The 50773-nt window shown below is 44.4% G+C and carries 43 protein-coding genes and 2 pseudogenes (1 of these 45 running past the window's edge); 21 read left to right on the forward strand and 24 right to left on the reverse strand.

The genetic code is table 11. The features are described 5' to 3' along the window. On the reverse strand, window positions 1–283 hold the 5' portion of the coding sequence (locus ACTRWF_RS15145; protein WP_462835798.1) for a YchJ family metal-binding protein. The gene continues 128 nt to the left of window position 1, outside the view; only the first 283 of its 411 coding nucleotides appear in the window; its start codon is at window positions 281–283; its stop codon lies off the left edge, out of view. A gap of 249 nt (window positions 284–532) precedes the next feature. After that, window positions 533–943, reverse strand: coding sequence for a hypothetical protein (locus tag ACTRWF_RS15150; protein WP_012519114.1), 411 nt, complete (start codon window positions 941–943; stop codon window positions 533–535). A 271-nt stretch (window positions 944–1214) separates the two neighbouring features. Here ACTRWF_RS15150 and ACTRWF_RS15155 point away from each other — a divergent pair, with 271 nt between their 5' ends. Next, on the forward strand, window positions 1215–1646 hold the full coding sequence (locus tag ACTRWF_RS15155; protein WP_231125022.1) for a YqaA family protein: 432 nt from the start codon (window positions 1215–1217) through the stop codon (window positions 1644–1646). A gap of 24 nt (window positions 1647–1670) precedes the next feature. Here the strand turns inward: ACTRWF_RS15155 and ACTRWF_RS15160 are convergent, their stop codons facing one another. The 7 genes and pseudogenes from ACTRWF_RS15160 to ACTRWF_RS15190 form a co-directional block, all read right to left on the reverse strand. Then, window positions 1671–2348: a ferric reductase-like transmembrane domain-containing protein gene (locus tag ACTRWF_RS15160; protein WP_462835799.1), complete on the reverse strand. Its 678-nt coding sequence runs from the start codon at window positions 2346–2348 to the stop codon at window positions 1671–1673. 108 nt (window positions 2349–2456) lie between these two features. After that, complete coding sequence (gene msrP / locus ACTRWF_RS15165) at window positions 2457–3464, reverse strand: protein-methionine-sulfoxide reductase catalytic subunit MsrP (RefSeq protein ID WP_462835800.1); 1008 nt, start codon at window positions 3462–3464, stop codon at window positions 2457–2459. 200 nt (window positions 3465–3664) lie between these two features. Beyond that, a complete protein-coding gene (locus ACTRWF_RS15170; protein WP_012519110.1) occupies window positions 3665–5008 on the reverse strand; it encodes an anti-phage deoxyguanosine triphosphatase in 1344 nt (447 codons plus the stop codon). Between the two features lie 79 nt (window positions 5009–5087). Further along, window positions 5088–5456, reverse strand: a pseudogene (yfbR, locus tag ACTRWF_RS15175) (5'-deoxynucleotidase); the annotation flags it as partial. A gap of 218 nt (window positions 5457–5674) precedes the next feature. Next, complete coding sequence (locus tag ACTRWF_RS15180) at window positions 5675–5842, reverse strand: hypothetical protein (protein ID WP_168097309.1); 168 nt, start codon at window positions 5840–5842, stop codon at window positions 5675–5677. A 67-nt stretch (window positions 5843–5909) separates the two neighbouring features. Beyond that, complete coding sequence (locus ACTRWF_RS15185) at window positions 5910–6593, reverse strand: hypothetical protein (protein ID WP_052326908.1); 684 nt, start codon at window positions 6591–6593, stop codon at window positions 5910–5912. A 949-nt stretch (window positions 6594–7542) separates the two neighbouring features. Further along, window positions 7543–8463 carry an AraC family transcriptional regulator gene (locus ACTRWF_RS15190; protein ID WP_015067397.1) on the reverse strand — a complete coding sequence of 307 codons (921 nt, stop codon included), beginning with the start codon at window positions 8461–8463 and terminating at the stop codon, window positions 7543–7545. Between the two features lie 211 nt (window positions 8464–8674). Here ACTRWF_RS15190 and ACTRWF_RS15195 point away from each other — a divergent pair, with 211 nt between their 5' ends. The 8 genes from ACTRWF_RS15195 (at window position 8675) to ACTRWF_RS15230 (ending at window position 17487) form a co-directional block, all read left to right on the forward strand. Then, window positions 8675–9730: an alpha/beta hydrolase gene (locus ACTRWF_RS15195; RefSeq protein ID WP_015067396.1), complete on the forward strand. Its 1056-nt coding sequence runs from the start codon at window positions 8675–8677 to the stop codon at window positions 9728–9730. Between the two features lie 12 nt (window positions 9731–9742). Next, a complete protein-coding gene (locus ACTRWF_RS15200) occupies window positions 9743–10834 on the forward strand; it encodes an alpha/beta hydrolase (RefSeq protein ID WP_015067395.1) in 1092 nt (363 codons plus the stop codon). A 34-nt stretch (window positions 10835–10868) separates the two neighbouring features. Next, window positions 10869–12017, forward strand: coding sequence for a (R)-mandelonitrile lyase (locus tag ACTRWF_RS15205; protein WP_462835801.1), 1149 nt, complete (start codon window positions 10869–10871; stop codon window positions 12015–12017). 32 nt (window positions 12018–12049) lie between these two features. Beyond that, window positions 12050–13177 (forward strand): aldo/keto reductase, encoded by a 1128-nt coding sequence (locus ACTRWF_RS15210; RefSeq protein ID WP_462835802.1) that lies wholly within the window; start codon window positions 12050–12052, stop codon window positions 13175–13177. 25 nt (window positions 13178–13202) lie between these two features. Further along, window positions 13203–13718, forward strand: coding sequence for a nuclear transport factor 2 family protein (locus ACTRWF_RS15215; RefSeq protein ID WP_151281335.1), 516 nt, complete (start codon window positions 13203–13205; stop codon window positions 13716–13718). A 169-nt stretch (window positions 13719–13887) separates the two neighbouring features. After that, window positions 13888–14430 carry a 2Fe-2S iron-sulfur cluster-binding protein gene (locus tag ACTRWF_RS15220; RefSeq protein WP_462835803.1) on the forward strand — a complete coding sequence of 181 codons (543 nt, stop codon included), beginning with the start codon at window positions 13888–13890 and terminating at the stop codon, window positions 14428–14430. Between the two features lie 3 nt (window positions 14431–14433). Further along, window positions 14434–16797 (forward strand): molybdopterin cofactor-binding domain-containing protein, encoded by a 2364-nt coding sequence (locus ACTRWF_RS15225; RefSeq protein ID WP_462835804.1) that lies wholly within the window; start codon window positions 14434–14436, stop codon window positions 16795–16797. A 294-nt stretch (window positions 16798–17091) separates the two neighbouring features. Then, complete coding sequence (locus ACTRWF_RS15230; RefSeq protein WP_462835805.1) at window positions 17092–17487, forward strand: hypothetical protein; 396 nt, start codon at window positions 17092–17094, stop codon at window positions 17485–17487. 348 nt (window positions 17488–17835) lie between these two features. On the opposite strand, the gene yfbR (ACTRWF_RS15235) is transcribed toward ACTRWF_RS15230, so the two are convergent. From yfbR (ACTRWF_RS15235) to ACTRWF_RS15245, 3 genes and pseudogenes are all read right to left on the reverse strand, one after another. Beyond that, complete coding sequence (gene yfbR, locus ACTRWF_RS15235) at window positions 17836–18438, reverse strand: 5'-deoxynucleotidase (RefSeq protein WP_015067388.1); 603 nt, start codon at window positions 18436–18438, stop codon at window positions 17836–17838. 87 nt (window positions 18439–18525) lie between these two features. Beyond that, a pseudogene (yfbR, locus tag ACTRWF_RS15240) lies at window positions 18526–18759 on the reverse strand (5'-deoxynucleotidase); the annotation flags it as partial. A 1-nt stretch (window position 18760) separates the two neighbouring features. After that, a complete protein-coding gene (locus ACTRWF_RS15245; protein WP_020743755.1) occupies window positions 18761–19981 on the reverse strand; it encodes a pyridoxal phosphate-dependent aminotransferase in 1221 nt (406 codons plus the stop codon). 272 nt (window positions 19982–20253) lie between these two features. On the opposite strand from ACTRWF_RS15245, the gene ACTRWF_RS15250 reads away from it, so the two are divergent. Then, window positions 20254–21048: a DUF2189 domain-containing protein gene (locus ACTRWF_RS15250; protein WP_020746089.1), complete on the forward strand. Its 795-nt coding sequence runs from the start codon at window positions 20254–20256 to the stop codon at window positions 21046–21048. Window positions 21049–21447: 399 nt separating this feature from the next. After that, complete coding sequence (locus ACTRWF_RS15255; RefSeq protein ID WP_020746088.1) at window positions 21448–21777, forward strand: DUF3718 domain-containing protein; 330 nt, start codon at window positions 21448–21450, stop codon at window positions 21775–21777. 104 nt (window positions 21778–21881) lie between these two features. Here the strand turns inward: ACTRWF_RS15255 and ACTRWF_RS15260 are convergent, their stop codons facing one another. From ACTRWF_RS15260 to ACTRWF_RS15280, 5 genes are all read right to left on the reverse strand, one after another. Beyond that, window positions 21882–24962, reverse strand: a complete 3081-nt coding sequence (locus ACTRWF_RS15260) for an efflux RND transporter permease subunit (protein ID WP_020746087.1) — start codon at window positions 24960–24962, stop codon at window positions 21882–21884. Continuing rightward, entirely contained in the window at window positions 24959–28327 is a 3369-nt protein-coding gene (locus ACTRWF_RS15265; RefSeq protein ID WP_462835806.1) for an efflux RND transporter permease subunit, read from the reverse strand. The genes ACTRWF_RS15260 and ACTRWF_RS15265 overlap by 4 nt, the downstream gene beginning before the upstream one ends. Window positions 28328–28351: 24 nt before the next feature. Next, the gene (locus ACTRWF_RS15270) at window positions 28352–29482 is read right to left on the reverse strand and encodes an efflux RND transporter periplasmic adaptor subunit (RefSeq protein ID WP_012519103.1); all 1131 of its coding nucleotides are present in this window, start codon (window positions 29480–29482) and stop codon (window positions 28352–28354) included. Window positions 29483–29695: 213 nt separating this feature from the next. Then, on the reverse strand, window positions 29696–30088 hold the full coding sequence (locus ACTRWF_RS15275) for an OsmC family protein (protein WP_020743751.1): 393 nt from the start codon (window positions 30086–30088) through the stop codon (window positions 29696–29698). A gap of 73 nt (window positions 30089–30161) precedes the next feature. Beyond that, window positions 30162–31046: a CvfB family protein gene (locus tag ACTRWF_RS15280; RefSeq protein WP_012519101.1), complete on the reverse strand. Its 885-nt coding sequence runs from the start codon at window positions 31044–31046 to the stop codon at window positions 30162–30164. 65 nt (window positions 31047–31111) lie between these two features. Here ACTRWF_RS15280 and ACTRWF_RS15285 point away from each other — a divergent pair, with 65 nt between their 5' ends. From ACTRWF_RS15285 to ACTRWF_RS15300, 4 genes are read left to right on the forward strand one after another with little or no spacing between them, the layout of a single operon-like run. Further along, window positions 31112–31849 carry a 5-oxoprolinase subunit PxpA gene (locus ACTRWF_RS15285; RefSeq protein ID WP_020746084.1) on the forward strand — a complete coding sequence of 246 codons (738 nt, stop codon included), beginning with the start codon at window positions 31112–31114 and terminating at the stop codon, window positions 31847–31849. A gap of 56 nt (window positions 31850–31905) precedes the next feature. Next, complete coding sequence (gene pxpB / locus ACTRWF_RS15290) at window positions 31906–32640, forward strand: 5-oxoprolinase subunit PxpB (protein WP_462835807.1); 735 nt, start codon at window positions 31906–31908, stop codon at window positions 32638–32640. Next, window positions 32630–33577, forward strand: a complete 948-nt coding sequence (locus tag ACTRWF_RS15295) for a 5-oxoprolinase subunit C family protein (RefSeq protein ID WP_012519098.1) — start codon at window positions 32630–32632, stop codon at window positions 33575–33577. Before pxpB ends, ACTRWF_RS15295 begins: the two co-directional genes overlap by 11 nt. Continuing rightward, window positions 33574–34440 (forward strand): D-amino acid aminotransferase, encoded by an 867-nt coding sequence (locus ACTRWF_RS15300; RefSeq protein WP_012519097.1) that lies wholly within the window; start codon window positions 33574–33576, stop codon window positions 34438–34440. The genes ACTRWF_RS15295 and ACTRWF_RS15300 overlap by 4 nt, the downstream gene beginning before the upstream one ends. Window positions 34441–34495: 55 nt before the next feature. Here ACTRWF_RS15300 and fur read toward each other — a convergent pair whose 3' ends face one another. Further along, a complete protein-coding gene (fur, locus tag ACTRWF_RS15305) occupies window positions 34496–34924 on the reverse strand; it encodes a ferric iron uptake transcriptional regulator (protein ID WP_012519096.1) in 429 nt (142 codons plus the stop codon). 315 nt (window positions 34925–35239) lie between these two features. Between fur and ACTRWF_RS15310 the strand changes: the two genes are divergently transcribed. Next, on the forward strand, window positions 35240–37246 hold the full coding sequence (locus ACTRWF_RS15310; protein WP_012519095.1) for a methyl-accepting chemotaxis protein: 2007 nt from the start codon (window positions 35240–35242) through the stop codon (window positions 37244–37246). Window positions 37247–37381: 135 nt separating this feature from the next. Here ACTRWF_RS15310 and fldA read toward each other — a convergent pair whose 3' ends face one another. The 5 genes from fldA to ACTRWF_RS15335 form a co-directional block, all read right to left on the reverse strand. After that, the gene (gene fldA, locus ACTRWF_RS15315; RefSeq protein ID WP_012519094.1) at window positions 37382–37906 is read right to left on the reverse strand and encodes a flavodoxin FldA; all 525 of its coding nucleotides are present in this window, start codon (window positions 37904–37906) and stop codon (window positions 37382–37384) included. 26 nt (window positions 37907–37932) lie between these two features. Then, entirely contained in the window at window positions 37933–38151 is a 219-nt protein-coding gene (locus tag ACTRWF_RS15320; protein WP_012519093.1) for a DUF2788 domain-containing protein, read from the reverse strand. A gap of 124 nt (window positions 38152–38275) precedes the next feature. Further along, complete coding sequence (locus ACTRWF_RS15325) at window positions 38276–39055, reverse strand: alpha/beta fold hydrolase (protein WP_051025793.1); 780 nt, start codon at window positions 39053–39055, stop codon at window positions 38276–38278. A gap of 103 nt (window positions 39056–39158) precedes the next feature. After that, the gene (locus ACTRWF_RS15330) at window positions 39159–39557 is read right to left on the reverse strand and encodes an H-NS histone family protein (RefSeq protein ID WP_015067381.1); all 399 of its coding nucleotides are present in this window, start codon (window positions 39555–39557) and stop codon (window positions 39159–39161) included. A 122-nt stretch (window positions 39558–39679) separates the two neighbouring features. Next, a complete protein-coding gene (locus ACTRWF_RS15335; protein ID WP_012519182.1) occupies window positions 39680–41329 on the reverse strand; it encodes an electron transfer flavoprotein-ubiquinone oxidoreductase in 1650 nt (549 codons plus the stop codon). A gap of 371 nt (window positions 41330–41700) precedes the next feature. Between ACTRWF_RS15335 and ACTRWF_RS15340 the strand changes: the two genes are divergently transcribed. Both ACTRWF_RS15340 and ACTRWF_RS15345 read left to right on the forward strand, forming a co-directional pair. After that, window positions 41701–42453 (forward strand): electron transfer flavoprotein subunit beta/FixA family protein, encoded by a 753-nt coding sequence (locus ACTRWF_RS15340; protein WP_012519181.1) that lies wholly within the window; start codon window positions 41701–41703, stop codon window positions 42451–42453. Further along, on the forward strand, window positions 42450–43376 hold the full coding sequence (locus ACTRWF_RS15345) for an electron transfer flavoprotein subunit alpha/FixB family protein (RefSeq protein ID WP_012519180.1): 927 nt from the start codon (window positions 42450–42452) through the stop codon (window positions 43374–43376). Before ACTRWF_RS15340 ends, ACTRWF_RS15345 begins: the two co-directional genes overlap by 4 nt. Before the next feature lie 75 nt (window positions 43377–43451). Here the strand turns inward: ACTRWF_RS15345 and ACTRWF_RS15350 are convergent, their stop codons facing one another. Next, complete coding sequence (locus tag ACTRWF_RS15350) at window positions 43452–43760, reverse strand: isoamylase early set domain-containing protein (RefSeq protein ID WP_012519179.1); 309 nt, start codon at window positions 43758–43760, stop codon at window positions 43452–43454. A gap of 386 nt (window positions 43761–44146) precedes the next feature. Between ACTRWF_RS15350 and ACTRWF_RS15355 the strand changes: the two genes are divergently transcribed. From ACTRWF_RS15355 to ACTRWF_RS15365, 3 genes are read left to right on the forward strand one after another with little or no spacing between them, the layout of a single operon-like run. Next, complete coding sequence (locus ACTRWF_RS15355) at window positions 44147–45391, forward strand: efflux RND transporter periplasmic adaptor subunit (RefSeq protein ID WP_462835808.1); 1245 nt, start codon at window positions 44147–44149, stop codon at window positions 45389–45391. After that, window positions 45391–48525 carry an efflux RND transporter permease subunit gene (locus ACTRWF_RS15360; protein ID WP_462835809.1) on the forward strand — a complete coding sequence of 1045 codons (3135 nt, stop codon included), beginning with the start codon at window positions 45391–45393 and terminating at the stop codon, window positions 48523–48525. The genes ACTRWF_RS15355 and ACTRWF_RS15360 overlap by 1 nt, the downstream gene beginning before the upstream one ends. Before the next feature lie 47 nt (window positions 48526–48572). Continuing rightward, window positions 48573–50732 carry a prolyl oligopeptidase family serine peptidase gene (locus ACTRWF_RS15365; RefSeq protein ID WP_462835810.1) on the forward strand — a complete coding sequence of 720 codons (2160 nt, stop codon included), beginning with the start codon at window positions 48573–48575 and terminating at the stop codon, window positions 50730–50732. The last annotated feature ends 41 nt before the right edge of the window (window positions 50733–50773 follow it).

Consider the following 50773-nt stretch of genomic DNA (forward strand, 5'->3'; position numbering starts at 1 on the left):
CGTTTTCAACTCTAAAGTTGGAGGTTTCATGCAGCTGATACATTTTTTTATCTTCAAAATAAAAGGCTGTAAATTCAACGGTATCTGAAGGTAAAGTAGCGCTTGTATTTGGCTCTGCGCTTTCTTCAGATTGCGCATAATGTACCTGAAGAGCAAACCACTTAGCGCCTTGAGCGCTTTGCGCTAAATCATCTACAGACAGACCTTGCTGTTTTTCTTGAGTATAGGTGTCGAGAATATAGGCGTATTGCGCAGTGGCGTAGGCAGAAAATCGCGAACGCATAAGTTGCTCGGCAGTAACAGGGGTTTTATCGCCTTTTATAAAAGGCTCGCAACATGCTTGGAAGGGTTTTGAAGAGCAACAAAAACAGCGCATAGGGCAACTCATAAATAACGGTGTACAAAACGCCACAGTATAATTGCATGTGCCATTAGGCCCAAACTTTTTGAATATATGCTGTTGTTGTTACGCGCAAGCATGGCACGATACCTGCCAAAAAAGAGCTAGCACCGCTGGTTAGGGAAAAACCACTTACCACGGACCTAACGCAACATTCTGTACATCGTTTACGCTATCTACGCGCACGTTAACTAAGCTAACGGAATAAAGTTCACAAAGTTTTCTAATCATCTCGCTGTCAGTAGGCTGTAGGTCTAGATCAATATTTTCGACATACAGTGTTTTACACTGTCCACCCGTAATAAGCTTGCTGATCCACTCCGGCATTTTTTCTTTTTCTGGCTTCTGAATACGTATGGCATGGTCAACCGTTTTCGAAAAAGAAACTGTATTTGAAAGCAAGTAATTCCAGCCTTTATCGTTAGCGCCTTTTCCCGTGTTGTTCTTTTCACTAGGGAAACCTTCTATAGGTAGAGGAAGCTGAACAACATTTGAAACCGAAGCGCGCAATGCATTTAATCGTGAAACTGAAGATGTGCTCATAATAAAACCCTTAATGAATGTAACGTTAAAGCCCAATTTCTTAATGCTGGTTACTTGTACAGTGTGTATGTGTATACAGTATTGGTAATTTGCTGTTTTGGCAAGTGGTTAGTTGTACTTTTTTCGCACAATTTGCGGGAGGAAATGTAACTCTATAAAAAGTAATAAGTTTTTTATTCCGCTTATTTCTTTCAAAGACTTTTCTGAACTCGATAGGGTAGAATGCGCATGATTTTCACAACACTAACTACTGTATAAACTTGGGAAAACATTGAGTGCACTAATACATTTAGGCTATTTAGGCATGTTTTTATCGGCATTTTTAGCTGCCACTATTTTGCCTTTTAGTTCAGAGATTGTTTTAAGCGCACTGTATGGTAGTGGCTTAAATGGGGCAATATTGCTCGTTGTTGCTTCTATAGGAAATGTACTGGGGTCGCTGGTTAACTATTTACTGGGGTATGCGTTTGGAAAGGATATCGCCACTCAAAAACTTAATATTAGCGAGGCTACATTTAATCGAGCGAGCAGTGTGTTTACGCGATGGGGCAAGTGGAGCTTATTTTTATGCTGGGTGCCGATCATTGGCGACCCTATAACACTAGTCGCGGGTGTGTTGAGAAGCCCCCTGTGGTTTTTTATGCTTGCAGTCACGCTAAGCAAAACAGGACGGTATGCTGCGCTGCTTTATGTTTTGTCTTAAGAAGGGGGGAGCATCACTTTTGCACTAGGCGATATTCTCTTTACCTCTTCCTTTTTTCGCCGTGCTTTTTCTCCCTTTCTGTTTTCTCTGGTAAGTTGAATACCATCGCTTAACTCTAGGGCTCATTAAGAGCAAACCTACCAGCCAATACCATACAGGTTCTTGCCAAAAGGTTTTTTGTGACCAGCTAAAATGAAGCAGTGCAAGGGGCAAAACCAAATAAATACTATTATGTAGCGTTTGCCATTTTCTTCCCATTTTTCGCTGAAGGCGTTTAAATGACGTAGCCGTAAGTGCAACAAGCAGTATGAGCGCAATCATGCCAACAATAATGTAGGGTCTACTCACTATTTCACTGGCAACCAATGCCATATCTAGCTGAAGTTCGAAGAAAATGTAGGTAAACAAGTGGGCAAAGGCATATACGAAGGCGTAAACACCAATCATGCGCCTGAATTGTATTGGCTCTGGACTGGGGAGCCATTTGGCAAGTGGGCTTAGGGTTAGTGTTAATAGTAAAAAATGAATGGCCCATGTGCCGGTTTCGTTGATTAACGTATTCACGGGGTCGGGGCCGAGCTGGTCGGTGATACCTGCCAAAAACAACCACGCGACATAACCTAAAGCAAAACCGTGGATGATGGCCTTTAAACCGCGGCGTTGCCATGGGGTAAATCTAAATGGTTTTTTTCTTAAGGGCATTAATAACACAACCTGATAATATAAAAACGAGCGGGGCGTACATGTAACCTGCGCTGGTTATGTACACCTATGCAAAGCAATGCAATTTCTCTACTAGCAACAGCGAAACTAGTAATTACGCGTAAGGTCCATACTTTTATAAAGTGGCGCAACTTCGCTATAACCATTGAACATCTGCGTGTCGATACGGTTTCTCGCAAGAAGCCCCCCTGTTGTAATCCTACGCTCGCTGGCCTGACTCCATCTAGGGTGTGCCACGTTAGGGTTCACATTGGCATAAAAGCCATATTCGTTGGCTGCCAGTCGATTCCAGGTTGTAGGGGGCTTTTTATCGGTAAGGCGAATTCGAACAATAGACTTAATGCTCTTAAATCCGTATTTCCAAGGGACAACCAATCTTATTGGCGCGCCGTTTTGCGGTGGCAGCGTTTTACCATAAAGACCAACAGACATAAGTGTTAGCGGGTGCATGGCTTCATCAAGACGTAAGCCTTCCACATATGGGTATTCAATACCGCCACCGGTAAAGCGACTTCTTTGCCCCGGCATTTGCTCTGGGTCGTATAAGGTCTCAAACGCCACGTATTTAGCTGACATCAACGGGTCGGCTTGCTTTAATAGCGCGCCGAGTTCAAACCCAATCCACGGCACTACCATTGACCACGCTTCAACACAGCGCAGGCGGTAAATTCGCTCTTCAAGAGGAAAGCGTTTTGTTAGTGCGTCATGGTCAAGTTCAAGTGGATTTTTTACCATGCCGTCAATTTTTAACGTCCACGGGTTGGTTTGAAATTCAGTCGCATTTTTAGCTGGTGCATCTTTTGACGTACCAAATTCATAAAAATTATTGTAGCTGGTGACTTTATCTTCAGGCGTACGGGTTTCCGCTATTTGAAACCTGGGAGGCTGACTAAACTCAAGCGCCTTACCTTTAAAGGCAGCTTTCTTTTCTTCGTCTTCCCAAAACCAACCTGCTGCACCAGCTGACTTCGCAAGTAACGTAGACGCGCCTACAAAGCCCATAGATTTGAGCAATGAACGACGATTCATATAAACGCCTTCATTAGTTACATCGTTATCGGTCAATTTTACTGAGGGTTTAAATGGTTTTGGCATTACATCACCTTACTTACAAAAACGGCTGATTTACCCACTCGAGTATCTATATTCACTATCTTGGGGAGTATCTAACAGTGTTAACTACGTGAACAATGGGTTTAAGTTTCAATAGCATTGTTATTTATTGACACCGAGATAATAAAAAAGACCGAAGCAGCGGCCTTTTCATTTCAAAAATTTATAAAAAGTAAGCTAGCTTACATGTGCAAACTATCTTGAATGCCGCCTTGTTTAGGGGAAAATATGTTGCTGTATAAGCGAGAGGCAAATTCGTCGGTCATGCCAGATATATAATCTGCCAGTACGCGCATGCCGTTATCGTCTTCACAGGCTTTGCGCCATCGCTCTTGGGTGTTCTCAGGGAGCAGGCGGTCTGGGTCTGACGCAAATGCTTCGAACAGCTCCATAACCACCAACTGTCCTTTGTACTCAAGAAGCTGAACGTCGGGGCGGCGTATTACTTTGTTAAACACAAACCGTTTGAAAAGCTCTAGCGCTTCGGCAAACAGCTGTGGCATAACCGCGTTAAACGCAAGTAGTGGATGAGAAAAGCCGTCTACCCCCTTAATCTCAATAGCGGTAATAAAGCTATTTACCAGCGCACCTATGGCATTCTTCCTTTCGTGATGTGCTGCGCTAAATAGCTTGTTTGTTAGGGCTTCTATATTGTCTGACAACCATGGTACGTCAAGGGCTTTTAGTGGGGTGGTTACGTCCTCGACAAAATGATGTTTGCTTACCATGTCCATAACAATGGCATCCTCTAAATCGTGAATGCCATAGGCAATATCGTCCGACAACTCCATTATTGAACAGTCAAACGACTTAAACCGGGTTTTGCTGTGACCATTCGGTTTTGCCGTAAACTGCATAAACGCGTCTTTATCTTCATTGCTAAAGGGGGCAAGCAACCAGTCGAATAAAGGTTCGTCGCAGCGAAAAAGCCCCTTTGGCGGGTGCCAGTCATGGGCTTTAACCTGACGAAGTGAAAGAGGGCGTTCAGGTGTAGGACCTTTACTATGTAAGGCATCAATGAAGTTTGGATATTTGACTAAGCCTAACACGCTTCTTCGGCACAAGTTCATACCGTGCTCGGCAGTGTAGGGCTCAAGCTGAGTAATGATCCTAAACGTTTGCCCGTTACCTTCAAACCCGCCGTATTGGTGCATCATGTAATTGAGTGCGATTTCACCGCCATGACCAAAGGGCGGATGTCCAATATCGTGAGCTAAGCACAAGGTTTCAATTAACGTAGGGTCGAGTGCCAACCTACTGGTAATGTCAGGAAATTTCACCCATAGTTGAGCGGTGATGCCTGTACCAATTTGGGCGGCTTCTAGCGAGTGGGTGAGCCGTGTACGATAAAAGTCGCTTAGCCCCACGCCAAGTACTTGGGTTTTCGCCTGTAACCTGCGAAAGGCAGCGCTGTGAAGCACGCGTGCTTTATCTCGCTGATACGGATTGCGATGATCGCCGTCTCTTGTTTCACTACGTGGTAAACGACGCTCGTGTAATGCTAATTCCCATTTGCTTGTTGCCAAAAAAACCTCGCTGCCATGCTGGATGTTTGCTGTTTCTGTTACATCAATAAAGTAACTTGTGGACTGTTACTCACCTTAATCACATATCGTCTTGTGTGATTTCATCAAGGCTTAATGAAAAGCTTGGTACGTAGCGTGTTAAAAAGTAGTCTACCTCTTCAGAATGATACTCTTTAAGGGTTTTATCTAAACGCTTTTTAGCCAGCTTAAATTCTTGGTTGCCAGCAGCAAGTTCTTCTAGCGTTTTCAGATAAGCGCAAAGCACATCTGCTGCTTTTACGATGAAGGCTTCTTCTTCACTGTGGTAGTGGTGATCAATCAGTGCCGCATAGTCTTCACGAAATGCTTCAGGTGCCATTTCAATAAGCTTGTTCTCGGCAATCTTCTCAATCTTTTTGTATTCTTCTTTTATCGCAGGGTTAAAATATTTTACTGGGGTAGGGAGATCTGTACTAAATCTCATTTTACTCAAAGTGTACAAATTTGAAGTTTTATAAAATCGCTTTGTCACCCGTCCCATGTGGTGTAGGGTTGAGTTAGTCAGATTAATGTACGCTTCTACCACAGATTGCACTCAAAATATTGAATATGTACGCTTATATACTTCATTCATCCTACTACAGTGTACGTTAGAACTGAACACTTCCTTATTTTGCTATAAAAGCATTAATCTAACGTTCCCCAGAACTCATCATCAACTACGCTGTAGTCAAACTTGCCATCCAGTGTTTCGAGAATAAGTGAAGCGACTTTCACACAATGTTTGTATGTTGTTTCAAAATCCTCGTGGCCGATTTGTTCTTTAAGCATTTCGGCAACTGTTATATCAAACACATGATTTGATATCTGTTCTCGAGTTAAGTGACGAATTAAAAAGCGAGTAATGAACCATCCCCGCCCATCATGGAAAGTGAATTTGAAATTTTCTAAATGCTTTTCCTTTTGTGCCCATAACCTGACTGATTTTTTTCGGAGTTACAGGTTTACCTTTTTTGGTTAAAAAGAATATTGAATTGATTGGCGGGCGTTCATGCTCTGGAAGAGTTTTACGGTACTCTAAAAACTTAACTTTTCGTTCATGGTAAAGTGGCAAATAATTTTCGCATATCGCTTTCCAAGCAGCGAGGTTCACTTGAACGGTGCGCTTTTTGCCTTTTTCTCTGATTGAAAAATCGAATGTTTTAGATGAGTTGGGTATGGTTGCTAAAATATCAGGATAAGTGCGTATGTGGGCGTTGTGCCCTGCACCAATGTAAGGGAATTGACAAACTCCTTCTTCTCGCATACCAGTGGCCAGGCTAAGCATTAAGCAAGCGCTATAGACTGGGTCAGAGTAAGCGCCTAATAGACTGGTAATATCTTCATTTGACATACAGTACAACTTACGGGTTCTTTGATATTTGTTTTTTTCCGTACTGATGTTTTCTAGCCCCGAATCTTGTGATACTTGTTGTGTTTTTCGTTTCTGCTTACTGTATTTTTTGAAATCTAAACGCCAGCTTTTACTGTTACTTTTGTTGTTTAACGATTTCTTTTGAAATCTTACTGGTAAGTCGTAATCTGCTGCCCATGTGTAAAATTCCATTACAAGCGAAGCTTGATTGTAAATAGTTTCATCTGACGGCGATGTCTTCTTGAGTTTGTCTCGGTTTCGAACCCGATAACGTTGCCATCGCTTTATATATTCCGTTGAGGCGCTAAGCCAAAAGTCCGAAGAATGTCTAATTTCTTTAGGAAGTGTTTTATATAGATAGGTGAGAAAGTTCTTTAGATTATTGGCATAGCCATTGAGATTCTTAGTGTTGTCGATTCACATGCTGAGCTTTTGAATTCCGTCACTAGCTTTCACTTTAGCGACTCTCTAACGATATACCCGGCATCTCGGTTTGGGAAGTCACACATTTTAAGTGACGAAAACCATCCGGGGAAGATTTCACATAAAAATGAGATAGATGCAAAGCAGGTTATTGAGAGAAGTACATTTGACTGGCTACTAAAAATGTTAACTTATCATTCGGCAACATTTGGATATGATATTACCGTAAATAAAAAACAAGAAAAATAATCATTACCCATATGCGTGGAATGTTAACTTATCATCGCCAGTAGAAACGGAGAATAGAGTAAAAGACTATCTGTGAATTTGTTTTAGTTTTTATTGCAAAGTCACGATGCTTGCAGAACGCCCCTGATTTTACTTAAGGGAATCTACGTGAGTTGGTTTCAAATTAGCTGGGTAATAATGTGAATTAAGATTGAACTTTTCCTGACAATTCCGCAGTAAGCGAATAGCGCCATACCGTCTTTCTGTGATGGCCAACAAAAGACAATAGCAGCCAGTCATTAGCTGTGAATTTCAGCTTCCGATTTCTGTGTGTAGCTGCCCCAGCGTTGGATTGCGAATTTGTATGTTAGTGACAGCGCAATCTCCCAAGTGACTAAAGCCAAAAATTATCCAATAGCAGACAGTTACACTGATGTGATTATTTTTGTTCACTATATTACCAGTTTATATTGAGATCGCTTCATTAGCCTTAATTTCCCGCTTGTGCCAATTTATAACGTAACTCATTGACATCTTTTGCCGGGGAGCATCCGTACATTCGTCCGTATTCACGACTAAACTGAGAGGGGCTTTCGTAACCAACCTGAAACGCAGCAGTAGCCGCATCAAGATGTTCAGTTAACATCAAACGTCTGGCTTCCTGAAGTCGTATTTGCTTTATATATTGCAGCGGACTCATCGCAGTCATATTTCGAAAATGGTGATGAAAAGTAGATACTCCCATGTTCGCGACCTGAGCCAAATCCTCCACCCTGATTTGGTGTGAAAACTGAGACTTGAGCCATGCGATTGCCTTTGCCACCTGATGCGATTGTGTCCCCATTGCGGCGAGTTGTCGTAGCTTTTCTCCCTGTTCCCCGACCAGCAGTCGATAGAATATTTCTCGTCTTATCATGGGCGCGAGCATCGGAATATTTGCACTCTCATCAGCCAAATCAAGCAGGCGTTGAAACCCGCTGATTAACGCTGGCGTTAGTTTACCCGTTGCCATTCCACAATCTGAGCGCTGCCCCTTGGGAGGCGGTAGTTGGCTGTCCGCCATTAATTGTGTGATTTCTTGATAATCGAAAGTCAGTTTAAGACCAAGATAAGGATGTTCAGCGCTTGCCTCCGTCACTTGTGAGACTACCGGTAAATGAACACCTGAAAACAAATAGTGTTCTGTGTCATAAAAGAAGGTTTCCTCACCCAATTGAACGCGTTTTGCTCCCTGTGCAATCAGACAAACACTGGGTTCATATGCACCCGCCATAGGAATGTTCGCGTCAACTTTCCTGAATACCGTCAATCCAGGAACAACTGTTGGGCAGTAATCATCGTGTACGGTCAGCTTCGAAATGCTTGATGCTAAGTGCTTCATATTGATTACATGGGTAGTATTAGTCTTCATCTCTTTTGCCACATTACAGATGTTTCAGATACAGCCAGTATAGCCACAGTGTAGGCGCCAATAAATAGATCTAATTTGTACTCAGAGAAATAGGCAACTATTGAACAGAATTTGAATACTGAGTTTTCCTTGCCGTTACTATCCTAAATAACATGAGATTCACGCTTGATGTGTGAGCGCTATTTGGCACCTTTTTAGTAACGGGAAAAATATGAAATCACTGGTTAAAACGGCTGCATTCGTACTGTCGGCAAATCTATTGTCTGCTGAAGTATTGTCGGCGGACTATCGACAGAATCCATTTACGTTGACGTACGAAGGGGCCATAACTGAAAACATTGAAGGCAAAGTTAATATTCACACAGTGAGTTATAAATTAAATAATATCGACATTGCCGCGAATGTGTACACACCACCTGGTTTTGACCCGTCGAAACAATATCCGGCTATTGTCATCGCTCACCCCAACGGCGGTGTGAAAGAACAGGTTGCAGGGCTTTATGCTCAGCGACTATCGGAACAAGGCTACATTACTATCACTGCCGATGCCGCCTACCAAGGAGCTAGCGGCGGTGAGCCTAGAAATATTGATAAACCAGCTAACCGCATTGAAGACATCCACGGCATGGCGGACTTTATTTCTACCTACTCTGGGGTTTCAACATCCCAGATAGGACTCCTTGGCATTTGTGGTGGTGGTGGCTATTCCCTTAAAGCAGCGCAATCCGACAAACGTTTCAAATCCATCGCGACACTGAGCATGTTTAATTCTGGACGTGTTCGCAGAAACGGTTACATGGACTCTGCGCTAGACACCATTCAACAACGATTAACGTCTGCCTCTGAAGCGCGAGAGTTAGAAGCCGCAACGGGAGAGGTCCGTTATGTCGGCGATGCAAAGCTAACCGACGAGCAAATTGCAGCCTTGCCCTTCGATCTTTACCGGCAAGGATTCGAATACTATGGCAAAACCCATGCCCATCCCAATTCGACTTTTCGTTATACAGAAAGCAGTTTGTTGTCGCTGATGAATTTTGATGCAGCAACAAATATGGATCTTATTGACCAGCCTTTATTGATGATTGCCGGTAGTAAAGCGGACTCATTGTACATGACCCAAAACGCGTTTGAATTAGCCACCAAGTCTAAGGATAAGCAGTTGTTTCTTATTGAGGGTGCTACACACATAGAGACCTATTGGAAGCCTGAGTACGTTTCACAAGCTATGACACAACTCAGCCACTTCTTTACTGACACATTGCAATAAGGCGTTAACGATATGATTTCTAACATAAGAAGCTATCGCATTTTTACTCTGATGGTATCTACAGTTCTGGTACTGAGTGCGTGTAGCATTACCTCTAAGACTGATACCTCAGCAGCCCCCTTAATGATCGCTGAGCAAGGCAGTTTCGCTGTAGGTGGAACTGTCATTCAAAAAGAGGGGGAATTTGATCCGATAAAATTGACGTCTGCCGGACAAACGTTACATGGCGATCACGCCTATGCCTTTTATCAAATTCCAGTCAATGAACGAAAATACCCATTGGTAATGTGGCATGGTTTCGGACAGTTCTCGAAAACGTGGGAATCTACGCCAGATGGACGTGAAGGTTACCAGAATATATTCCTTCGCAAAGGGTACGGCGTTTATTTGATTGATCAACCCCGGCGCGGTAACGCCGCAAAAGGCACACAATCTGGTAGCTACGAGCCTATTCCGAATGAGCAAATGTGGTTCAATACGTTTCGCGTTGGTACATGGCCTGACTACTTCCCCAATGTGCAGTTTCCAACAGATGAAGCTTCGTTAGCACAATATTTTCGACAAATGGTGCCTGATGTCGGCCCTATCAACATCAATGTAAATGCTGATGCGGTTGAAGCCTTATTTACCAAAATTGGCGATGGCATCCTGGTTACTCATTCACACAGTGGAGGAATGGGGTGGCAGGCAGCCATGCAGAGTCAGCACATTAAGGCCATTGTTTCTTATGAACCCGGTAGTAACTTTGTTTTCCCTAAAGGCGAAGCGCCTGCCCCCAAGCAGAGTAGCAGTGGCCCATTAACTGCGGTAGAGGTCCCTCAGGATGATTTTAACAAGCTGACTCAAATCCCAATTGTGATTTATTACGGTGACAATATTCCTGAAAAACCCAGTCAACTACCTGGCGAAGACGGTTGGCGAATCAGGCTTGAGATGGCTTATGAGTGGGCTGATACCATAAACCGACATGGTGGCGATGCTACTGTTATTCACCTTCCCAAAATAGGTATTTATGGCAACACACACTTTCCATTTTCAGACCTGAATAACGCCGAAATAGCAACGCTTATGTCGGATTGGTTGCATGAGAAAGGTTTAGATTAAAAGTACACAAATCATTCTATTACGGGAGGAAATCATGTCGCAAAGTATTAGATTATCGTTAAAACAGGTCATCGTAACGCCGCTTCTTGGATTGTGTGCGTTGTTCGTCAGTGCCGTTGAAGCCACAGAAGAAAGTCAGTCTCTGGACAAACGTCAAGCCGCTATGATTCCGATTGCGGCGCTCACGGCATCAGGTGATGTAAAAACACTGAACGATGCGCTTAAGGTTGGGTTGGAAAATGGGTTAACCGTCAATGAAATTAAAGAAATTTTCATCCACTCTTATGCGTATGCAGGGTTTCCCCGTGCGCTAAATGGCATTATGACCTTTATGGATGTGGCCGCAGAACGAAAAGCGCAGGGAATAACCGATGAGGTAGGCAGAGAAGCGACACCGCTTCCTGAGGATTACAACGCGAATAGTTATGGGCATCAGGTTCGCAATGCGCTGGTAGGGCAAGATATGTCCAATCGCACAACTGGCTACGCGGGGTTTGTACCAACTATAGAGACATTTCTGGTAGAGCATTTATTTGCAGATATATTTTATCGGGACGTACTGACCGTTAAAGACAGAGAGCTACTCACTATTAGTATGCTTTCTGCGATGCCGGGGGCTGAAGCCCAATTGACATCACATATGAAGTTGTCACTACGGGCCGGATACAGCCCCGCACAGTTGCTCGAATTCACACGCATTCTAAAGGACTCAGTGAGTCAGGACAGCGCAATAAGAGCAAGTAACGTTCTTCGTAGTGTTGCAAATATTTATGCGAACATCGAAACCATGCCGCACGTCATTGTGAATAATGATTCAACGGTTACACAAGGTTCACCCGCTAACTTTAGCGGTGTGGCGAAGGTCAGTTCTCGGTTTACGTCGCCGATAGATGGTCATTATCGTGGCGCATTGGTGGAGTTTGAAGCGGGCTCTCGTACTGCCTGGCATACCCATCCGAAAGGCCAAACACTCGTCATTATCTCAGGAAAAGGTCTGGTTCAGAATGAAGGTGGAGATATTCAAGAGATGTTACCGGGTAATGTTATCACTATCCCACCCAATACCCGGCATTGGCATGGTGCTGCGCCAGATTCATCCATGTCACACATCGCGATTTCAACGCCAGACAATGGCGATACCGTAACTTGGATGGAGTTGGTCTCGCAGGAACAGTCCCATTAATAATTTTAACCTGATTCGGCCGGAATAGTTTTATGCAAAACAGAAGAGAATTTTTATTATCAGGGGCAAGCCTGGCGGCTGCATCACTGTTGAGTACCAATATACAGGCGTCAACCTCTGAACAAAAGAAGCGCACAACTTCAACAAGTCCAAACACACGAAAGCTTGGCAAATTGCAAGTTTCGTCTATTGGATTGGGCGTCCAGAACATGAGTAGGAAATACGACACATCGGTTCCCAATCGCCAGGAAATGCATCAAGTGATCCGAAGCGCCTACGAGGAGGGGGTCACATTTTTTGATGCGGCTGAGGCGTATGGTCCCTTCGAAGTCGAACGTATTCTTGGGGAAAGCGTTAAACCGTTTCGGGACAACATCGTCATTGCCACCAAGTTTGGCTGGAATATTGACCAACAGACTGGGGCGAGATTACCGGGATTGAACAGTCGTCCTGACCACATCAAGGCGGTTGTCGAAGGCATGTTATCGAGATTACAAACGGACCGCATTGATTTGCTTTACCAGCATAGAGTGGACCCCGCTGTGCCCATTGAAGAGGTGGCCGGTGCAGTAGCAGATCTGATGAAAGAAGGAAAAGTTCTGCACTGGGGGCTATCGGAAATGGGAATCAATACTCTCAAACGCGCACACGCGACCTTACCTGTCAGTGCCGTACAAAGTGAATATTCGATGTTATGGCGTGGTCCTGAAAAATCTGTTTTGCCATTGTGCGAGAAATTGGGCATAGGCTTTGTTCCCTGGAGTCCGCTGGGAGTTCAGTTTTTAACAGGATGGATTGATGAAAATACTCGCTTTGCACAAGGCGATTTCAGAGCCACGGAGTCCCGTTTCAATCCTGAAAACCTTGCCCATAATATGTCGCTCGTAAAGCTATTAATGCAATGGTCTGAACGGAAAAATGCAACACCGGCACAAATCGCCCTTGCCTGGCTACTGCATCAGAAACCTTGGATTGTGCCAATACCAGGAACAACCAGCTTGGTTCATATGCAGCAAAACACCGCTTCAAGAGACCTTTCTTACTCTACGGCAGAGTTGCGCGAGCTAAACGATTCGCTGGCTTCAATCACGATACAAGGCCAGCGATTACCCGACTTCGTACAGGTGTTTTCAAACGTTGAAGCACCTGAAAAACTCTGATCAAACCCCATACCCCGGAGACACTATGAAATCAATAATCCCAGCGCCATTTTGGCTAATGTTACTGCTATCGGTCTATCCATTCGGCTCTGTGATGGCACAGCAGAGCCCTCATGTGAATTTACAAGCCGAAATGCCTGCCGAAGGCGGCATGCAGAAAACAGAGGAAATACTTTCGGCCTTGTCAAAACAAAAATGGCAATGGATGGCTGACAAAAATGTCGATGCCCTGGCTCCTTTGTTTCATAAAGAATCAAAATTTGTCCACATGAGCGGTTCCTGGAAAAAAGATCGTGAGTTAGAAATTATTAAAAGCGGCAGTATTTGGTACAAAAATACCGTTGTGCATGACTGTGATGTGGAAATTGTTGGTCAAACCGGTGTCGTCTGGAGCCGCATTACCCTGGATGCCCATGTGCGTGGTCAGGACGTTTCAACCGAATTTACCACCACGGAAGTCTATGTAAACACCGCCGGAAATTGGCAGTTACTTGCTCTGACTTTCAGTAGTGTGCGTGATACCCACAAAATTGAACACTAAGGGCTGTAGGTAAAGTGGCCTGCGATACTCAATGTCCAACAACGAATATGAAGCCGTTTCGGATAAGTAGCAGCGCTTGTTCTGATAAATAATGAGCGATGGCTGACAACAGATGCCTTACTTAGCATCCTAACTAGCAAGTAATGCCCATACTCAAAGGAGCAAAGCGATGATAACTCTGTTAATAAACGGCCACTCCCGCCAGGTGAAGGCCGCGCCAGATACCCCGCTTTTATATGTATTGCGCGGTGAACTCAATGTACTGACACCCAAGTTTGGTTGTGGTCTGGCGCAATGTGGCGCGTGTTCAGTGTTGGTCGATGGCGAAGAGGTACGCGCCTGTATTTATCCCATTATGGCGCTTGAAGGCAAACAGATCATCACGGTTGACGGCTTGCCAGCACGCTGGCAACAACAACGTGCGTTGCCGGACGACCCTGAGCGTTTACATCCAGTGCAACAGGCCTGGATTGATGAGCAGGTTCCCCAATGTGGTATTTGTCAGTACGGCATGATGATCAAAGCCACCGAATTATTAGAAAATAATCCTAGCCCCAGTGATGAAGACATCAATCACGCGATGACAGTATCAGGTCCCTCTGCGCATTTGTGTCGCTGTGGATCATATGCAGCCATCAAGGATGGTATTCATCGCGCAGCAGCCCTTATCAAAGGCGCTGAGTTGATTAACACAAAGACTTTAGAGGGCTGAGAGATGAACGTTGAACAACACGATAACGACGAAACTCAATCAGTTCGTGAGTACCTGATTTACGGCGCTAAATTAAGTCGCCGGGCTTTCCTGGGAGGAAGCGGTGCTTTGATTACTTCCCTGGCACTGGACCCGAAACTCGCATTTGCAGCGGCTAACAGCAGTCAACCCACTTCACTGGATGTGGCCAAACCAGCCAGTTGGATTGAAATTCATGCCGATAACACTGTATTAATCCGTACCGGCAAATGCGATTTTGGTCAGAGTTCTATTTTTACCGCATACCGACAGATCGTGGCCGAAGAACTTAGTATACCGGTAGCAAATATTACCAATGTGGTGTGGGGAGATACTGATGTGACACCTGACGGCGGCGGCACCTTTGGTTTATTGCGTACCAACGTGCAGAATTTGCGTAAAGTGGCTGCTTATATACGCGAAGCGGTTTTAACCCTGGCAGCGGAAAAATTCGCCGTAGCTAAAGATAGCCTGAAAATAAAAGAAGGGGTTATCCAGGCTGGTAATCACACAATTAACTATGGTGAATTGCTGGCCAATCAAAATTGGTCCTTGAGTATTCCGGTCAGGGGGGAGCTAACCAGCTTTATGGGAATTGTCGTTACTGGGGAGCCACCCATGAAGCCCGTTAGCGAATATACAATCATTGGTCAGCCACTGAAAAATCCCATCGTCAGGCCCAAAGTGGCAGGTGACAATATCTGGGTTGGCGACGTGAAATTACCGGGTATGCTACATGCACGGGTGATCCACCCCGAAACCCTCGGTTCAACCTTGCTAAAAGCCGGTCGATTGGATAAGACCTTATTCGCCAACAGTCAGATTGTAACTATTAATAATCTGTTGGCGGTGGTGTCGTCTGATGAATGGGAAGCAGTGCAGGCGGCAAGGTCAGTTGAAGCTAAAACCCAATGGTCTGACTGGCAGGGCATCCCCACTACTTCTACCGGATTACAACAATTTTTGCACGATAAGCCCAGTTGGGACGACGTACCCGACATGCAAAGCCGCGCGGCCAAAGGCGATATTAATATGCCGGTTGCCAAAACCCATTCGGCTGAATATTTTATGCCGTATTATAAACACGCGCCGATAGGCCCGATGGTATCGGTGGCCGAAGTCAAAGACGGCAAAGTGGTGGTGCATACCCACAGTCAGAATCCGCAGTTTTTGCGCATGGCGATTGCCAAGATACTTAAACAGCCGGAAGCCGATGTGATCATCAAAACCTATATTGGACCCGGCCACTTTGGTCGCTCAAATGGTGGCAATGCAGGTTCAGAAGATGAGGCTGCATTATTGGCCGTCAAACTTGGTGTACCAGTCAGGGTACAGTGGATGCGTCACGACGATATGCAATGGTCAACCAACTCGTCGGCTATGTTGTCGCAAATTAACATTGGCTTGGATGAACAGGGGCGCATTGCGAATTATCAGGCAGTGCACAGCGGCCCGCCGATGCAGGATGACCGTCCAATCGGTGCGATTCTGGCAGGCAAAGAGACTATCTTGCCACCGACGCCCGATAACCCTTCATTTTTGCATGGTCTGGGGATTTTTATCGCCGATACCTGGGTGTATGGCTCGGTAGAGAATATTGCCGAAACTGGCCGTGGCATGTATCAGCTCGGTCAGCAAGAGTCACCGATTAATGTGGGCATACGCGATCATTCTATGCGAACGCCCATTCAGTTTCAGCAAAACTTTCCTCGCGAAACCGCCATGAGTGAAGCCGCTGCGCTAGCCGGAATGGATGCCATTGATTTTCGTCTGGCGCACATTACTGAACCACGCTTCAAAGCCATTCTTGAGCGGTTAAAAATCGAAGCAGACTGGGACTCACGACCTTCGCCTTCTCCACAAGCAAGCGCCAATGGCAGCCAGGCGGTACATGGGCGCGGTGTATCGATTATGTTGCGTGACAATGGGTACTGGGCCTGTGCCGCACACATAGCGGTAATACCGGATACGGGCGAAGTAAAAGTGGAGCGAATCACCTTGGTTTCAGATACCGGTATCGTAGTAAATCCGTTGCAATTAAAACGTCAAGCGGAAGCAGGCTGTATTATGGGCGTGTCTCAGGCACTGCATGAAGAAGTCAGTTTTGATAATAGCAAACTTACCTGTACGGATTGGTATTCCTACCCAATTCTGAAAATGGCAGAAGTACCCAAGATTAAGGTAGTCATTGCGCCGGATAAAACCGCGACAATGTATGGACAAGGCTCCGAAAGTGCTAACGCCTTGGCTTCTTCGGCTATTGCCGGTGCTTTTTATGACGCTACCGGCAAAGCCATCAGACGACTTCCCTTGAAGCCCGACTACGTCAAAAAAGCGCTTTCGGCATAATTGGACAGGCCCCAGTCTTGCGATGGGGCTTTACTCATCTTCAATAAATATCAGACTCACTGGCTGTCGGAGCAAACTGGCGGCCAAGAACTCTATTAACATAACAATAGGTAAACTGGCGATGCATAACCTGCAACTTAATTGCATTTAACTCGGTTACACCCGCTGTGAATCAGATTGAAGTGAATCCGTTTAATCAACAACTGCATGGCGTTCCGTGGATGCAGTCCAGAGGTATCAGTACAAGTTGATCATATCAGACATGGTTCACATAAGATAATAAAGTATTATCTATTGGCACTGCCCTGGTGGAGGGCTGATGCTAGAGATTGGCATACGCTTACCGATAGTAATGCACGATTTTTTAATGAAATGGCTGGAAAACTTTTTAAGAGCAAATCAACATTGTACTCGTTAGCAATGCTACTAACAGGTATCGGAAGTCGCTATTTAACTTACGGTGTAGGTTGGCTTTCTAAAGTCATAAAAATGAATGCAGAGCTTTCGAATCAAGACTTAGATGATAATACAATCTATTATTTAAATACTTATATGCGAACCTACCTGTATCGGGAGAGAATCAATGTCCGTCGTTCACCAGAATTGATGTCAAATGTATTGGTCATTCTTGATTTTTTGATTGAAAAAGGTGAGGTGTCAGGTTATTTAGTGAGGGAGAGTATCGTTTGATTCTAATCATTTGACTACTCGTAGTGTAATCCATAAAAATATTTCCCTAAAGCACAAGATAGCTAAAAATGCTTATCTCACTTTGTATAGAATTGAGTTGCGTTGATTGTCTGCTTTCATGTTTTAATAGACTGCTCAATATTGTTTTAGTGTCCGCTAATCGCTAATTGATGCTATTAAAACTCAATAAACCAATAACTACTTTACGTAAACAGCGGCCATTTTAATTATTCAGTCTCACCGACTGCTATTAGGCCAAACTGATGGGCCGATTTAGTGGCGCTCTGTAATGAAGTGTCAGATAAAGTTGTGTCTGATCCACAGTACACATCAGTCATAGCAGCAATATCAAGTATCTTGTTCTGTTAGCTCATCTACACTTGCTAAACAATTACGCTCAAAAGTATCCAGGAAATAGCGAACTTCCGGCATATCTTGTTCGAAGTCAGCTAACATTTTTGCAAGTCTATCTTTAACCGAGTTGAATTCGGCATTACCAAAACGAATTTCATCATTTGCTTTCAAATACGCTGAAATAATATCTGCTGCCTTAACTAATCGCTTGTAGTCTGGATCGACGTCGTCTTGGACGAGTAATTTAGCAAAAGGCTGTTGTAGCTCTTTGGGTAAAGACGCAAGACATTCTTGTTCTGAGATCTTTTCTAACTTTTTAAACTCTCTGGTTATTTCTGGATTGTGATATTTGGTTACATGGTTAATGTCTTGCAATTTGGATTCAGATATCTCGTGATAGAGTGCAATGGTTGCTGCTTTCTCTGGTGAAAGCGAACCTCCGAAAACTTCTTTCTTTATTACTGCAAGTAGATGCGCAATAACTGCTACCTGGTGAGAGTGTTCTGCAATGTTTTCACGCTTTACCGTATGCATCAATGCCCATCTTTTTATCAATGGCATACGTAAAATCCAAGCTAAGAAGGTACTCTGTTTCATAAACACTCTACTAATAATTAATGATGTACATTTTTCGTGGAATAGGAATTAACCGTTAAACGAACAGAACTCAAAAAATAAGAATTAATCGCCCGTTAGCACCTCAGACACATCGTGAAAAATCGCCATGGTGGCAATACGATCAGGGTTTAACGTACCGCCGAAAAACTTGTTTTTTATAAGTGCAAGAGCATGCGCCACCATCGCCACTTGTAGACTGTGTTCTTGCACGTTTTCTGTACGCACGTTATGCATTAGCGGCCAGCGGTTAATAAGCTTTAAGCGTGCTAAATGGGCAAAAAAGTGGCTTTTATCACTCACGCTATGCCCCTTGCTTATAGGTTCTAAAGAAGTTGCCTATACGGTGCAATGCCGGTACGAGTACGTCACTGTGAGGTAAAAATACCAATCTGAAATAGGTACCTTCGGTTAGGTTAAACGCGCGACCGTGAACCAAAAGAATTTTTTCGGAGCTTAATAAGTCCAGTACCATTTGCTCATCATTGTGAATGTTAAACTTCTTCTCATCCACCTTGGCGAAACAGTACATTGCACCTTTAGGTTTAACGCATGAAATACCGTCGATGCCATTGAGCATATCGGTGGTAACGTCGCGCTGTATACGCAGACGTCCATTTTCATTAACTAAATCGTTGATGCTTTGATAGCCGCCAAGTGCAGTTTGTATTGCACTTTGGCACGGCACGTTGGCACACATTCGCATGGAAGAGAGAATATTCAGCCCGTCAATATAGTCAGACGCCAGTCGCTTGTTTCCACTTACTACTAGCCAGCCAGAGCGAAACCCTGCTACGCGGTAGTTCTTACTTAAACCGCCGAACGTGACAAAAAATACGTCGTCAGCCAATGATGCTATGCTTGTGTGCTGGGCTTCGTCGTACAAAATTTTATCGTAAATTTCGTCACTGAATACTACCAAACCATGTTCTCGGGCAACCTCAACCACCTCTTGTAATAGTGCTTTGTCGTATACCGCACCAGTTGGGTTGTTTGGATTAATTAAAACAATCGCGCGGGTTTTACTGGTAATTTTGCTTTTGATGTCGTCGATATCGGGGAACCAGCCTGCCTGCTCGTCACAGCGATAATGCACTGGAGAACCTGAAGACAAGCTTACTGCTGCCGTCCACAGCGGATAGTCTGGGCTCGGGATCAGTACTTCGTCACCATGATTTAGCAAAGCCTGCATTGCCATCATAATAAGCTCAGAAACACCATTTCCTATGTACACATCATCTACGCGAATATCTTTGATGTTGCGCTGCTGGTAGTACTGCATCACGGCTACGCGGGCGGCATAAATTCCTGTTGAGTCTGAATATCCTTGAGACGTGGGCAGGTTATGAATAACGTCTTTTACGATATCGTCAGGGGCTTCAAAACCAAATGGGGCAGGGTTACCGATATTTAATTTTAAAATGCGGTGGCCTTCATCTTCCATTTTTCTTGCTTGCGCAGCAATAGGGCCTCTGATGTCGTAACAAACGTTATCTAATTTATGTGAGCGAGATACAGTTTTCATGGTCTATCTGGTTGATTTACATACCCTGAGATTATCGCAATACAAGGCTATATGCGATGGCATTTTTGCAGTATTTCGTCTGAAATCGACACTTTTTTCACCGAGTGGCTAATTATTAGACATATAACGAGATGAATAATCCACTTATCACTTAAGTATAAAAATTATGTTAATGACTTGTGAACTTTTCATTCTATGCCTATCGTAGTAGTAAGGTGTGTATAAAAAACACGCTAATAAGGAACAGGCTAACAATCAGAGGTGATTAGAATATGTCGCACCATTTCAAAGAAACACAGGAAAACGCCATTACGCAAAGCGGTATAGCACGCGTTATTCCGTGTAAGGAACTAGACGTTGGCGACCCGATTAAATGGTTGTCATTGGCGCTTCGAGATGCCATGCGCGCACCAGGGTTAACTTTATTTTATGGGGTGCTCTTTACTGTAATTCCGTGGTTTATTATGTACTTGGTTGAAATGACTGGCTGGCACCTGGTTATACTTCCTGCCATTGTGTGTTTTATGCTTATTGGCCCATTTTTAGCAGCAGGGTTGTACGACGTCAGTTGGGAGATGGAAAAAGGCCATAAACCCACCCTTAGACATTCACTTAGAGCAATGCGTCGCAACGCCTTCAACGAATGGGGATTTGCCATTTTGATTATGGTAATGATGATCTTTTGGCTACGGGTGGCGTCACTAATTCATGCGCTTTACCCACCTTACATAGAAAATGATTTAGAAAGCCTGCTACCGTTTTTAGCGTTAGGAACTATTGTGGGCGCAGGCTTTACATTAGCAATGCTGTTCATAACGGCTTTTACTCAACCAATTCTGATGGAGCGCAAAGTTGACCTTGCCACTGCGGTACTAACCAGCGTCAATGCGGTATGGCTAAACAAAATACCTATGCTTATTTGGGGCGCGATTATCTTTAGTGCGGTTGCGATAGGTTACGTGACTGGGTTCATAGGTTTTATTGTACTTATGCCTATCATTGGCTATGGGTCTTGGCATGCATATATAGATGCAATTGAAACGAAAAGAGCGCGTAAATACGAGTAAAATATGTAATTTAATTACAGGAGGAGTGGCTTTTATCGTGTGGTATTTGCGCTAACCTGCAATATATTTTGTTAAAATTACAGTTTTGAGGCCCCGGTAGGGGCCGTTTTATACTTTAGTGTTATATTTGTTTTTTCCATTAAATCCCGCCTTTAGATATATTAGTAATATGAAATGTAAGAAAATCTTTTAAAATCAGCGGCATGAGTTGTTAATCTTTATGTAACAACTGGATTTACCTTACCTTTACTCGCCTTACACAAACATTCAACAGAATAAATTTCATTCTTGATGCATAAATAAAGGGCGTTGAGCAGTTCTTCTGGCTGCTTCAACCACTATGTAAGAGTTTGCCACAAACTTGTTTAACACCTTTATCCACACATTGAGGATTTAAAAATGAAATTAGCCAAAACAGTGAAAGTACTTGCTGCTACAGCAACCGTTGCGTTCAGTATTAACGCAAGCGCCGCCGCACCACAAAAAGATGTTCGTTTTATTGGTGAAACCCAGTTCGCTGGTTTTTGCAAAGCTATCATCAATGACGACGTTCGTGTACTTCGTTCGAGCCTTTCGCGTAATGTAGGTCGTATTGGTGCGAGCCAGCGTGAAGTTCTGCGTATGGTAACGTCTGAAGAAGGCTTAACGTGTAACGGTAGTAGCCTTATTGAGTTTTCTGTAGAGCGTCATGCTGATGCCGTTCACGATTACCTAATGTCGCGTAGCTAAGGCATTGACGGCGGTAAAGTTAAAGCCAGAAAAAGCGGGGTAGGTTTCACAAAACGGCGTTTATTTGTAACGACGACAGTGAAAACTAGACCCGCTTTTTAACGTTAATTAGCTATTCGCCCCCATGCGGCCACCCGTGCCTTACTGGTTTTGAATAGGCGTTGAGTTTTGAACCTAAGCTTAAGTAGCAGCACATAAGCCAGGGGTACTAAGAATAAACTGGTTAATGTTGAAAACACTAACCCACCTATGATGGCAATGGCCATTGGAGAATAAGGCGGGCCGTCTCCCCCAATTCGCGTACTGCCTAGCGCCAGAGGAATTAAACCCAGCACTGTTGTAGCAACCGTCATTAATATGGGACGGACTCGGGTCATACAGCCTTCAATGACGGCGTCATACAGCGACAAACCCTCACCTATGAGTTGATTGATTCTGTCTACTAGCACTATGCCGTTGTTCACCACAATACCCATGAGAATGAGCATGCCGATCATTCCCATAATAGACATAGACGTGCCTGTTACCATAAACGCCCAGAACACGCCTGTGAACGAAAAAAGCAGGGAAGTGATCACTGACGTAGGAAGAATTAGCGACTCGAACAGGGCAGCCATAACCACGTATATCATACACAGGGCTAACAGCATGTTCATTTGCATAACCGCGTTTGCTTCATCTTGGCGAGAAAAGCTTCCGTCTAACGTCCATTTATAGCCCGTAGGCAGTTCAATATTCGCTAGCACTTGCTCTATGCGCTCTCGGGCTTGCTCGGTTGTGGTTTCACCTTCTAAATTAGCGCCAATCGCTAGTGCAGTTTGGCGATAATTGCGATTAATTTGTGATAACTGTGGTACAACAGAAAAATCTGCAATCATATTTAAGGTTACTGACTGCCCCTGTGTAAACCCAATATTGATATTTTTAAGCGCGCTTAACGACGCCTGAATATCGCTGCCAAACTTTAACTGTACTGCTACTTCTCCAGCGTCACCGTAGCGAAATGTACGCAAGTTGCTACCGCGTAAGGCTGTCGATACTAATTTTGCAACGTCGTTAACTTGAATACCAAAGCGGTTCGCTTTTTCTCGGTCTATACGAATTTGCACTTCGTCGCGTGTAGAGCCCGTATCCGCTTTAACATCTTCTAGCCCATCAACAGCGGCAAGGATAGGGATAATTTGCTTCGAAATGCTAAGCAGTGTTTCTGAAGACTCACCTAACAAGGTTACTCGTATGCCACCCCCATTGCCGCTATCCCACTGGAAAGACGGACGAGCACGTACTAAAGAAGGCATATTTTCGCGAATATCTTCTTTGATGCTCGCAACGCTGACGGGGAGTTCATCGTTAAGCGTAATACCACTTACTGCGTGACCAGGTGTAAAGTAGGTATATACTTGCTTGATGTGAAAACGCGCCTGGTTTTCATATAGGTAAGCTTCCATTTTATCAACGGTCTTTTCAACTTCCTCAAGCGTGAAGTTTTGTGTGACATGATAGTTTAGCCATATGCGCTCTTGGTTGTTATTACCCTCATCATCGGAGGTGACTACTTGCATGGGAACGAAGGTAGACGCCAGGATCGCTAAGGCGATAACACAGGTTGCTCCTTGGTGTTTGAGCATCCACTTTAGCGCCCGTCCATATCGCGTAATGTAAGCAGGTGTTAGGGCAGTTTTTACGACAGGTATCTTAACTTTGGTAGTCAGTAACGGGATAAGCGTCTTTGCAATAAATAGTGACGCAAATAAAGAGATACAAATGGCCACTGCTACGTGCTCTAAGAAGATCGTCACGTCTATTTTTACGCCAATAATATTTGGCAAAAACACAATGGCAGTGGTTGCCGTTCCCGCGATAACGGCAAGGCTTACTTTGTTCACACCAATCTGCGTGGCCCGTTTAACACTGCCTTCTTGTTGGCGCTCTTGAAAAATGCTCTCAGTAATAACCACTGCGTTATCAACCAGCATACCTACTGCCAGCATTAGCCCCATTAGCGATAAAATGTTTAGCGTATAGCCTAAGAGGTACATAACCCCAAGGGTGATACAAATAGAAAAGGGCACAGAAAGCACGACAATTAACGTTGTGGTGAGTTGCCGTAAGAATAAATACAGCACAATAACCGACAGCAAAGCGCCTAAAAGGCCTGCGTTTAAAAGATCACTTAACGATGAAGTGACGCTTTTGGCAGTATCATCCATAACAAACAGACTAATGCCAGTGAATTCTGGGTCTTCTTTCGCTTTATCGATAACCTTCATTACCGCATCGGACACTTCTACTAAATTACTGCCTGATTCGCGAAAGACGTTAAAACCTACAGCAAAGGTGCGATCTAAATGACGTCCTTCGTTGCGCTGCGGCAACTCGTAAGTCACGCTGGCAATATCAGATAAGCGAACGCTGCGGGTAACCCACATGTTTTTAAAATCGTTAACGTCACTAAATTCGCCAGTCGGGTTTACCAATATTTTATCACCGTTGTTGTACATGTAGCCTGCAGTCAGCGAAAAGTTTGCGTTTTGAAGTTGTTGTTCTAAACGGGTGCCATCAATTTGATATGCCGCCATTTTCTTAGGATCTAAGCGAATGGTAATTTGCCGCTTCATGGTGCCGTATAGCTCTACTTTTGACACGCCGGGTACGCGCTCTAAGGGCCGTTTTAAATTTCTTTCAAGTAAGTCGTACGCATTGGATAGGTCTCTGTCGCTAGACACGCGAAGTTGAAAAATAGGCATGTCGTTGGTGTTGAATTTGTACACCATAATTCGCTCAACATCGTCGGGAAGCTCGTGGCGAATGGCATCTATTTTTTCGCGTGCCTCGATGCTTTTTGCTTTGAGGTTTTCGTCCCAATCGAACTCTACAATGACTTCTGCCATGTTGTCGTATGAACGAGCGCGTAGACGCTTTATCCCCGACATCGTGGCAACGGCTTCCTCTACGGGCCGGGTGATCATGGTTTCAATTTCAACCGGTGTAGCATCGGGATAAGGAATTTGCACCACCATTTCTGGAATATCTATGCCAGGAAACTTTTCCAGCGGTAATAGACGTCCAGAAACAATGCCAAAAAGCAGCATAGACAAAAACAGCATGCCTATCGTCACAGGCTTATTGAGTGCAAAGCGCGCCAGTGATGCGCCTACACCAGCAATCTTAGAAGGCGTACTCATAGCACACCCCCTTTCGACAACCTGTCTTCGTCGCTGTAGCTTAAACTCGCGTTAGTTTTTACCGGGTCTTTTTTAACAAGGGTTTTCTTAACATCGAATAAGCTATAAAGCACAGGCAATAATATAAGGGTTAGTAAGCTTGCAAACAGCAGCCCATAAATAACGGTTATGGCCATCGGCGTACGAATCTCTGCTCCTTCGCCTAGGCCGAATGCCATTGGAAGTAAACCTAATACCGTGGTTAAGGTTGTCATTACAATAGGGCGCAAACGGGTTTTTGCGGCTTGCATAATAGCCACGTTTTTTTCTAACCCCTGGCGACGTAGCTGATTGATGCGGTCTACCAACACTATGGCGTTATTCACTACAATGCCACAAAGCATGATCAAACCAATAAACACAACTACGTTAAGTGGTGTATTGGTTAGCCACAAACCGTAAACCGAGCCTGCGCCGGCTAAAGGCACAGCAAAAAGGATTAGCAAAGGGTGAAGTAATGATTCAAATTGCGACGCCATAACCAGATAAACCATAAATACCGCAAGCGCTAGCGCAAACTGTAGCGAGCGAAAGCTACTTTGCATGTCTTCGCTCTGACCGGTTACCGAGGCGCTTAACGATAGGGGAAGCTGCGTGCCGTCAATAACTGTATTGGCGATGGCAACGGCTTCATCGAGTTTCCCTTTGGCTAAGTTTGCTGAAACCAGCGCAACACGCTGCTGGCCCACACGCGTTATTTCACTAGGGCCTACGCTCATATACACATCTGCCACGGCGCTAAGCGGTATAGGCTGTACCGAGTCCGGATTTACTACTATCGCCCTTATGCTGGCTATATCATCTCGCTGGTTTTCCTGCGTTCGAACCAGTACATCAACTTTTCTATCTTCAACACTGTACTGTGTGGCAATACGCCCGCCTACTTTTGCTGCAATAAGCTGCGAAACACCTGCTGCGTCAAGCCCCAAGCGAGCGAGTTTAGCATGGTGAAACGCAATTTTAAGTTCAGGGTTTCCATCGCGAATGCTGGTAGTCACATCGGCAAAGTTGCCGTAGCTGGCAAGTTTCGTGGCAATAGCGTCGCCATACTGTTGTAATTGTTTGAGATCGTACCCTGCAATCTCAATTTGAATAGGCGAGGCAAAACTAAACAGTTCGGGTTCTGAAAACGTGGCCTGAACCTCAGGTTTAAACGCTAAGCTATCTCGTAGCGCATTTTTAACATCAGCCATATCTTGTGGGGTTGCAATGGGCTGCATAACAATGTTTAAACGGCCCCAATGATCACCCCCTTGATTAGGTGCAGCACTTATTAGGCTTCCTGTTCCCGACATAGCATAGGTGCGCAGCACGTTCGATTCACTCGCAGATGCCACATTGGCAAGCTCGTTAATAATCGCATCGGTGCGGGCGAGGGGCGAACCTGCAGGTAGCGTAACTTCTACTGAAAATTCTCCTTGAGATAAGGTGGGTATAAGCTCCATACCAAGTTTAGGTACAAGTACAACGGCACCAGCAGCCAGTACGAAAGCAATAGAAAGCACCGCGGTTCTTGCGCGAAGGCTGATGCTAAGTAGTTTTTCATACGCTGAGGCAAGTAGGTCAAAGCCTTTATTGAACGCCCAAATTAGGGGGTTAAACGCTGCGCCTAAAACCCTACTCGCGATATGCCATCCACCTATTACTAGCGTAACTAAAGCTGCAGGTAAAAATACAAAGACCAGTTTAAATACCCAGCGAATTGGTAACGTAACCCAGTACATCATTTTGCCCAATGTCGAAGTAGGGCGCACAGCAGGTGGCGTAGTAAATACGTCTTCATGATCAAGCTGCTGCTTCTTCCGTTTATGCGCCATGGCAGGTATAAGGGTTAGCGCTACCACTAACGATGCAGCCAAGGCGAATGACACGGTTAGGGCTTGGTCTTTAAACAGTTGCCCTGCAATGCCCTCAACAAAAATAAGCGGTACAAACACCGCCATGGTGGTAAGGGTAGAGGCAATAATAGCTCCAGAGACTTCCTTTGTGCCCTCGCTAGCAGCAGAGTCGCTAGCGGCCGATGCAACGCCTTCACCCGCTACCGCTTCATCGCTTGCTGACGCTTTTAGCTTTTTATGACGATCAATGTTTTCAAGCACCACAATACTGTTGTCGACAAGCAGTCCTACGGCAAGGGCAATACCGCCCAAACTCATCATATTCAAACTGATGTCATTGGCATACATCAAATTGAAGGTGGCAATGACTGATACCGGAATAGACACGGAAATAATGATCGTTGCCCAAAAGTCTTTCAAGAACAGGTACAGGACTAACATGGCAAGTACACCGCCCATAACAGCAGCCGATTTAACATTGTCTATGGCTTGCTTTATAAATACGCTTTGGTCGTAAATTTCACTAAGCATATAATTAGCGGGCAAATTGTCGTTCACTTCACTTAAACGCTTCGCCACTTTCTGCGCGACGTTTACCGCATTAGCATCACCCTCTTTATAGATGGCAATTTCGATCCCCTCGCTACCGTTGAAGCGCGTTACTACATCTCGGTCTTTATACGCATTTTCTACTGTTGCTACATCTTTAAGCTGAATGTTTCTACCTTCAAAACGACCTATAAATAGGTTTTCTATGTCGTTTAGTGTTTCGAACTGATTAAGGGTTCTTACTAAAAATGCCTGTGCGGCGTTATCAATTCTGCCTCCCGCCGCATTAATATTTTCAGCCCTTACTCGCTCTGTAATTCGGGTAATAGGAATAGAGAGTTGACTGGCTTTTCGCTGGTCAATAAGAATGTGAATTTCATTTTCTAAACCACCGCCAACCCGAACGGCAGCAACCCCCTCGACTGACTCTAAAGAACGCTTTACTTGTTGTTCGCCATACAACCGAAGGCGCTTCATTTGCGCTATGCTCAAACTTGATGCGTCACTTTGTGCGGTAAGCCCCAGTTTAATAACGGGGTCTAAACTTGGGTTGAAGCGAAGCAGTCGTGGCTTTTCTATATCGAGGGGAAGCTGCAATACATCAAGCTTTTCTCGCACCTCTAAGCTTGCGAAATCCATGTCGGTCCCCCAAGCAAAAGACAGCACCACATCAGATTGACCCGCTCGCGAAGTAGAGGTTACTTTACGCACACCTTTAACTACGCCAATGGCTTCCTCTATTGGTTTGGATACTAGCTGTTCTACTTCACCAGGCGCTGCGCCGTCATAGTCGGTTCGAATAGTAAGGGTGGGGTAAGACAAGTCTGGCAGCAAGTTCACCGATAGTCTGCCTAACGACACCATACCAAATAACAATACCGCGAAGATGAACATACTTACGGCAACAGGGCGTTTTACGGCGATATCTACGATACGCATAGTCTAAATCCTTGATTGGCCGAATTAGCTGTTTACAACTTCAACAGGGGCGCTGTCTTTTAAATTTTGGTGACCCGCAGTGACCACTTCTTCGCTTCCAGTTAGGCCATTTATCACTTCAATCATCTCGTTATTTTCAAAGCCGGTAGAAATATCTACTTTTTTCACTTTGCCGTTATCTACAACGAATACGCTGTGATTGTTGTCGATAGTGACAAGGGCTCTACGAGGAAGCAGTGTAGCGTTAGCATGAGTAGCATATTCAAGAGATACATCGGTAAACATGCCTGCTTTAAGCATGTTATCTTGGTTGGGCACTTTAAGGGTGACTTTAAATGTACCTGTGGTGGCATCAATTACGGGGCTTATTCGCTCCACGTTTGCACTAATGCTTCTATCGCTTAATGCAGCAATAGTCAGCGTCGCACCTTGCCCAATCACCACGTTAGGTAGCTCATTTTCGGGTAAGTACACAATGCCTTGAAGGTTTCGCTGCTGAACGATATGAAACATCCTTTCCCGTTGGAAAGACTCAGTTAAGTTACCTACCTTGGCGTTTCTTTCTGCAATATATCCATCGATAGGTGCCGTAATCGTTGCTTCTTTTAAGTCTAGTTCAGCCAAACGAACTGAGGCCTTTGCCGACTCAAACTGCGAGGTAAGCTTGTCGTAGGTGTCATCGCTTATCAGCTTTTGAGAATAAACTTTATTGACCTTTTCAAGCTCGCTTTCAATACCCTTTAAATCGGCCTGTGCTTTGGAGAGGTTTAATTCGTAGCGGCGTTTGTCGAGTTGTGCAAGTACTTGCCCTTTTTCGACATAGTCGCCTTCTTCAACAAATATCTCTTCAATAATGCCAGAGGCCCGGGCGACCACAAACGCTTCTTCTCGCGCCTCTAGTATCGCTGTTGTGTCGTAGGTAGAGGTGATATCCCCTGTAATAATCGTTTGCGTTTCAACGGGTATGGCAAAAACCGTCTCTTCAACCGTTGCAGACTCTGCATTCGCGTCTATGGCGTCGGCGTCAGAGCATGCGGTTGTCGCTAAAGACAACACAACAATACTGCAGCCTAATAGTCGTTTAAATGAAGAAGGGGCGAAGTGAGAAAGTGAATTAAGCGATAATAAAGCGGTGCTGCGCGTTGCTGTTTCCATGGTCAATAACCTTAACGTTAATGTCGTTATATAATAATGACCGTATACAGCATCTAGCATGCCAATGATGTTACACAATGTTAAATTTCAATGATTTCAACAGGGTAGCATGATTTGAGACGCACAAACGAAAAAAGCTAACCGATAGGGTTAGCTTTTTATACTAATGCTTAGCCAGAACCGCTAATAAGCGGTGTATTGCACTATAGTTTATTAAACCAAAGTATAGCTGGTGGTGATGTCTACATTACCCGTCAGCATAAGCATTACTGAACAATATTTTTCAGCGGAAAGTTGAACAGCGCGAGCGAGTGCTTTTTCGCTAATACCTTCGCCTGACACTGTGTAATGGGCGTGAATTTTTGTAAACACGCGAGGGGGTTCCTCAGCACGCTCAGCTTCCATTTCACAATTACACGCTTCAATAGAAAAACGACCTTTCTTAAGGATATCTACCACGTCAATACTTGAACATGCACCCACAGCCAAAAGTACTGATTCCATAGGCGATACAGCATTACCGCTTCCATCCATTACGGTTTTATAGCCGCTGTCAGTTGTACCGGTAAATGTCAGGTCTTTATCCCAAGAAACACGTGCTTTCATTTTATGTCCTAGCGTTTTAATGATTAAAAAAGGTGGCTGCACTTAAGGAAAAGTGCAGCAGTAAACATTGCGATTATTTGATAAGGCGAACAGCGTCAGGGCTAAGCGTGATTTTCTTTTGCTTGTACAGGGCGCCCAGTGCCTTTTTGTAGGCCGCTTTACTCACATTGAAATGTGAATAGATGGCATCCGGCGCACTTTTATCGGTTAACGTTGAAATGCCGCCGTGGGCTTCTAGATCATCGAGTATTGCTTGTTGAAGGGCGTCGCGGCCGCCTTTATCAACACGCTGCAGCGCGACATCAACCTTGCCATCTTCACGAATGGTTTTGATAACACCTTCAGTGGCTTGCCCTACTTTAAGCGGCTTAAAGGCATCGCTATGGAAAATAAGCCCTAGGCTTTTTTCATTAATTACCACTTTAAAGCCTAAATCGGTCTTAGCGTATACCAAGCACTCAACCGTATCGCCTTCACTTAAATAGGCACTGCCTTCTTTTAAGAAATAGTGAAGTTTCGTTGCACCTAAAATGCGTTGGGTCTTGTCATCGAAAAACGTGTGAACCACATAATACATACCGGGGTTAACCGGCTGCGCTTGGTAGTCGTTAGGGACAAGTAAGTCATTATCTAAACCCCACTCGAAGAACGCCCCAAAGTTGGTCGCTGATACCGCTTTTAGCACTTTTGTTTCGCCAACTTGAATAAGCGGCTTCTTCATGGTTGCATAGAGGTCGCCGCGCTGATCAGTAGCAACAAATACCTCAACCTCTTGGTCTTCAGCAAGCGATGCCTTTACTTCATCGATAGCGAGAGTGACGGTTTGCTGTTCATCAGCATCATCAATTTCTATTACGCCGTCACCATCATCGGTTTTTTCGACAAGTGGCGCTAACGCGTAGCCAAAAGGGTATTGGGCTACCACGCGTAGTGTATTAATTTTTCCAATATTTATCATCAGCACTGACTTTTTAAAAAGAACAGGTAACATGATACTGGAATGAAGGTAAGAGCAAAACCATTATGAAGTTAAATTGCGATTTAGGTGAGAGTTTTGGCGCGTGGTCTATGCCGGTGGAATCAGCCATTATGGCGGAAATTGACCAAGCAAACATTGCGTGCGGTTTTCACGCTGGCGATCCGCTAGTGATGAAACAGGCACTATTTCTTGCAAAAACACACGGGGTAGCAGTAGGCGCTCACCCAGCGTATCCAGATTTACAGGGCTTTGGCCGGCGAAGCATGGCCATAGCATCCGATGAACTTAATGCAATGCTACAGTATCAGGTTAGCGCGTTATCAGGCATGGCTGCACTTTATGGCGTGAACGTTACTTATGTTAAACCTCACGGTGCGCTATACAATGATATGATGAAAAACGCAGAAGTAAGGCGTACAGTTATGCAGAGCATTGCTGAAATTAATGCGTTATCGACTGGTGCGCCATTAACCTTAATGGTCCAAGCCACTGCACAAAATGCCGCGCTTAAAGAAGAGGCAAAAGGGTGGGAATTGCCCCTGTATTTTGAAGCATTTTCTGACAGGCGCTACACCGATGAGGGGTTGCTTCAATCTCGCGGTATCGAAGGTGCTGTATTAGACGAAGACGACGCGCTAATGCAAGCAGAGCAGCTAATTGAATCAGGCACGGTGACTACCGCTTCTGGAAAAACGTTAACCGTCGAAGCCGACTCACTATGTGTTCATGGTGACACGCAAGGTGCTGTAAGTATTGCGCAAAGGATCAGAAGTTTTCTATAAACTTGCCCCATAAAAAACACATTTATTAAGAATAATAACAGTATCAAGGACAGTAGATGCAAGCTTTCGGTCGTATCAAGCGATTAGTAACGGCTGGCGCCGATGCCATAATCGTGTATTTTGACGGCGTAAACCTAGATGAGGCAAATAATGCGTGTCACCACATGCTCGCAGCCATAGATGCGCAACGCAATCAGTGGTCGTGGTTAAAAGAATGCGTGCCTTCCTACGATAGCCTGCTTGTCGTTTTCGATATGGCCCTCATTGATAGCCATGGTGTATATCAAGCCCTGCATGCGCTTTCAGACACAAGCGAGTTCGCGCAAAGCAAGGGGGCTAACTCAGCTAACTCTGTAGAGGGTACAAGCGCCGTGATCGAAATACCCGTTTGGTACGGCGCGCCACATGCGAGTGACTTAAGCGTGGTGAGTAAGAAGACGTCGCTTTCTATCGATGAGATTATTGAACTGCACACGAGCGTAACTTACAAGGTGTACGCGGTGGGCTTCGCGCCAGGGTTTGCCTACATGGGAGACATTCCCGAAGCAATGAACTGTGCTCGGTTAGGTACACCGCGTAAGCGCGTGCCTAAGGGCGCAGTAGCTATCGCAGACAGGCAAACCGCGGTTTACCCTAGCGAATCGCCGGGTGGCTGGAATTTATTAGGGATCACGTCGTTTGACATGCTTTTGCACAGTGAAGAGCATAGCGAGTCTCGGTTAAAAGCAGGTGATATCGTTAAATTTGTATCCATTACAGAGCAGGAATACAGGTCGCACTATGAAAGTTGAAGTACTCGACAAAGGAATGTTCAGCCTTATTGTTGATAGCGGCAGAGTAGGGCGGCAGCGGGACGGTTTTTGTGAGTCTGGACCCATGGATAGCCAAGCTTATCATTGGGCTAATTTTTTAGCCTTTAATTTAGACGGTACGCCTTGTATCGAAGCGATTGGCGAAATGGAATTGCAGGTTGACCAAGACTGTGTCATTGCAGTGACGGGCCGAGAGCCTTCGCTTTTAATAAACGGAGAGTCGGCAGAAGTTTACCAAACCTATGCTGTTGAGGCTGGCTCACATATCCGTTTTGGCAGTAAGTTGTTAGGAAGCAAAACCTACCTGGCGATATGTGGGAACTGGCAAGTACCGAAAGTGGTGGGCAGCGCGTGCACTGTTGTACGTGAGAAACTAGGTGGTCTAGACGGCAAAGGCAGTGCCTTGGTTAAAGGGGATTGTTTTAAAATAAGCGCGAATACTAAGCCGAAAGAGAAGCCAGAGCTAAGAGTATTACCCCAGCAGTATCGAGAGGATTACGGGTTTGTTGAGTCTATTCGGGTTGTGCCAGGCTATCAGTATTCAAGTTTCAGTCGGGTTGCTGTGCGCGCCTTTGAAACGAGCACTTATACAGTGTCTACATCGATAGATCGTATGGGGTTTAGACTGACAGGCGAAAGCGTCGCATCAGATATGGTGCGGATGCGCTCAGAAGCTATACATCTGGGGGCGATTCAAGTGCCGGGCGATGGTCAACCTATTGTTATGATGTGCGATCGGCAAACGCTCGGCGGATACCCTAAGCTGGGTTGTGTTAGCCCCTGTGATATCAGTCGCTTGGCACAAGCGGTGCCTGGCGAAAAAGTTAATTTTACGTTTCAGAACGAAGAAGAAGCGCGGGCTGATTGGCTTTTGATGACAAGTCGGCGCCGGCGCTTAGAAGGAGAAATATTGTGACAATTGCGTTTTTAAACGGCGAGTATATGCCTCTTGATGAGGCAAAAATTTCTCCAATGGATAGAGGGTTTCTTTTCGGTGATGGTATTTACGAAGTTATCCCCACCTACGCGGGACACCCGGTAGGTTTTACAGGGCACACCTCAAGAATGGCTCAAGGCCTTGAAGCTATTGCAATCACAAACCCTTATACGGCAAGCCAGTGGCATGAAATTTTATCTAATTTAGTAGAGAAAAATGCATCGTTTATAGACAGTGGCAATATAGGCATTTATTTTCATGTAAGCCGCGGGACAGACTCAAAGCGCTTCCATGCTTATCCGAAAGACATACCGCCTACCGTATTTGGTTTTGCCTTTGAAATAGCCCCGCCGCAACCTTTAGCGAAAGCTGACGTGAAACCGTTTAAAGTGGCATTGCAACAAGATAAACGTTGGCAACGCTGCCACATCAAGTCTACCTCTTTACTAGGCAACGTTATGCACTTTCAAGCTGGGGTTGACGCAGGGGTAAATGAAACTATTTTGTTCAATAATGAAGGCATGATAACAGAAGCTAGTTCGTGCAATGTATTTATGGTGAAAGATGGCAGCATTACCACACCGCCGTTAAATCACGAGTTACTGCCCGGTATTACGCGAGCTATCGCTATTGAAGCATTCAAACAAGCTGGCTTAATTGTAACCGAGGCTTGGTTTAGCAAAGAAGCGCTTCTTGAGGCCGATGAAGTGTGGCTTACTTCGTCGAGTAAAGAAGTCGCGCCGGTAATAGAGGTTGATGGAAAAGCTATTGGAACTGGGGAAGTGGGCGACGTCTGGGAGCAGGCGATCAAAGCATACCATGCCTATAAGTTTAACGCTTGATACCTACAAAAAAGCCCGCTTAATAATGCGGGCTATAGCACAGTAGCTATAATGTCTATTCAGGCATGTTGTCACAGTTGCCGTCTGTACACTCACCATATAGATAAAGGCTGTGATGGGTAAGTTTCATCTTGTGCTTTTTAGCAATCATCTCTTGGCGTTCTTCGATAATTTCATCTTCGAACTCAATTACTTTACCGCACTTAAGGCATACTAAATGGTCGTGGTGATCTTTGTGACTAATTTCAAATACAGACTTCCCACCTTCGAAGTGATGGCGGTTAAGAATACCTGCGTCATCGAACTGGTTTAAAACACGATAAACGGTTGCTAGTCCAATCTCTTCGCCATGTTCGATAAGAATTTTGTATACGTCCTCAGCACTGATGTGTTGGTTTTCTGGCTCTTGCAGAATTTGTAAAATTTTAAGGCGAGGCAGAGTGACTTTAAGCCCTGCTTTTTTCAATTCTTTATTTTGATCCATTACAACCTACTAAGAACGAGTGAATAAGTATTTGGGGGTTATTATAGGTAAGTTGAAACAATTTAAAAGTAAAACTGTGGAAACTTTGTTTTCTCGCTGAAAAATTACCCATTGGCCTTTGAATTGAAATTTAGGGCATGCGGTGCACCCCTTAACTCATCTGGCCTGACCAGAATGTAAGTGCAAGATAATTCAGCTAAATAAGTAAAATAAATAAAAGTTTTAATGCATTGAATTAACACCCTGTTAAACTAAACTTAAAGAGGTAGTAATAAACCTTTTGTTTTTTGGCATGTAGTTTTAATGGAAGTGCCCATGCAGTTAACAATTATAAATAAAATTACGCTAGGCTTTGGTCTATTCGGCTGCTTACTGTTACTCACTAGTATTCTTTCCTATTTCGGTCTTAGCGGCATTAAAGATTCTGCGTTGGATGTTGTAGAGCAGAAAATGCCAGTGCAAACCAGCATGGTCAAAGTTAAAACCGAAATCTTGTCGCTATCTGTAATAACAGCTAACGGTTATCACGTTGAAGATATTGCTGAGCTATCAGCGAATAAATCGACATTTGATACTTTATCATCGGCGTTTTCCGATGATCTCTCGCGCCTAAAATCACTTATGCCGAAAAATGCGGTAGCGACGAATGCGGTGGAAGTAAGCTTGGCCTACGTAAGTAGTAGTAACCAAATGTATGACGCCATCAACGAGCGAATGAACATTGAAAAAGCCCTTGCTGGTCAACTGGAAAAAGTACTAATGACAGCCGATGAGGCCAGTGCATTAATGCTGGATCTCTCTTACCTAGAAAGCAGCGACCCCAGTATTGAAACACTCATCGGAGCGGGTACCGCTATCGACAATAAACTTCTCACAATGAACGATTCATTCATTGAGTTAGCCGAGACACATAACGCAGAGCAAAGCGCCAATATTATTGAAGATTTAGAATATCAGTTAAGTAACCTTCAAGTAGATAAAGACTACGTGAACCGGCTTGCCACAGGTATTGATGATGGCGGTACAATTGATGCGTTCAACGAACAATATAATTTACTTATCGATGCGGTGAAGGGGGCAAATGGCCTTATTGCTCTGCAGCTGCAAAAGCTCGCAGAGGTTGAAAAAGCGACGCAGGCACAAAAGCGTGCGAAAGAAGCATTACAAACAGCATTAACAGACATTAACACCTTGTTTGATTCGGTGCAGACTCAGTCGCTTGAAGGGCAAAACGCAATTCTTGAGTCAGTCCAGGCAAATTTAGTTCGAAACATTATTGTGGCGGCGCTGGGGTTAACCGCGGCTATTTTCTTAGCCGTTATTGTAACCCGAAGCATTTCGAAACCACTTGGTCGGATCAACAAGGGGTTAAGTCAGCTTAGCAAAGGGGATTTGAGCACCACACTGCCGCAAGAGGGCAATGACGAATTTTCAGCGCTATCTGCAAAGGTAAATAGCTTAACAGAAAGCTTAAGGGAGCTTGTTGGCAATATTTTAGAGCAAGAGAAGCGGTTAATTGAAATTACGAAAGAAAGCGTAGAGCTTGGTAACAAGAGCTTGTCGGAAGTAGATAAGCAGCGCGAGCAAGTCACTGTGACCTCAACCAATACGAAAAATGTCCAAGATAAAAGCCGAAGTAATTTGGCTCAAATTAATGACGCCATGGAGGCGCTACGGGATATTACTCATCAAAGTACAGACATCGGGCAATTAGTTGAGAGAAACCGTCAGCAAGTAGGAAATCAAGCTGAACAAGCGGAATCGTCAGCACAAATTATAGGGCGATTAGATGATAACTCGCGAAGTATTGGTAGCATTTTGGATGTGATTAAAACCATCGCAGAGCAAACCAACTTGTTGGCATTAAATGCAGCGATAGAAGCAGCGCGGGCCGGTGAGCAGGGGAGGGGCTTTGCGGTAGTCGCAGATGAAGTACGCACCTTAGCAAACCGCACGCACGACTCTACCGAAGAGATTGAGCAAATGATTGGAAACTTGCAAAAAGATGCGGCTGAGGCTGTCAAAGCTATAAATGCTGGGCGTGAGCAAGCGCAAGAGGGTGTGCAAATAACGCAACAGGTTTCACAGCAAGTAGAAAGTATTCGTGAAATTATTGAGCGTTTAAGTGACATAAATGAGCATATTGTAGCCGATACTGAGCAACAGGATGTACTGCTCGGCGAAGTGGCTAATAGCTTGAACCGCATTGTAGCGCTTGCCGATTCAAGTGCGCAAAGCACTAGGCAGTCTAATGAATCAACCATGATGCTAGATGCCCAAACAGAAAGTTTGAGAAAGGCGGTAGAACGGTTTCACTTATAGCAAGCCGGGCTACAGGGTTTTCAAAGCCGAGGCTGTCTTACGTAACAGCAAGCTTGAAAAGTAATGCGCATTGAATTACCCATAAAAAAACCGCTCAATTGAGCGGTTTTTTTATGGTGTTAACGGGTCGAGCGATTACGCAAGCTCGGCCAAACAAAGTTCGTCGTGAATCTGTTTACACCAATCTTTAACGCGAGATTCGGTTAGTTCTGGTTGACGGTCTTCGTCAATACCCAGGCCCACGAAATGATTGTCGTCAGCCATACCTTTAGATGCTTCGAAATCATAGCCTTCAGTAGACCATTGGCCTACCAAGATTGCGCCTTTGGCTTCTACGATATCGCGTACCATGCCCATCGCGTCTAAGAAGTATTCCGCATAGTCTTCTTGGTCGCCGCAGCCGAAGATAGCCACAAGCTTATCATTAAAGTCTAGCTGCTCTAGCTCAGGGAAAAAGTCATCCCAGTCACACTGTGCTTCACCGTAGTACCACGTAGGGATACCGAAGATAAGCAAATCAAACTCAGCGATGTCTTCTTTACTGCTCTTAGCAATATCTTTTACATCAATTAGCTGTTTACCCAATTCCTTCTGGATCATTTTCGCAACATGTTCGGTGTTACCCGTGTCACTTCCGAAAAATAGGCCAACGCTTGCCATATCTAACCTCTATTAATCGTTACTAATTAAACGCCTGTGCTTAGCCAAAACCATTCAATAATGCCTTTCGCAAGAAATCCCAATGCGCCTAAACCTAGCACACCGTACGTTACCACTCTTCCAATAAGAGGAACATCGTTCTTACGTAATACATCGTGTACAGCAAAACCCATCAATCCAAAAAGAATAGACAAGCCGCCATACAGCATAATGGACTCAATGAGTTCGTAATTTTCTGCAAGCATAGTGTTGTTACTTAAAAATTTCTGGCGCAACTATATCATAGTATATACGCCTGTAAGAGCCTAAAACGTTCAAAAATATGTAATAATAGTCATTCTCATCTTAAATGATGATGAAAACCCTTCTTTAAGACGATTTGTTGAGCGTTCTTTCTACAATGGCATTAAATGCCGCCGGTTTTTCTGCATGAAGCCAATGACCCGTGCCTTCAATAATATGTGCTTTAGCACTTGGGAAATAGCGGGTTATCGCATCGCGATACTCTGCCGTGATATAGTCAGACTCGCTGCCCTTGATAAATAAGGTTACGCCATTAAACGTCTGCGTTGTTTGTTCCCAATCAATAATGTGCGAATAACTGCTAATAAGGCCGTCTACGTTAAATCGCCACTTCCAGCTACCATTCTCGTCTTGATACAAGCTTTTTACAAGAAATTGCCGAACCCCCATTTCTTTAACGTGGGCAGACATGATTTTGTCAGCGTCCTTCCTACTCTCAATGGTATCTAGTGGAACGGATTTCAAGCCATCAAATACGGCCTGATGGCTGTGGTTGTAACTCACAGGGGCAATATCAGCGACAATTAAATGCGTTACTTTATCATTGTGGTTTAACGCTAATTTCATCGCCACTTTTCCGCCAAGGGAATGCCCTAATACAGCACTTTTTTCAATATTTAGCGACTGCATAATATCGTAAATAGCATCGGCGGCGTCTGACACTAAAAAACCATTGGTCCATGGAGACTCGCCATGGTCGGGGAGGTCTACACTTACAATATTAAAACTTGATTCAAAATGACGTTTTATCCCAGCCAAATTGTCGGCATTGCCGAATAGCCCGTGGATTAGAATTAGCCACGGCGATGAGGCATCACACTTTGAAAGTTTATAATTTAACTTCACAATTAACTTACCCATGAATTATTGACTATAAGATACTGACCTCGTCATAAAAACAAAATAAGGCCTGTAAAAACAGACCTTATTTACGTGCTGAATAAATAAATTAACTAATGGCGTAATCGTCAAGAGACTTACCGCTATCCAGCGCTTCTCTATAAACACGAGGCATGCGGCCAATACCTGTCCACAGATGTTCTTCGCCTGTCTCATCCACAAGCTTATATTTAACAGGGCGCTTTTTACCTACTTTTTTATTCACGTCTGTATTTAACGCCTGCAAATCTTCTACGTTAAGACCTGCTTCTTCCATTTGCTTTTTAATTGCAGCAAGCTTTTCTAATTTCTCTTTTTTAAGCTTTTCTTGCTCTAGTAGTTTTTCTTTTCTTTTTTCAATTATACCGCTAAGTTTTTCCTGAACTTGTTCAAGTTCTTCTATGCTTAATTCCTTAACAGCACCTTGTAAACGTCTTCCATGGGTTAAAATATCTAAAAATTCGCTCATTAATTAACCTTAATACGTTGTACTTAATTTCCACTAGATGATAATTAAAAGTAGCACAAAAAAAAAGCGAGCTACGCTCGCTTTTAAAAAATATCCGTTAAATAACTAATTAAGGCGTTAATTTACATGTTTGGATAATTCGGACCGCCTGCACCTTCTGGTACAACCCATTTAATATTTTGACTTGGATCTTTAATATCACAGGTTTTACAGTGCACACAGTTTTGCGCGTTAATTTGAAAACGCTTTTCACCTTCTTCCTCAATTACCTCGTAAACCCCAGCAGGGCAGTAGCGCTGAGCAGGCTCAGCGAACTTAGGCAAATTAACCTGAATAGGAATGGAAGGATCTTTCAGTTTTAAATGACAGGGCTGATCTTCTTCATGATTGGTATTAGATAAAAATACCGATGACAGCTTATCAAAGCTCAGCACGCCATCTGGTTTTGGGTAGCTGATCTCTTGCGCATCTTTTGCTTCTTTAAGCTGAGCATAGTCTTTGTGCTCGTCTTTCATAGTAAAAAACATATTACCGTTAAAGACATTTTGCTCTAATGTATTAAAAGCGCCTCCCCAGAAATTACCTAACTTGTGAATAGCTGGGCCAAAGTTACGTGAACGGAATAATTCATCATATAACCAAGACGATTTAAATTTGTCTGTAAAGCTGGTTAATTCTTTAACTGGCGCTTCTGCATTTTCTGTAATTGCTTCAAAAATACTTTCTGCTGCCAGCATGCCTGATTTCATCGCGGTATGGTTGCCTTTAATTTTGGCAAAATTTAATGTGCCTGCATCACAACCTACTAAAAGACCGCCTGGGAAGGTCATTTTAGGTAACGAGTTAAACCCGCCTTTAGCTATCGCTCTAGCACCATAAGAAACCCGTTTACCGCCTTCTAAATATTGCTTGAATACTGGGTGGTGCTTCAAGCGTTGGAATTCATCAAAGGGGCTCAAATATGGGTTGTCGTAATTAAGGTCAACGATTAAGCCAACGAACACCTGGTTGTCTTCGGCATGATATAGGTAGCTACCGCCCGTGGCGTCATCCAGTGGCCAGCCCGCACTGTGAACCACTAAGCCCGGCTGGTGTTTTGCGGGGTCGATATCCCAAATCTCTTTAAAGCCGATTGCATAGTGCTGTGGTGAACTGTCTTCATCTAGTTTGAAATGAGAAATTAGCTCTTTGCCCAAATGACCGCGACAGCCTTCTGCAAATACCGTGTATTTAGCGCGAAGCTCCATGCCCGGCATGTAGCCGTCTTTGGGCTCCCCATCTTCGCCAACACCCATATCGCCGGTTAGTACACCGCCTACGCTGCCGTCTTCATTATAGATAACGTCAGATGCAGCAAAGCCTGGGAACACTTCAACACCAAGTTGTTCGGCTTGGTCTGCTAACCAACGGCTGACGTTACCCATTGAAACAATGTAGTTACCGTCGTTGTGCATAGTTTTAGGCGTGATGCCATTTGGTAATTTTTTGGCCGATGCTTCATCGCTAAGTAAATAGATGTGGTCTTCAGTTACCGGCGTATTTAATGGGGCGCCTTTCTCTTTCCAATCAGGAAAAAGTTCATTTAGCGCGCGAGGTTCAAATACGGCGCCAGAAAGAATATGTGCACCCACCTCGGAGCCTTTTTCGACCACACAAACCATTAGCTCTTGGTCTTTTTCATTTGCAAGCTGCATTAGCTTACAAGCCGTTGATAATCCAGCTGGGCCGGCACCGACGATGACTACGTCAAACTCCATCGATTCTCGTTCCACGGGAGGCTCCTTATGTTTGTATTTTTATAATGCACTATTGATGAAACAAATAATGCTTTGTGTCAAAAACATGTAAATTAATTGTCGTTTTGCAAGGTAATGCAGGTTGACGTTTACGTCAACAGTAAGTACATTGCAAAGCAGTTTACGTTAACGTCAACTGGCAGTGCATTATAACTGCTCGTAAACGTGGTGTTAACGACGTTTTAAGGTTAGCCTTTGAAAAACGTACGTTCCACAGTGTTTTTATTAACGTAGAGCACATTGTTAAAGTTTCAAAAAGCGTGGTGAAGTAATACGTTTTTAATTATTAATAGTTAATTATTAGTGAAACGTAATAGACACCGACGAACTCAACAATTGAGGTAAATATGAAAATACTCGTACCGGTCAAACGCGCGATCGACTACAACGTTAAGGTAAGAGTGAAGGCCGATGAATCAGGCGTAGATCTTACAAACGCGAAAATGGCCATTAACCCTTTCTGTGAAATTGCGGTTGAAGAAGCCGTTCGCTTAAAAGAAAAAGGCGTGGCCACTGAAATCGTTGTTGTTTCAATTGGTGATAAAAGCTGCCAAGAACAAATACGTACAGCGCTTGCCCTAGGCGCTGATCGCGGTATCCAAATCGATACCGACCAAAATCTTGATTCACTTCAAGTGGCTAAGCTTCTATCTAAAGTCGTTGAAGAAGAGCAACCTCAACTGGTTATTCTTGGAAAGCAGAGCATTGACTCTGATAACAACCAAACGGGCCAGATGCTTGCCGCATTAACAGGCATGCCTCAGGGCACCTTCGCTTCTGAAGTGGTTGTAGACGGTGAAAAAGTCAATGTAACCCGTGAAATCGACGGCGGCCTTCAAACAGTAGCGCTTTCGCTTCCTGCTGTGGTAACTACAGACCTTCGCTTAAACGAGCCTCGTTATGCATCTCTACCGAATATCATGAAAGCGAAACGCAAGCCTCTTGACGTGAAAGCGGCAGCTGACTTCGGTGTAGCACTAGAATCCAACGTAAAAGTGCTGAAAGTCACGCCTCCACCACAGCGCGAGGGTGGTATTAAGGTAGCAGACGTTGCTGAACTGGTAGAAAAGTTAAAAAATGAAGCAAAGGTGATCTCATGAGCGTACTCGTATATGCAGAACACGACAACGCAAGCTTAAAGACTGAAACGCATAAGCTTGTTAATGCCGCACAGAAAATGGGTGGTGATATCCATGTACTAGTTGCAGGTGAAGGTTGCCAAGCGGTTGCTGAAGCTGCGTCGCAAATTGACGGCGTTGCAAAAGTATTGGTTGCCGACAACGCAGCGTACAAGCACCAATTAGCTGAAAATACGGCTGACTTAGTTCTTGGACTGGCAGGTGATTACAGCCATGTTGTGGCTGCTGCTACAACTACGGGTAAAAACTTCATGCCTCGCGTAGCGGCATTGTTAGACGTAGCGCAAATCTCAGACATTATTGGTGTTGAAAGCGAAGACACTTTTGTGCGCCCAATTTATGCGGGTAACGCTATCGCAACTGTTCAATCATCTGATGCGAAAAAAGTCATTACGGTTCGCGCTGCTTCGTTTGATGCAGCTGCAACGGGCGGCAGCGCTGAAGTAACCGCGATTGATGTGGTTAAAAGCAGCGAAAAGTCTGATTTTGTTTCAGCAGAACTGACTGAGTCAGAGCGCCCTGAACTCACAGCAGCAGAAGTAGTGATTTCTGGTGGTCGTGGTATGCAAAACGGCGACAACTTCAAACTTCTTGAAGGTATTGCAGACAAACTAGGTGCTGCTATTGGTGCATCGCGTGCTGCGGTAGATGCTGGATTCGTTCCTAACGATATGCAAGTAGGCCAAACAGGTAAGATTGTTGCGCCACAGCTTTATATTGCGGTAGGTATCTCAGGCGCTATCCAGCACCTTGCAGGTATGAAAGACTCTAAAGTTATCGTTGCTATCAACAAAGACGAAGAAGCACCCATTTTCCAAGTTGCAGACTACGGCTTAGTCGGTGATTTGTTTGAAGTGCTTCCAGAGCTTGAAAGCTCTCTTTAAGCTACTTTTATTGTAACAATATGAGGCTGCATTTTTGCAGCCTTTTTTTTGGGCGTTTTTCCCGCATGGGCGACGCTATACGCGAACTACCGAGTTGTCTTCAATACTTACTGGAGATGGCATATAAGCATCGGCCTCCCAGTCGTTTTCCCATTTTTCACCGTCAATAAGGTAACGAAATTGATATTCATGATCTTTTTCTAAATTAACGGTCAAAGTAAAGTCGCCGCTCTTTAGTTTCTTCATTGTTAGTGGCTGGGCTTTCCAGTCGGTAAAGTCTCCGCAAAGCGCCGCTTCTTTTGCATCTTGCGCTGCTTCCGCGTTTAGTCGAAATGTCACTTTGCACAGAGGTTTTGATTTAAGGTATTGTTTCTTAAGGCTCATAATCTGTTTTCCCTTCAACGTAGCGAAATTGTTCCAGTGGCTCCCTCTAGTTGTTAGACGAGGTTAAAATTACAGCCACCGGTCAACTCATAACCAATGAGTGCTTAAATAATCAACGAAAAAGTGATAATTATCAATCTTACTTTGTATTCTTTCGATAATTTTTTATATTAGGACTACTGATTAAAGCGTTCACTTAAAAAACAATAAATAGACACAAATTCTAACAATGTTAAGTGGGCACACACACTAATAAGTCAGTACACTAGTGTTGAAACAATAATAATAGAAAGTCGTCGGGTGACGGCTTGGTAATTATGTCTGCTTACGAATGGTTTGTAATGACTAATGCCATGCTGGTTTCCTTTCGTTCCTAGGGATAGTAAATGAAAAACTCCATGTTAATGAAAAGTGGATTGCCACTTTTCATCGTGTTAATCGCGTTTATCGCCGCCGCTGTTATGATTAAATCGCGTAAACCGCCTGAGCAAGTCCCCGTGGACATTCCTGCGTTCCTTGTTGACGCCGAAGCCGTTAACTCAGAGCAAGTAAGCTTCATCGTTAAATCGCAAGGTAATGTGGTACCACGCAACAAGACGTCGTTAAGTGCACAGGTGAGCGGGCAGGTAGTGAGTTTATCTGATGTGTTTATTGCTGGGGGGACGTTTAAAAAAGGTGACGTGCTAGCAACCCTAGAGCAAGACGACTATCGCACCGACCTTAAATTAGCAGAAGCTGAATTAGCGCAGGCACAGGCGGCGCTTCAAGAAGAAATCGCACGAGGTAAAGTTGCCGAACAAGAATGGCGCTCTGTAAGCAGTGTGGCGCCGCCAGAATTAGGTTTAAGAAAGCCTCAGTTGGCTAAAGAGCAGGCTAATGTAAAAGCGGCAGAAGCAAAACTTGAGCGCGCAAAACGTAACTTAGAGAGAACCAAAATCACGGCGCCTTATAATGGCATTGTGGTAGAGCGAAATATCGACCTTGGTCAGTTCGTGGCAATGGGCTCTTTACTTGGTACCGTTTATTCAACGGATACGGCGGAAGTAAGATTGCCCATCACCGATAGTGATTTGATGTTCATCAATATTGCCGGGCAATCGAGTGAAGGCGTGCCTGTTTCGCTTACGGCTTCTGTGGGCGGTGTTAAACGCACGTGGCAAGGTCAACTTGTGCGCTCAGAAGGCATTTTAGACACGGGTAGTCGAGTGGTATATGCCATTGTCGAAGTTCAAGACCCGTATAACTTCAAAGCGTCTCATAAAGCACCTCTGCGTTTCGGTCAATTTGTTGAAGCAGAGATCACGTCACGTCAAAATGAGCAGTTGCTTGTATTACCCCGAAGCATTTTGCGCTTAGACAACACCGTTCTTACCGTAAATGACAATCGCGAAATTGAAATTAAACCGGTTGAAGTGGCTCGCACCACGGCGAAAGAAGTGTTTATTCGTTCAGGTATTGAAGAAGGTACGCTAGTGGTTACGAGCGCAGTGCCAAACCCCTACAACGGCATGAAGGTAAGACTGCCTGGCGATGAGCCGGTGCTGTCAGATGAAGCGCGGGCAGATGCACAATCTTCCAGTACTGACGAAAGCGAGAAAGTGGAAAGCAATACCTCCGAAGGAGGCCGCTAATGAGCCGGATAGATACGCAAAAAGGCTTGATAGCTTGGTTTGCTCGAAATAGTGTTGCGGCAAACTTGCTTATGTGGCTGTTAGTAGTCGGTGGCTTATTCGGCGCATTCAGCATTCAAAAGCAAGTCTTTCCCAGCTTCGATATAGACGTCATAAATGTAAGAGTACCTTATTTAGGTGCTGCGCCTCAGGAAGTAGAAGAGGGCGTGATATTAAAAATTGAAGAAGCGATAAAAGACTTAGAAGGTATCAAGCAGCTAAACGCCACTGCCGTTGAGGGTATGGGCACGGTGAGTATTCAAGTAGAAGAAGACTACGACGTTGACTCGCTTCTTGATGAAGTAAAAGTGCAAGTGGATGCCATTCCCAGTTTTCCCGCTGATACTGAGAAACCGGTCATTTACCGTCAAAAAATACAGCAGGATGTTATTTGGCTTTCAGTATATGGCGATGCTTCAGAGCGGGAACTGAAAGAGTTTGCCAAAGATTTACGTGACGACATTGCGAACTTACCCGGCATTTCAAGCGTGCAAGTAGTGGGGGCGCGAGATTATGAAATCTCGGTCGAATTGTCTGAAGTCGATTTGCAGAAATACAACCTTACATTTGCTGAAGTGGTATCGCGTTTAAGCCAAACCAGTGTTGACTTACCTGGTGGTTCAATTCGCACGGAAAATGGCGATATCTTACTGAGAACGAAAGGGCAGGCCTACACGGGCTGGGACTTCTCGCAAATTATCTTATTGACCAATGCAAACGGCACCCGCGTTACGCTGGGAGATGTGGCCTATATCAATGACGGCTTTATCGAGAATAACCAATACGCGTTATTTGATGATAAACCCGCCGTAAGCCTTCGTGTCCGTGCGGTGGGCGATCAAAACGCGCTGGAAATTTCAGAGCAAGTTAACAACTATATAGACAGCCAAAAGTCAGAGTTTCCTGCGCATATAACGGCTGACACGTGGGGCGATAGTTCCTTTTATTTGGCTGACCGGCTAAATATGATGCTTGAAAACATGTTCTTTGGTGCGCTACTCGTATTTTTAGTGCTGTCTCTTTTCTTAAAAATTAAACTCGCCTTTTGGGTTATCGTCGGCCTTCCGGTATGTTTCCTTGGCACGTTATTGGTGATGCCGTTAGATATGATTGGCGTATCTATAAATATGCTGAGTTTATTCGCCTTTATTCTGGTGTTGGGGATAGTCGTTGACGATGCCATCATTATGGGCGAGTCGGCTTATTCCGAAATAGATAAGAAGGGCCACAGTGCTGAGAACGTTATTGCGGGTGTAAAAAAGGTAGCAATGCCGGCAACCTTCGGTGTACTTACCACTATTGCGGCGTTTTCTCCTATGTTAATGGTGTCAGGGCCGTTTGGTATTATCTGGAAAACCATAGGCATGGTGGTCATTGTCTGCCTAATTTTCTCGCTCATAGAATCTAAGCTTATTTTGCCAGCTCACCTTGTACATATGAAGCTAAAGCCATATGACCCGGCAAAGGCAAACGCATTTCAACGGTTTAGAGACTTTTTCAGCGAAGGAATAAAAACCTTTATTAATAACAAATATGCCCCATTTCTCGCTAAAGCGGTACGCAATCGTTATACGACGGTTGCGGTTTTCATGGCGATGCTGATATTAACCGTAGGTTTATTTGGTGGCGGTATTGTCCGATTCGTATTTTTCCCGAATATTCCCAGCGACTTTATGATTGCAAGCTTTGAACTGGAACCGGGCTCGTCGCTAGAACAACGCGATAACGTGTTAACAACGTTACGTGAAGCCATGCACCGCATGGACGATAAAGTTGCACAAGAGTCAGGCGACAATGTTATCAAACACGCCATTGCCTTTGATAACGGTAATCTAGGGGGGGAGATATTCGCGGAGCTTACCAAAGGCGAAACGCGAACGCTTACCGACTTTGAAATCCAGAATATGTGGCGTGAAGAGTTACCTGAAATTCCAGGGGTGAAGTCTTTTAATATCAGTTCGCCGGGTGGGCCTGGTGGAGGCTCAGATCTAAGTTTTGAATTGAGCTCTAGCGATATAAAGGCATTACGGGCAATTAGTGATGAGTTAAAAGAGGCGCTTGACGGTTACGAAGGGGTTACAGATATTAATGATACCTTTTCTGGCGGCAGTGAAGAAATTCAGCTTGCCCTTAAGCCGCAAGCCGACGCGCTAGGAATTTCGTTACGGGACTTAGGGCAACAGGTGCGATTTGGCTTTTATGGTGCTGAAGTACAACGAATTCAGCGCGATGACGAAGAAATAAAGGTGATGGTTCGTTACCCCAAAGCCGAACGTAGCTCAGTAGAACACCTTAAAAATATGCGAGTTCGCGCACCAAATGGCCAAGAAATTCCTTTCGAACAGGTCGCTACGTTTACCGTAGGTCAAGGCTTCGACTCGATTATCCGCGTTGATGGTAAGCGTTCTGTTACAGTATCAGGAGCAGTCGATAAGGCGTTACTTGACCCATCAGAGGTAACCAATGACGTTATTGATAATCTGATGCCAGACCTATTAGCGCGCTATCCCAATGTAGAATTCAAACTACAAGGGAATTCAAAAGAGCAGGCCGATGCAATGTTTAGCTTAATGCAAGGATTATTGTTTTCGCTTTTTGCTATTTACGCCTTACTAGCTATACCGCTTAAATCCTACAGTCAGCCGTTAATTATTATGTCAGTTATACCCTTTGGTATTGTTGGTGCCATTGTCGGTCACTTAGTGCTTGGTATGGCAGTCAGTGTATTGTCTATTTGCGGAATTATCGCGTTGTCTGGCGTTGTAGTGAATGACAGCTTAATTATGGTGGATTTTGTAAACCGCGCTCGCAAGGAAGGAATGTCACTAATGGACGCGGCGATAAGCGCAGGCACCCAGCGCTTCAGAGCGATTATTCTCACCTCGTTAACAACATTTATGGGGTTGATGCCCATTGTCTTCGAACGCAGTTTACAAGCACAAGTTGTGATCCCTATGGCAATCTCGCTGGCCTTTGGTATTTTGTTTGCCACGGTGATTACGCTGCTACTTGTTCCAGCACTTTACCTCATTCTTAACGACCTTAAGAATGTATTTAAAGGCAGAAAACAGGCTCAAATTACGACAGAAAGCTAAGTAGAGAATGCCGGGTAACACCGGCATTTTTCTTATAAGGACTAAAAATGAAGAAAAAACTAATATACGCAGCCGTGGTTGCAGCATCTGCAGGGGTAACCTTTGCTTGTTCAACGTCCTACAGTAACAATGCAGAGCCGGCGAAAAGCGAGATGCAACATACAGCGATGCCAACAGTGTCTAGCTATCCAGAAACAACAACCGTCGCGCAGCAGGACAATTATCACGGTACTACAGTGAGCGATCCTTATCGCTGGCTAGAAGAAGAAAGTGAAGAGGTAAACGCGTGGGTTGAGGCCCAAAACGAGCTTGCTCGTCCTTATCTAGCTGAGCTACCTTCTAAAGCGTTGTACAAAGAGCGTTTAACCGCATTGTGGGATTATGAGAAGTATTCAACGCCCTACATGGTAAATGACAAACTCTTCTATACGTATAACGACGGATTGCAAAACCAATATGTCCTCTATATGGCTGATGGGCTAAACGGTAAGCCTGAAGTGCTCATTGACCCCAACACCCTAAGTGACGATGGCACTGTATCGATGGCGTCAACTGAACTAAGCCCGAAAGCTTCTTATCTCGCCTATATGCTATCCGATGGTGGTACAGACTGGAAAACCATTCATATACGTGAAACCAGCAACAAATCAGATTTAACCGATGTTATTAAAGGGGTTAAATTTTCAAACGTAGCGTGGCTACCTGACGAAAGTGGTTTTTTCTATTCGCGTTACCCAGAAAATGACGCGGGTGAGTTCGACGATAGCCAAACCGTGTCTATTTATTTTCACGCAATAGGCACAGCGCAAAATGAAGACACAAAAGTGTTCTCATTTTACGGCAAACCTACCTGGAACCCATACCCACTGGTTATTCAAGACGGTGAAACACTATTAATCTCGGTATTTGAAGGCTATGAAGCCAATGGGGTATACGCTAAGTCGCTAAAAGAAAAAAACAGTAAGTTGATACCAATCTTTGATAAGTGGGATGGTCGCTACGATTTTATTGGTGAAAAAGAAGACTCGCTTTTCTTTACATCAACGGCCGATGCGCCAACAGGTAAGGTTGTAAAGGTTGAGTTCGACAATGGCGTTCAGTCAAGCGAAACTGTTATTGAAAGTACGTCAGATACCTTAAATAGCGTATCGCTATTAGGCGGTAAGTTATTCGCTCAGTACCTTAAAGATGTAAAAGGGCAAGTGAGTGTATTTGACTTGTCTGGCAAACAAATTGATGACATTTCGTTTTCTGATATTGGCAGCGTAAGCGGCTTTTATGGAGATAAAACTGCCGACACGACGTTTTACAAGTTAACGGGCTTCACTAATCCTGGCCAAGTTTACGCTTATGATGTTCAAAGCGGCGAGTCAACATTATTTAAGCGCATAGATACTGGCATTAACTATGATGACTATGTAACCAAGCAAGTCTTTTACATCAGTAAAGATGGCACCAAAGTGCCTATGTTTATTGTACATAAGAAAGGTTTAAAGCTTGATGGGAATAATAAAACCTTACTGTATGGCTACGGTGGCTTTAATATTTCACTAAAACCCAGCTACTCAGTGTCCAGAATGGTATGGGTTGAGCAAGGCAATGTGCTTGCCATCGCTAACTTGCGAGGAGGTGGTGAGTATGGCCAGCGATGGCACAAAGCGGGAACTAAGTTAAACAAGCAAAACGTGTTTGATGATTTTATTGCTGCAGGGGAGTACTTAGTCGAAAGTGGTTATACCAACCCTCAAAAAATGGGAATTCAGGGCGGCTCTAACGGTGGCTTGCTGGTTGGTGCAACGTTAACGCAGCGCCCCGATCTTTTTGCTGCTGCCTTACCGGCTGTAGGGGTATTAGATATGCTTCGCTATCACACACCAAGCGCTAATGCTCGCGCATGGTCGTCTGATTATGGTTTGAGTGAAAACAACGACGAATTTGAAGCCTTGTATGCTTATTCTCCTGTTCACAATACAGAACCTGGAACCTGTTATCCGGCGACCTTGGTTACTACCGGCGATCACGATGACCGCGTAGTTCCTTGGCATAGCTACAAATTTGCGGCACAACTTCAAGCCGATCAAGGCTGCGATAACCCCGTATTACTTCGTGTTGAAACCCGTGCAGGCCACGGCGCTGGTACACCAACGTGGATGCGTATTGAAGGCTATGCCGACCAGTGGGCATTTTTAGAATCGGCCCTCGAATAATGCTAATCGCCCGTCACTAAACGAAAGCCGCTTATTAAAGC

This window comes from Alteromonas sp. G5_S2_22_S1 (assembly GCF_054968525.1).

Coding starts and splice junctions, on each gene's coding strand:
- ACTRWF_RS15150 (WP_012519114.1), bottom strand. CDS start 943: ATGAGCACATCTTCAGTTTCACGATTAAATGCATTGCGCGCTTCGGTT.
- ACTRWF_RS15160 (WP_462835799.1), bottom strand. CDS start 2,348: ATGCCCTTAAGAAAAAAACCATTTAGATTTACCCCATGGCAACGCCGC.
- msrP (WP_462835800.1), bottom strand. CDS start 3,464: ATGCCAAAACCATTTAAACCCTCAGTAAAATTGACCGATAACGATGTA.
- ACTRWF_RS15185 (WP_052326908.1), bottom strand. CDS start 6,593: ATGGAATTTTACACATGGGCAGCAGATTACGACTTACCAGTAAGATTT.
- ACTRWF_RS15190 (WP_015067397.1), bottom strand. CDS start 8,463: ATGAAGACTAATACTACCCATGTAATCAATATGAAGCACTTAGCATCA.
- ACTRWF_RS15195 (WP_015067396.1), top strand. CDS start 8,675: ATGAAATCACTGGTTAAAACGGCTGCATTCGTACTGTCGGCAAATCTA.
- ACTRWF_RS15200 (WP_015067395.1), top strand. CDS start 9,743: ATGATTTCTAACATAAGAAGCTATCGCATTTTTACTCTGATGGTATCT.
- ACTRWF_RS15205 (WP_462835801.1), top strand. CDS start 10,869: ATGTCGCAAAGTATTAGATTATCGTTAAAACAGGTCATCGTAACGCCG.
- ACTRWF_RS15210 (WP_462835802.1), top strand. CDS start 12,050: ATGCAAAACAGAAGAGAATTTTTATTATCAGGGGCAAGCCTGGCGGCT.
- ACTRWF_RS15215 (WP_151281335.1), top strand. CDS start 13,203: ATGAAATCAATAATCCCAGCGCCATTTTGGCTAATGTTACTGCTATCG.
- ACTRWF_RS15220 (WP_462835803.1), top strand. CDS start 13,888: ATGATAACTCTGTTAATAAACGGCCACTCCCGCCAGGTGAAGGCCGCG.
- ACTRWF_RS15225 (WP_462835804.1), top strand. CDS start 14,434: ATGAACGTTGAACAACACGATAACGACGAAACTCAATCAGTTCGTGAG.
- yfbR (WP_015067388.1), bottom strand. CDS start 18,438: ATGAAACAGAGTACCTTCTTAGCTTGGATTTTACGTATGCCATTGATA.
- ACTRWF_RS15245 (WP_020743755.1), bottom strand. CDS start 19,981: ATGAAAACTGTATCTCGCTCACATAAATTAGATAACGTTTGTTACGAC.
- ACTRWF_RS15250 (WP_020746089.1), top strand. CDS start 20,254: ATGTCGCACCATTTCAAAGAAACACAGGAAAACGCCATTACGCAAAGC.
- ACTRWF_RS15255 (WP_020746088.1), top strand. CDS start 21,448: ATGAAATTAGCCAAAACAGTGAAAGTACTTGCTGCTACAGCAACCGTT.
- ACTRWF_RS15260 (WP_020746087.1), bottom strand. CDS start 24,962: ATGAGTACGCCTTCTAAGATTGCTGGTGTAGGCGCATCACTGGCGCGC.
- ACTRWF_RS15265 (WP_462835806.1), bottom strand. CDS start 28,327: ATGCGTATCGTAGATATCGCCGTAAAACGCCCTGTTGCCGTAAGTATG.
- ACTRWF_RS15270 (WP_012519103.1), bottom strand. CDS start 29,482: ATGGAAACAGCAACGCGCAGCACCGCTTTATTATCGCTTAATTCACTT.
- ACTRWF_RS15275 (WP_020743751.1), bottom strand. CDS start 30,088: ATGAAAGCACGTGTTTCTTGGGATAAAGACCTGACATTTACCGGTACA.
- ACTRWF_RS15280 (WP_012519101.1), bottom strand. CDS start 31,046: ATGATAAATATTGGAAAAATTAATACACTACGCGTGGTAGCCCAATAC.
- ACTRWF_RS15285 (WP_020746084.1), top strand. CDS start 31,112: ATGAAGTTAAATTGCGATTTAGGTGAGAGTTTTGGCGCGTGGTCTATG.
- pxpB (WP_462835807.1), top strand. CDS start 31,906: ATGCAAGCTTTCGGTCGTATCAAGCGATTAGTAACGGCTGGCGCCGAT.
- ACTRWF_RS15295 (WP_012519098.1), top strand. CDS start 32,630: ATGAAAGTTGAAGTACTCGACAAAGGAATGTTCAGCCTTATTGTTGAT.
- fur (WP_012519096.1), bottom strand. CDS start 34,924: ATGGATCAAAATAAAGAATTGAAAAAAGCAGGGCTTAAAGTCACTCTG.
- ACTRWF_RS15310 (WP_012519095.1), top strand. CDS start 35,240: ATGCAGTTAACAATTATAAATAAAATTACGCTAGGCTTTGGTCTATTC.
- fldA (WP_012519094.1), bottom strand. CDS start 37,906: ATGGCAAGCGTTGGCCTATTTTTCGGAAGTGACACGGGTAACACCGAA.
- ACTRWF_RS15320 (WP_012519093.1), bottom strand. CDS start 38,151: ATGCTTGCAGAAAATTACGAACTCATTGAGTCCATTATGCTGTATGGC.
- ACTRWF_RS15330 (WP_015067381.1), bottom strand. CDS start 39,557: ATGAGCGAATTTTTAGATATTTTAACCCATGGAAGACGTTTACAAGGT.
- ACTRWF_RS15340 (WP_012519181.1), top strand. CDS start 41,701: ATGAAAATACTCGTACCGGTCAAACGCGCGATCGACTACAACGTTAAG.
- ACTRWF_RS15345 (WP_012519180.1), top strand. CDS start 42,450: ATGAGCGTACTCGTATATGCAGAACACGACAACGCAAGCTTAAAGACT.
- ACTRWF_RS15350 (WP_012519179.1), bottom strand. CDS start 43,760: ATGAGCCTTAAGAAACAATACCTTAAATCAAAACCTCTGTGCAAAGTG.
- ACTRWF_RS15355 (WP_462835808.1), top strand. CDS start 44,147: ATGAAAAACTCCATGTTAATGAAAAGTGGATTGCCACTTTTCATCGTG.
- ACTRWF_RS15360 (WP_462835809.1), top strand. CDS start 45,391: ATGAGCCGGATAGATACGCAAAAAGGCTTGATAGCTTGGTTTGCTCGA.
- ACTRWF_RS15365 (WP_462835810.1), top strand. CDS start 48,573: ATGAAGAAAAAACTAATATACGCAGCCGTGGTTGCAGCATCTGCAGGG.